At 61.9% G+C, this 56149-nt stretch carries 52 protein-coding genes (2 of these 52 cut by a window edge); 28 read left to right on the top strand and 24 right to left on the bottom strand.

Features of this window, described 5'->3' with window-relative positions; translation table 11 throughout:
- Together bioA and U0O11_RS11960 are read right to left on the bottom strand one after the other, a co-directional pair.
- On the bottom strand, positions 1-729 hold the 5' portion of the coding sequence (gene bioA, locus U0O11_RS11965) for an adenosylmethionine--8-amino-7-oxononanoate transaminase (protein WP_324690256.1). 582 nt of this gene lie to the left of the window's left edge; only the first 729 of its 1311 coding nucleotides appear in the window; it begins with the start codon at positions 727-729; its stop codon lies off the left edge, out of view.
- Between the two features lie 75 nt (positions 730-804).
- On the bottom strand, positions 805-1002 hold the full coding sequence (locus tag U0O11_RS11960) for a hypothetical protein (protein ID WP_152965394.1): 198 nt from the start codon (positions 1000-1002) through the stop codon (positions 805-807).
- A 444-nt stretch (positions 1003-1446) separates the two neighbouring features.
- Here U0O11_RS11960 and U0O11_RS11955 point away from each other — a divergent pair, with 444 nt between their 5' ends.
- The gene (locus tag U0O11_RS11955) at positions 1447-1830 is read left to right on the top strand and encodes a histone-like nucleoid-structuring protein, MvaT/MvaU family (protein ID WP_043336770.1); all 384 of its coding nucleotides are present in this window, start codon (positions 1447-1449) and stop codon (positions 1828-1830) included.
- A 252-nt stretch (positions 1831-2082) separates the two neighbouring features.
- On the opposite strand, the gene U0O11_RS11950 is transcribed toward U0O11_RS11955, so the two are convergent.
- On the bottom strand, positions 2083-2907 hold the full coding sequence (locus U0O11_RS11950; RefSeq protein WP_324690253.1) for an anti-sigma factor: 825 nt from the start codon (positions 2905-2907) through the stop codon (positions 2083-2085).
- Positions 2904-3482 (bottom strand): sigma-70 family RNA polymerase sigma factor, encoded by a 579-nt coding sequence (locus U0O11_RS11945; RefSeq protein ID WP_043334088.1) that lies wholly within the window; start codon positions 3480-3482, stop codon positions 2904-2906. Before U0O11_RS11945 ends, U0O11_RS11950 begins: the two co-directional genes overlap by 4 nt.
- Positions 3483-3805: 323 nt before the next feature.
- On the opposite strand from U0O11_RS11945, the gene U0O11_RS11940 reads away from it, so the two are divergent.
- The 5 genes from U0O11_RS11940 (at position 3806) to U0O11_RS11920 (ending at position 8341) form a co-directional block, all read left to right on the top strand.
- Positions 3806-4690: an NAD(+) kinase gene (locus U0O11_RS11940; RefSeq protein ID WP_043334090.1), complete on the top strand. Its 885-nt coding sequence runs from the start codon at positions 3806-3808 to the stop codon at positions 4688-4690.
- 16 nt (positions 4691-4706) lie between these two features.
- Positions 4707-5783 (top strand): metallophosphoesterase, encoded by a 1077-nt coding sequence (locus U0O11_RS11935; RefSeq protein WP_052384625.1) that lies wholly within the window; start codon positions 4707-4709, stop codon positions 5781-5783.
- A 288-nt stretch (positions 5784-6071) separates the two neighbouring features.
- A complete protein-coding gene (locus U0O11_RS11930) occupies positions 6072-6968 on the top strand; it encodes a rhomboid family intramembrane serine protease (protein ID WP_324690249.1) in 897 nt (298 codons plus the stop codon).
- Between the two features lie 138 nt (positions 6969-7106).
- A complete protein-coding gene (locus tag U0O11_RS11925) occupies positions 7107-7382 on the top strand; it encodes a YeaC family protein (protein WP_131432440.1) in 276 nt (91 codons plus the stop codon).
- A 101-nt stretch (positions 7383-7483) separates the two neighbouring features.
- Complete coding sequence (locus tag U0O11_RS11920) at positions 7484-8341, top strand: DUF2797 domain-containing protein (protein ID WP_442872658.1); 858 nt, start codon at positions 7484-7486, stop codon at positions 8339-8341.
- Positions 8342-8480: 139 nt separating this feature from the next.
- On the opposite strand, the gene U0O11_RS11915 is transcribed toward U0O11_RS11920, so the two are convergent.
- Complete coding sequence (locus U0O11_RS11915; protein WP_324690244.1) at positions 8481-10076, bottom strand: RimK family protein; 1596 nt, start codon at positions 10074-10076, stop codon at positions 8481-8483.
- 168 nt (positions 10077-10244) lie between these two features.
- On the opposite strand from U0O11_RS11915, the gene U0O11_RS11910 reads away from it, so the two are divergent.
- The 6 genes from U0O11_RS11910 (at position 10245) to pepN (ending at position 17441) form a co-directional block, all read left to right on the top strand.
- Positions 10245-10886 carry a GNAT family N-acetyltransferase gene (locus tag U0O11_RS11910; protein WP_324690242.1) on the top strand — a complete coding sequence of 214 codons (642 nt, stop codon included), beginning with the start codon at positions 10245-10247 and terminating at the stop codon, positions 10884-10886.
- 78 nt (positions 10887-10964) lie between these two features.
- Entirely contained in the window at positions 10965-11453 is a 489-nt protein-coding gene (locus U0O11_RS11905) for a YajQ family cyclic di-GMP-binding protein (protein ID WP_054556286.1), read from the top strand.
- A gap of 301 nt (positions 11454-11754) precedes the next feature.
- The gene (locus tag U0O11_RS11900; RefSeq protein ID WP_175089419.1) at positions 11755-12597 is read left to right on the top strand and encodes a CvfB family protein; all 843 of its coding nucleotides are present in this window, start codon (positions 11755-11757) and stop codon (positions 12595-12597) included.
- A 161-nt stretch (positions 12598-12758) separates the two neighbouring features.
- Positions 12759-13970 (top strand): glycerate kinase, encoded by a 1212-nt coding sequence (locus tag U0O11_RS11895; protein WP_324690238.1) that lies wholly within the window; start codon positions 12759-12761, stop codon positions 13968-13970.
- Positions 13971-14264: 294 nt separating this feature from the next.
- Positions 14265-14690 (top strand): YbaN family protein, encoded by a 426-nt coding sequence (locus tag U0O11_RS11890; protein WP_225996323.1) that lies wholly within the window; start codon positions 14265-14267, stop codon positions 14688-14690.
- 99 nt (positions 14691-14789) lie between these two features.
- Positions 14790-17441 carry an aminopeptidase N gene (gene pepN, locus U0O11_RS11885; protein ID WP_324690235.1) on the top strand — a complete coding sequence of 884 codons (2652 nt, stop codon included), beginning with the start codon at positions 14790-14792 and terminating at the stop codon, positions 17439-17441.
- A gap of 174 nt (positions 17442-17615) precedes the next feature.
- Here pepN and U0O11_RS11880 read toward each other — a convergent pair whose 3' ends face one another.
- From U0O11_RS11880 to U0O11_RS11835, 10 genes are all read right to left on the bottom strand, one after another.
- Positions 17616-17903, bottom strand: coding sequence for a hypothetical protein (locus tag U0O11_RS11880; RefSeq protein WP_324690233.1), 288 nt, complete (start codon positions 17901-17903; stop codon positions 17616-17618).
- A gap of 61 nt (positions 17904-17964) precedes the next feature.
- Positions 17965-20172 (bottom strand): EAL domain-containing protein, encoded by a 2208-nt coding sequence (locus U0O11_RS11875; protein WP_324690230.1) that lies wholly within the window; start codon positions 20170-20172, stop codon positions 17965-17967.
- Positions 20173-20416: 244 nt separating this feature from the next.
- A complete protein-coding gene (gene nth, locus U0O11_RS11870; protein ID WP_324690228.1) occupies positions 20417-21052 on the bottom strand; it encodes an endonuclease III in 636 nt (211 codons plus the stop codon).
- 90 nt (positions 21053-21142) lie between these two features.
- Positions 21143-21853: an electron transport complex subunit E gene (locus tag U0O11_RS11865; RefSeq protein ID WP_043334099.1), complete on the bottom strand. Its 711-nt coding sequence runs from the start codon at positions 21851-21853 to the stop codon at positions 21143-21145.
- Positions 21846-22625: an electron transport complex subunit RsxG gene (gene rsxG, locus U0O11_RS11860; protein WP_324690225.1), complete on the bottom strand. Its 780-nt coding sequence runs from the start codon at positions 22623-22625 to the stop codon at positions 21846-21848. The genes U0O11_RS11865 and rsxG overlap by 8 nt, the downstream gene beginning before the upstream one ends.
- Positions 22622-23662: an electron transport complex subunit RsxD gene (rsxD, locus tag U0O11_RS11855; RefSeq protein ID WP_324690223.1), complete on the bottom strand. Its 1041-nt coding sequence runs from the start codon at positions 23660-23662 to the stop codon at positions 22622-22624. The genes rsxG and rsxD overlap by 4 nt, the downstream gene beginning before the upstream one ends.
- 91 nt (positions 23663-23753) lie before the next feature.
- Positions 23754-26771, bottom strand: a complete 3018-nt coding sequence (gene rsxC, locus U0O11_RS11850; protein WP_324690221.1) for an electron transport complex subunit RsxC — start codon at positions 26769-26771, stop codon at positions 23754-23756.
- Entirely contained in the window at positions 26771-27409 is a 639-nt protein-coding gene (rsxB, locus tag U0O11_RS11845) for an electron transport complex subunit RsxB (RefSeq protein ID WP_043334101.1), read from the bottom strand. Before rsxB ends, rsxC begins: the two co-directional genes overlap by 1 nt.
- Before the next feature lies 1 nt (position 27410).
- Positions 27411-27992 carry an electron transport complex subunit RsxA gene (rsxA, locus tag U0O11_RS11840; protein WP_043334102.1) on the bottom strand — a complete coding sequence of 194 codons (582 nt, stop codon included), beginning with the start codon at positions 27990-27992 and terminating at the stop codon, positions 27411-27413.
- 16 nt (positions 27993-28008) lie between these two features.
- Positions 28009-28299, bottom strand: a complete 291-nt coding sequence (locus U0O11_RS11835; RefSeq protein WP_152965392.1) for a hypothetical protein — start codon at positions 28297-28299, stop codon at positions 28009-28011.
- Between the two features lie 29 nt (positions 28300-28328).
- Between U0O11_RS11835 and U0O11_RS11830 the strand changes: the two genes are divergently transcribed.
- Positions 28329-28835, top strand: coding sequence for a DUF3465 domain-containing protein (locus U0O11_RS11830; RefSeq protein ID WP_043334103.1), 507 nt, complete (start codon positions 28329-28331; stop codon positions 28833-28835).
- A gap of 114 nt (positions 28836-28949) precedes the next feature.
- On the opposite strand, the gene metG is transcribed toward U0O11_RS11830, so the two are convergent.
- Entirely contained in the window at positions 28950-31001 is a 2052-nt protein-coding gene (gene metG, locus U0O11_RS11825) for a methionine--tRNA ligase (protein ID WP_043334104.1), read from the bottom strand.
- A 249-nt stretch (positions 31002-31250) separates the two neighbouring features.
- Here metG and U0O11_RS11820 point away from each other — a divergent pair, with 249 nt between their 5' ends.
- Both U0O11_RS11820 and U0O11_RS11815 read left to right on the top strand, forming a co-directional pair.
- On the top strand, positions 31251-31724 hold the full coding sequence (locus U0O11_RS11820; protein WP_324690214.1) for a tellurite resistance TerB family protein: 474 nt from the start codon (positions 31251-31253) through the stop codon (positions 31722-31724).
- Positions 31725-32120: 396 nt separating this feature from the next.
- Positions 32121-33740: an alkaline phosphatase gene (locus U0O11_RS11815; protein WP_303593735.1), complete on the top strand. Its 1620-nt coding sequence runs from the start codon at positions 32121-32123 to the stop codon at positions 33738-33740.
- 204 nt (positions 33741-33944) lie between these two features.
- Here the strand turns inward: U0O11_RS11815 and U0O11_RS11810 are convergent, their stop codons facing one another.
- Entirely contained in the window at positions 33945-34622 is a 678-nt protein-coding gene (locus U0O11_RS11810) for a cell wall hydrolase (protein ID WP_192837648.1), read from the bottom strand.
- A gap of 521 nt (positions 34623-35143) precedes the next feature.
- Here U0O11_RS11810 and U0O11_RS11805 point away from each other — a divergent pair.
- The 4 genes from U0O11_RS11805 (at position 35144) to U0O11_RS11790 (ending at position 39922) form a co-directional block, all read left to right on the top strand.
- Positions 35144-35857, top strand: coding sequence for an RNA pseudouridine synthase (locus tag U0O11_RS11805; protein WP_324690209.1), 714 nt, complete (start codon positions 35144-35146; stop codon positions 35855-35857).
- 162 nt (positions 35858-36019) lie between these two features.
- On the top strand, positions 36020-36856 hold the full coding sequence (gene apbC / locus U0O11_RS11800; RefSeq protein WP_276315243.1) for an iron-sulfur cluster carrier protein ApbC: 837 nt from the start codon (positions 36020-36022) through the stop codon (positions 36854-36856).
- Between the two features lie 125 nt (positions 36857-36981).
- Positions 36982-37548, top strand: coding sequence for a dCTP deaminase (gene dcd / locus U0O11_RS11795; RefSeq protein WP_043334107.1), 567 nt, complete (start codon positions 36982-36984; stop codon positions 37546-37548).
- Between the two features lie 388 nt (positions 37549-37936).
- Positions 37937-39922 carry an autotransporter outer membrane beta-barrel domain-containing protein gene (locus U0O11_RS11790; RefSeq protein ID WP_324690207.1) on the top strand — a complete coding sequence of 662 codons (1986 nt, stop codon included), beginning with the start codon at positions 37937-37939 and terminating at the stop codon, positions 39920-39922.
- 156 nt (positions 39923-40078) lie between these two features.
- Here the strand turns inward: U0O11_RS11790 and purN are convergent, their stop codons facing one another.
- Positions 40079-40855, bottom strand: a complete 777-nt coding sequence (gene purN, locus U0O11_RS11785) for a phosphoribosylglycinamide formyltransferase (protein WP_324690205.1) — start codon at positions 40853-40855, stop codon at positions 40079-40081.
- A complete protein-coding gene (gene purM / locus U0O11_RS11780) occupies positions 40852-41934 on the bottom strand; it encodes a phosphoribosylformylglycinamidine cyclo-ligase (RefSeq protein ID WP_054556274.1) in 1083 nt (360 codons plus the stop codon). The genes purN and purM overlap by 4 nt, the downstream gene beginning before the upstream one ends.
- A gap of 312 nt (positions 41935-42246) precedes the next feature.
- On the opposite strand from purM, the gene U0O11_RS11775 reads away from it, so the two are divergent.
- The 4 genes from U0O11_RS11775 to U0O11_RS11760 all read left to right on the top strand — a co-directional run bounded on the left by U0O11_RS11775 (position 42247) and on the right by U0O11_RS11760 (position 45607).
- Positions 42247-43356: an AI-2E family transporter gene (locus U0O11_RS11775; protein ID WP_043334110.1), complete on the top strand. Its 1110-nt coding sequence runs from the start codon at positions 42247-42249 to the stop codon at positions 43354-43356.
- A 40-nt stretch (positions 43357-43396) separates the two neighbouring features.
- The gene (gene hda, locus U0O11_RS11770; protein WP_043334111.1) at positions 43397-44095 is read left to right on the top strand and encodes a DnaA regulatory inactivator Hda; all 699 of its coding nucleotides are present in this window, start codon (positions 43397-43399) and stop codon (positions 44093-44095) included.
- A gap of 103 nt (positions 44096-44198) precedes the next feature.
- A complete protein-coding gene (locus U0O11_RS11765) occupies positions 44199-44672 on the top strand; it encodes a phosphate-starvation-inducible protein PsiE (RefSeq protein WP_324690201.1) in 474 nt (157 codons plus the stop codon).
- Between the two features lie 89 nt (positions 44673-44761).
- A complete protein-coding gene (locus tag U0O11_RS11760) occupies positions 44762-45607 on the top strand; it encodes an abortive infection family protein (protein ID WP_324690199.1) in 846 nt (281 codons plus the stop codon).
- A 241-nt stretch (positions 45608-45848) separates the two neighbouring features.
- On the opposite strand, the gene U0O11_RS11755 is transcribed toward U0O11_RS11760, so the two are convergent.
- Complete coding sequence (locus U0O11_RS11755; RefSeq protein ID WP_324690197.1) at positions 45849-46838, bottom strand: IS481 family transposase; 990 nt, start codon at positions 46836-46838, stop codon at positions 45849-45851.
- 63 nt (positions 46839-46901) lie between these two features.
- On the opposite strand from U0O11_RS11755, the gene U0O11_RS11750 reads away from it, so the two are divergent.
- Positions 46902-48056, top strand: a complete 1155-nt coding sequence (locus U0O11_RS11750) for an FRG domain-containing protein (RefSeq protein ID WP_324690196.1) — start codon at positions 46902-46904, stop codon at positions 48054-48056.
- A gap of 82 nt (positions 48057-48138) precedes the next feature.
- Here U0O11_RS11750 and U0O11_RS11745 read toward each other — a convergent pair whose 3' ends face one another.
- Positions 48139-48570, bottom strand: a complete 432-nt coding sequence (locus tag U0O11_RS11745; protein ID WP_324690194.1) for a secondary thiamine-phosphate synthase enzyme YjbQ — start codon at positions 48568-48570, stop codon at positions 48139-48141.
- Between the two features lie 148 nt (positions 48571-48718).
- Positions 48719-49627: a LysR family transcriptional regulator gene (locus U0O11_RS11740; RefSeq protein ID WP_043334115.1), complete on the bottom strand. Its 909-nt coding sequence runs from the start codon at positions 49625-49627 to the stop codon at positions 48719-48721.
- Between the two features lie 719 nt (positions 49628-50346).
- Here U0O11_RS11740 and U0O11_RS11735 point away from each other — a divergent pair.
- The 3 genes from U0O11_RS11735 (at position 50347) to U0O11_RS11725 (ending at position 53731) form a co-directional block, all read left to right on the top strand.
- On the top strand, positions 50347-52368 hold the full coding sequence (locus U0O11_RS11735) for a TonB-dependent receptor domain-containing protein (RefSeq protein WP_324690191.1): 2022 nt from the start codon (positions 50347-50349) through the stop codon (positions 52366-52368).
- A 415-nt stretch (positions 52369-52783) separates the two neighbouring features.
- A complete protein-coding gene (locus tag U0O11_RS11730; RefSeq protein WP_043334117.1) occupies positions 52784-53245 on the top strand; it encodes a flavodoxin domain-containing protein in 462 nt (153 codons plus the stop codon).
- Between the two features lie 69 nt (positions 53246-53314).
- Positions 53315-53731, top strand: coding sequence for a hypothetical protein (locus U0O11_RS11725; protein WP_107336349.1), 417 nt, complete (start codon positions 53315-53317; stop codon positions 53729-53731).
- A 140-nt stretch (positions 53732-53871) separates the two neighbouring features.
- On the opposite strand, the gene ppnN is transcribed toward U0O11_RS11725, so the two are convergent.
- Positions 53872-55284 (bottom strand): nucleotide 5'-monophosphate nucleosidase PpnN, encoded by a 1413-nt coding sequence (ppnN, locus tag U0O11_RS11720; protein ID WP_277876238.1) that lies wholly within the window; start codon positions 55282-55284, stop codon positions 53872-53874.
- A gap of 16 nt (positions 55285-55300) precedes the next feature.
- Positions 55301-55600 (bottom strand): hypothetical protein, encoded by a 300-nt coding sequence (locus U0O11_RS11715; RefSeq protein ID WP_043334118.1) that lies wholly within the window; start codon positions 55598-55600, stop codon positions 55301-55303.
- Positions 55601-55907: 307 nt separating this feature from the next.
- Between U0O11_RS11715 and U0O11_RS11710 the strand changes: the two genes are divergently transcribed.
- Positions 55908-56149, top strand: partial view of a LysR family transcriptional regulator gene (locus U0O11_RS11710; protein ID WP_043334148.1) — the 5' end (the start) only. The gene runs 700 nt beyond the window's last position; 242 of the gene's 942 nt are visible here — the first part of the coding sequence; it begins with the start codon at positions 55908-55910; its stop codon lies off the right edge, out of view.

Raw genomic sequence — 56149 nt, 5'->3', positions numbered from 1 at the left:
CTCGCGCGCCGCCTCGAGATAGTAGGGCGAGTACATGTTGAGGCCACCTGCCGCCTGCAAGAGAGGCTCCATCAACAATGCCGCTATCTCATGCTGGTGTGTTTCCAGACAGGCGCGCAATGCGCTGATATCGTCTGCTACCTCTTCACGACTGGCGCTGAAACCGGCAGTCGGCGCCGGTGCGAAATGGTGTCTGGGCAGGAAATCGGCGAACAAGGAATGCATGCCTTCCTCGGGGTCACACACTGCCATGCAGCCCGCCGTATCGCCGTGATAGGCCTTCATCAATGACAGCATGCGCGTTCGTCCCCGCGTGTCATCGCGGTCTTTGCGCTGTTGCTGATATTGCACTGCCATCTTCATGGCGACTTCCATGCCCACCGAGCCGCTATCCGAGAAGAAGACATGATTCAGGCCCTCGGGGGTGACGCGCACCAGCGCATCGGCAAGCTCCTTGGCCGGTCGATGGCGAATGCCGCCCAGCATCACATGGCAGAGTTCTGCCGCTTGCTGCTGAATGGCCGCGACGAGACGTGGGTGTCCGTAGCCATGGATCATGCACCACCAGGAACATGTCGCATCCAGCAGTGTCTCACCTCCCGCCAGTGTCATGCGGGCTCCCGTGCCGCCGACCACCTCCAGTGGCGCTTGCATGTCCTGCATCTGGGTATAAGGGTGCCAGAGAGAAAGTGAGTCCGTATCGCGGGTCGGCATCTGGGAAAATGGCATGGAGTGTCTCTGCGAGTGGCGGGAGAGTGGAATGGCGTGATGACGGCTCAATCTTTGTCAACTTTGACCATTCTATCAGGTTGACGGTGTTTTTGAAGTGACGCTTTCTGGAGAAAGTGTTGCATTTTGCACCACTATTAGTTCGCCACCTGCTTTAGTATGGACTTCTGTTGTTCGTTCAGGTGCATGCTTTTCGAGGTGCGCAGGCAATGACAGCTCTACATCGAAAGTCTGCAATCTGACGCCGCCACGCCAACGGGAAAGTGGTTGCATAATACTTCCTTGTGGGTTGTTGTCATGAATTGTGCATATCCCGTGAATATTGGAGGTCCAGTGATGGCGGGCCCTCAAGCCTGATATCAGGTCGTGGTAAAGACGTCTTCGTGTTGTTGCAGAGACACTTTTGGCAGGCCTGTCTTCAGTTGTGACAGGGGATAATGAAGTGCCTGGGCAGTGAGTACTGTTTTTTTGCTGGCTATTGCATTGATCGGCAAGATTGCATACTTTGGAAACATGTTATTTAAGACTTCACCTCGCAGTTGACTCGGTCTATAATCGCCCTTGATCTGGTGTGGGCGCTTAACTGTCCCGAGTGTCCTGCACAAGTCTTTATGAAAACGCGCTGTTAAACATGTGCGGCAGATGAATATCGCCGAGCCTCTTTCAGCATCGTGTTTTCGTGACTCAACTGTCTGTCCCGACATCCTGGAGATACTCATGTCCCTGTTGACTGATTTCATGCAGAAAGAGCAAGAGCTCAAGAAACTTCAAGAGCAGCTGGAAAGCCTGCGCAATGATGACCGTCTGAAGAACGAACTCGAGTTCAAGGACAAGCTGGACGCGCTGATGGGCGAGTACGGCAAGTCCACTCGTGACGTCATCACCCTGCTGGACCCGAAAGCGTCCCAGGCGCCGGCTGCTGCCGCACCGGAAAGCAAGACCGGTGGCGTGCGTCGCAAGCGCAAGCTGAAGGTCTACAAGAACCCGCACACCGGTGAAGTCATCGAGACGCGTGGTGGCAACCACAAGCAGCTGAAAGAGTGGAAGGAAGAGCACGGTGCTGAAACCGTCGAATCCTGGCTCGAGCGCACTGAAAGCTGAGCACTGGCTTTGTTGTCAGCTAGCTGACGCTGCCAGACATGAAAAAGCCCCGCGATTGCGGGGCTTTTTCATGTCTGGCGTTTGACTGACGCTAGACGACGGACTCCTTCTTTTGAGTAGTCCTAGAGCAGACCTTGAGCAGGTCTTGAGTAGACCGATAGGGCGCTTTCCCGTGAGACTCGCTGTGAAATTACATCGTCAGAAAGCGCCACTATCGGTAGCCGTCATGCCCGAGGGCTGTTATGAGGGCTATCAGCTATCACGCTGATTGAGGTCCACCAGGCGACCGATGGCGAGAATCTTGCCTGTCGGTTTGCCGGTCGGCGAACCGCCTTCTGGCTCCAGTGTCATCTCCAGCAGCTGGCCTGGGCTCATGCTGCCAATCTGCTCGGCGCTGAGTTCGATGCCGGCAATCGGGTCGACCAGCCCCAGTGAGCGCGGCCCTTCTTGCGGGTCGGTCAGGGTCCACAGTTCGATGGCGCGATCCGTCGGGCGCTCGATGGAGACCTTCGGTGTCAGCTGCAGGCCACCGCTGGGCGTGACATTGGCCACCCAGGTCGGCGTGCCCGGATCTTCCAGTGTCTGCAGGATAGCGACCATGCGTTGCGCGTCCCCGTCAGGCGTCTGGGTAGCCATCTCCGGTGATGTGCCCTCCAGCGGCGCGCTGGGAGAGAAGGGCCCCATCTGCATGACCAGCGCCAGGGCGAGACCTGCCCCCAGACCCAGTCCGAGGCCACCGCCGAGCCAGCGCAGCAGCCAGGGCGCCTTGGCCGAGGCGCTTGCCTGATCTGCGTCATGTCGAGCGGCGTCATCGCGGGTGGCGGAGGACTGCTTGAGGCGCACCAGGCTGGCGTCGATGCGCTTCCATAATGAGTCGGAAGGGGGCTCCGGCGGCAGGCGATCACTCACGCTCAGCCAATGTTGCTGCCAGCGCAGGGCCATGCGTGCGGCATTGTCATCGCGCTCGATCCAGGCGCGCACTTCGGCCTCGCGCTCAGGGTCCAGCAGCCCGAGGGCATGCTCACCCAGCAGCAGGTTCTGTTCTTCGGGAGACTCGGGAATCAGGGGGCTATTCATCGTGACAGGCACTCCTGCAGTAGCTTGAGACCGGCGCGGATGCGTCCCTTGATGGTGCCAAGCGGTGCGCTCAGCTTCTCGGCGATCTGTTCGTGTGTCAGTCCCTTGAAGAAGGCCAGCAGAATGGGCTCGCGACGCGGCACTTCCAGCTCACCCAGGCAGTCGCTCAACTGGTGCGCCGTCTGGCTGTCATCAGCCGCGGTTTCCGGGTTGGCGAGCAGATCGGCCAGCGTGTCGAGCGCATCGCTGTCGCCGCGTGGCGTCCGCCCCTGGGCGCGCAGCTGATCCAGAGCGCGATAGCGCAGGATGGTAAACAGCCAGGCGCGACCATTGCCGAGTTCACGGCGATACTGGCCCGCGTTGGACCACAGCTTGATGAAGGCGTCATGGACGGCATCTTCCGCCTGGTCGCGGCTGTTCAACAGGCGCATGGCGAGCGCCAGCATACGGCCCGATTCAAGGTCATAGAGGCTGCGGAACGCGGCCTCGTCTCCGCGTGCACAGGCTTCTATCGCACTGGCGTGGTCAAAGCTTTCCGCGTCTGGCGGACTGACTGACGGCTTCTGTGCTGGCATGGGGCGGCCGGCTCCTTTGGCAGGGGGTCCATTGATCAGCTGACGGTAAGTGCACCGCCGGGGAATGGCAAGTTGCATGATAGAGGCCTTTATTCGGGGAAGAATCAACGCCCGTGACGGTCGGGATGGCGGTGCGTCAATTGCGGGGGATAGTCAGGTAACGTCCCGCTTCCTGACTTGGATGTTCGTGGCCGGTTTTCAGACGTGTCTGGGCGTGGCGTCAGTCAGTCACCTCACATCCGATGGGGAAAGCGCGGCGCGGCTGCATTGCTGCTCGCGCGGTGAGTCCGCATAATGGCCGGCATGACAGCCTGGGAGGCGTGATGAAGCAGCAATTCAATACGATCGGCGTGATTGGCCGACTGGGCAGTGCCCAGGTGGTGGATACGCTCAAGCGCTTGATTCGCTTTCTGGATTCCCGTGGCCTGGCCATGGTGATCGAGGAGCGCACTGCCACGCTGCTGCTGGACCACGGTCTGCAGGTGGCCAGCCGCCGTCAGATGGGCGAGCAGTGTGATCTGGTGATCGTGGTCGGCGGCGATGGCAGCCTGCTGGGCGCCGCGCGCGCGTTGTGCCGCAGCGGCACGCCCGTGCTCGGCGTCAATCGTGGGCGACTCGGCTTTCTGACCGACATTCGCCCCGATGAGCTCGAGGAGAAGGTGGCCGAGGTGCTGGGCGGTGACTATCTCAGCGAGCAACGCTTCCTGCTCGAGGCCGAGGTTTACCGCGAAGGCGAGCGCATCGGGGCGGCCGATGGCCTCAATGATGTGGTGCTGCACCCCGGCAAGGCGGCGCGCATGATCGAGTTCGAGCTGTTCATCGATGGCCAGTTCGTCTACTCCCAGCGCTCGGATGGCTTGATCGTCGCCACGCCGACCGGCTCGACCGCCTATGCGCTGTCCGGTGGCGGCCCCATCGTGCATCCGCGTCTCGAGGCGATCACCCTGGTGCCGATGTTCCCGCATACCCTTTCCAGTCGTCCGATCGTGATCGATGCGGCCAGCGAGATCATCCTGCATATCAGTGCCAGCAACTCGACCTACCCGCATATCAGCTGCGATGGCCAGACCCAGGTGGTGGCCAAGCCCGGGGATGTGCTCAAGATCCGGCGCAAGAGTGAGCGTCTGACGCTGATTCATCCGCTGGAGCACAACTATTTCGAGATCTGTCGCACCAAGCTCGGTTGGAGCAATCGCCTCGGCGAATGACCTCAAGGCTCACAGCATGCAAGCATTCGTGGCGCCACAGGATGGCTATGACCTTATCGGCGATGTACACGGCTGCGGCGCCACTCTGGCGACGTTGCTGGAGACGCTCGGCTATCACATCGTCGATGGCGTCTATCGCCACCCGACCCGCAAGGTCATCTTCCTCGGCGATATCATCGATCGTGGTCCGCGCATCCGCCTGGCGGTGCAGCTGGCCAGCAGCATGGTCAATGCCGGCGAAGCGCTGATCGTGATGGGCAATCACGAATACAACGCCCTGGCGTATTGTCGGCGCGCACGCCCGCGTGCAGGCGGCGAGCATCGTGATTTCCTGCGCTCGCATACCTCACGTCACAATCGCATCATCCGCGAGACGCTTGACCAGTATCAGCATCACCCCGATGAGTGGGACGAGGCGCTGCGCTGGTTCATGCGCATGCCGCTGTGTCTGGAGCTGCCGCCGCTGGCCCCCGGCCAGAGCGGGTTGCGCGTGGTGCACGCCTGCTGGGACGAGCCACTGGTGCGTACCTTCCTGGAGCGCTACCCCGATGGCTGCATCGATGAAGATTTCCTGCATGAGTCCATCGAGCACGACAGCTTCGCCTATCGCGTGCTGGACCGCATGACGCGCGGCGCGAACCTGCGCTTGCCGGAAGGGGTCGAGATCCATTCCGGCGATGGTTTCACACGGCGAAGCTTCCGCACGCATTTCTGGGCACGTGAGCCCCGCACCTACGGCGATGTGGTCTTCCAGCCCGACAACCTGCCCGGTGAGCTGGAATCGCGCTGGTTGAGTGAGCAGGAGCTGGCCAATCTTCCTTACTACGGGCCAGAGCAGCCGCCCCTGTTCCTCGGGCACTACTGGTGCGAGGGCTTGCCGGCGCTGCCGGCCCCCAACATTGCCTGCCTGGATTACAGTGCGGTCAAGTTCGGGCGCCTGGTGGCATATCGCTTCAGTGGCGAAGCCACGCTGGATGCCGCCAACTTCGTGTGGGTACCGGTACCGCGTGAGCCTTCCCGACGCCCCGTGCCGGAAGAGCTGTCCCGCGACACCCTGTCGAACCAGTCTTTCGCCAATGGCGCCAGTCAATAGCACTGGTCATGGGTACGTCCCGATAGCGTCAGCGATGCTGTCGGCGAATGGCGATTGTTTTTTACAATCACATGTCAGTGAACCAAAGCCCGATTGCGCACTCTGAGTAAGTGTTCCCTTGAATGATCCTTGCTCAGTCCGGTGCCCCCCACCGGGCTTTTTTTATGTCTGTCATAAAGCCAGACGCCTGCGGCGCTGTGGTAGATTTTCGCAGGCTGGTCTGACTTCTCCTTGTTTATCAACGTGTACTGAGTCTGTTCAGTCGCGTGTCATCTTCAGAGGCATAGCATGTTCAAGGTTCTGACGCTGCCCGAATCCTTCGACAGCCGCCCCCTGCGTGAAGCCCTGTGGGCCGAGAAGATCGGTCACCAGATCACCCTGAGCCAGGCTCGCCCGACATCTGGCGAGGATGCCGAGAGCCACGAGGGCGGCCAGGAGCTGTGGCTGGCCGACCCCGAGCAGCTGCCGCGCGTCATCGCGATGCTCGAGCGCCAGTCACGCGGTGAACCGTTGCGGGATGCCTCTGCGGGCGCCGCGACGCGTGGCACCGCCAGTTCTCAGTCCCTCATCGCCCTGGTGCGCCAGACGCCGCTGACCTGGCTGGTCGGACTGGCCTGCTGCGTCACCGTGCTGTTCCAGTATGCGCTGGGCCAGGCGGCGGTATTCGAGTGGCTGGCCATCGTGCCCTTCGAGCTTGTCGGCAGTCAGCACATCGCACCCGAGCCGCTGTCCGTGACGCTGGCGGGGGAGTGGTGGCGGCTCTGGTCGCCGTCATTGATGCACTTCGGGGTACTGCACCTGGTGTTCAACCTGCTGTGGCTGTGGGTGTTCGGGCGACAGATCGAGGCCATCGATGGCGGTTGGCGCTTCGCGCTGGTCGTGGTGCTGAGCGGCGTGGCGGCCAATCTGGCTCAATACGCCACCGGCAGCGTGCTGTTCGGTGGGCTGTCGGGGATCGACTTCGCCGTCATCGGCTATGTCTTCATCGCTGCACGCCGGCGCCCCGCGCTGGGCTATCAGATGCAGCGCTCGCTGATGATCTTCATGCTGATCTATCTGGTGCTGTGCATGACGCCGCTCTCGAGTGCCATCGGCCTGGGCGCCATCGCCAACGAGGCGCATCTTGGTGGCCTGCTGACCGGTCTGCTGCTGGGCTGGCTGCTCCCCAGGCGCAGCGCAGCCTGAGCCTTGGCGCTTCGGCCCCGGGGATGGCACTGCCGGAAATGACACTGCGCGAAACGACAATGCTAGAATGGCGGCCATCCCCAGTGACTCCGATGGTCCGCCTTCGGCAGTCGTGGACCCGTATCAGGAGAGTATGTGATGAGCAACATGTCCTTTGACGGCATGGTCGAGCAGATGACGCCGACCATCTACGAGAGCCTCAAGCAGTCCATGCAGCTGCGCAAATGGCCGGATGGCCGCGTGCTGACCCAGGAGCAGGTCGAGCTGTGCATGGAAGCCGTCATCAAGTACGAAGCGCACAACAACGTGCCGGCCGAGTCGCGTGTCGGCTTCATCGACAACGGCACCTGTGGGCCGCGTGATGACGACAGCACCGCAAGCGATGAGCCGGAGCAGATCAAGTGGGTCAACTGACGCTGGATGATGCCCTGAGTGCGGATGAAACCTCCGGCACGGCTCAGGAAGCCAGTGCTCAGGATGCGGCGCCCATCACGCTGAGTGGCAACCTTCACAAGATGTCCATCGTGCCCGCCGGTGAGGCGCTTGCGATCGATACCTCGTTTGATGCGCCGTCGGTCACGCGCGAGCCGCTGGCGGCCAACTATGGCCTGCGTCTGGGCGAGGTCACCCAGCCGCTGAATGCCTATATCGGTCACAAGGTGCGATTGAGCTTCACCGGTCAGATCCACTGCAGCCATTGCGGTCGCAAGACCAAGAAGAGCTTCGCGCAGGGGCATTGCTATCCGTGCTTTCGCAAGCTGCCGCAGTGCGATGGCTGTATCATGAAGCCGGAGACCTGCCACTACGCCGAAGGCACCTGCCGTGATCCGCAGTGGGGCGAGGAGCACTGCTTCCAGCCGCATATCGTCTATCTGGCCAATTCTTCCGGCCTCAAGGTCGGCATCACGCGCAAGACCCAGATGCCGACGCGCTGGTTCGATCAGGGTGCCATCCAGGCACTGCCCATCGTCGAGGTGTCCAATCGCCTGCAGTCGGGGCTGGTCGAGGTGCTGTTCAAGCAGGCGCTGAACGACCGCACCAACTGGCGGGCGATGCTCAAGGGCGATGTGGCCGAGCTGGACCTGGAAGCCGAGCGGGATGCCTTGCTGGCCCAGATGTCAGAGGGCCTGGCGGCGCTGCAGGCGCATTGCGGTGAAGGCGCCATCCGGGTGCTGGACACCACGGCGCTGGCCTTCGAGTTTCCGGTGCGCACCGCACCGACCAAGGTCACCTCGTTCAACTTCGACAAGACGCCAGTGGTGGAAGGCGTGCTCGAAGGGCTCAAGGGTCAGTATCTGATTCTCGACAGCGGCGTGATCAATCTGCGCAAGTTCACCGGCTATGAGATCGAGGCCCAGCTGGGCGGGGAATGAGCCACGGCTGAGCCATAGCCAAGAGCACAGCAAAGAGCTCAGCACCGTACACACGACAGCGCCCACGCTCCGTCACGGAGGGTGGGCGCTGTCGTTTCTTGCTTCTTGCTACAGGCTTGCAGACTCCGTTCGGGGCGTATCAGCCCAGCACGGGCTGGCGGCGCGCCTGCATGCGCGTCAGAAATACCTGCATCACGCGCCGGTAGAGCTCGCGTCCCAGCACCACATCCTCGACGCCGGCATCCAGATTCGGGTTGTCGTTGACCTCGATGACCACCACGCGGTCCTCCAGCTGCTTCAAGTCGACGCCATAGAGGCCGTCGCCGATCAGGCGTGTCGCCTTCAGGGCCGCCTTGATCACGGCCGCTGGCACCTCGCTCGGGTCGACCGTCGCGAAGCCGCCGGAGCGGGTACGCGCGCCGCTGTGGTCGTAGATCTGCCAATGGCCGCGCGCCATGTAGTAACGGCTGGCGAACAGCAGCTTGCCGTCGAGCACGCCGATGCGCCAGTCGAACTCGGTCGGTAGCCACTCCTGCAGCAGCAGTAGGGCGGAATCATGGAACAGCCGCTCGGCTTCGCGCACCAGTGTCTCGGGGCCATCGATCTTGACGATGCCGCGGGAGAAGGCGCCATCCGGCACCTTCATCACCAGCGGGTAGCGCATGTGCTGACCGCGCTCGGCCAGCTGGCGCAGTTCTCCCCGATGGATCAGGCGACCCTGCGGGGCACTCAGGCCGCGTGCCTTGAGAAGCTCATGCAGGAAGACCTTGTTGGTGCAGCGCAGAATCGACTGGCTGTCATCGATCACCACCAGCCCTTCGTGCTCGGCACGCTTGGCCATGCGATAGGTGTGGTGATCCAGACTGGTCGTCTCGCGGATGAACAGGCCATCGAACTCGGCCAGACGGCCTTCATCGCGCCGGGTGATCAGGCTGACATCGATGCCCAGGCGCCGCCCTTCGCGGATGAAATGCTTGAGCGCGGTACGGTTGGACGGCGGCAGCGCCTCGTCCGGGTCGACCAGCATGGCGAGATCGAAGCGATAATGGCGACGTGCCTTGGGCGTGCGCCACACCTTGCGCGAATGGCGATTGAGCGCCTGGGCGAAGCGGTCTTCATCCGCCGCTGCCAGGTGGTTCAGGGATTGTGGGCGCACTCGCTTGAGCACCCAATGATCGCCACGGCCTTCAAGACGCACCTCCAGCAGCGGGCAGGGCAGGCGCTCGAACAGCTTGCGTGCGAGACGCGCAAGCGCCGGGTCTGCGCTCTCGCCGAAGGTCAGCAGCAGGTCGAGTCGTGGCGGCTTGCCAGCCCCATGCGTCGCGTCTTGCTGGGCGGGCAGGGCGCCCTTGCGTGTCAGCTCCTCGAGCAGCACGCGGATGCCGCCCAGTTCCATGTCGATCAGCGACTTGCGTGACAGTTGATTGAGGGTCTCCACTGACGGCAACGCCTTCTGACCACGCGCCTGGGCCAGCAGCGAGACGTAATAGCCGATGCCCAGATAATCCAGACCACCGCACAGGTTGATGACGTGGGTGGCGGGCTGCGGTGCATCGTCGGCGCGCTGGGCTGGCGCATCGCTTGAGAGTTCGGAAAGAAAGTCATGGGCGCTGATGACATCATCACTGGGATAGAAGGCGCGCCAGTCAGAAACACGGTCAACCACGATACGCAGGCGGGACATTGCGAAGCCTCGCAAGGCGGGCACCGAAGCGGTGCCGAATGCGCGCATCATGAGAAACAATCCCCGTCATCGCAATAGGCTGGAAAGTGAAATAATTTCATGCAAAGAGACCAAGACAAGACGCGCCTGCATGCCCAGAATGCAGCGCATTGCTACCGCCCCGCGACACGCTGATCCTCGGACGGCGTCAGGGCGCTGACAGGCGGGAGAGCCTGCACCATGACCCCCATTCTGCGCCCGGCCATCCGGGCCGATCTCGACGCTCTGGTAGAGCTCGAGGAAGTCAGTTTCGACAGCGACTGGTTCAGTCGTCGTCAGCTGTCCCATCTGATTCTGCGTGCCCATGCCCGTACCCTGGTGATCATCCAGCCCGATGACGATGTCATCCCGTCCGCAGCGGCGGTGGACGATGTGATGGCCGCGCTATGGCCGGCCGGTAGCGTCGAGCGCGATGACGCCACGCCGCTGCGCAGCGTGCTCGGCTACGGTACCGTGCTGTTTCGGCGCAATTCACGTCGGGCGCGACTCTACTCCTTCTGCCTGCATCCGGAATCGCGTGGCCGCGGCCTTGCCCAGCGCATGCTCACATCGCTTGAGCAGCTGGCCATCGCGCAGGGCTGTACGCAGTTCGATCTTGAGGTGCACACCGGCAATGGCGCGGCGATCGCGCTCTACGAGCGACACGGCTTCGAGAAGTGTGGTCGCCTGCGCGATTACTATGCCGACGGGGCCGCCGCCTGGAAGATGCGCAAGGCGCTGACGCTGGATTCACCGGCGCCGGTGGCTGAGGAACTCGCGGCCGGTGAGGCCGGTGAAGCGCACCCTGGGTCGCCCTCGACGGTGAATGCCGGCGCCGCCTGAGCAAGGGGCATGGCGCGCGTGGCCCCCATGGGCTAGGATGCGCTGTTTATTCTTCATGGCTTCAAAGGAATCGCTCCCATGCCGTCATTCGATATTGTCTCCGAACTCGACAAGCACGAAGTTCAGAATGCCGTCGATCAGGCCAATCGCGAACTCGCGACGCGCTTTGACTTCAAGGGCGTGACTGCCAGCTTCGAACTCGAGAAGGAAGAGAACGTCAATCTGGAAGCCGATGCCGACTTCCAGTTGCGTCAGATGATCGAACTGCTCAAGGGTCGTCTGATCGCGCGCGGCATCGACGTGCGCTGCCTGGAAGAGAAGGACGCCGACACCGCTGGCGTGCGTGCCCGTCAGCAGCTGGTGCTGCGTCAGGGGCTGGACCAGCCGACCGCCAAGAAGATCGTCAAGGCGCTCAAGGATGCCAAGCTCAAGGTCCAGGCACAGATCCAGGGCGAGAAGGTCCGCGTCACCGGCAAGAAGCGTGACGACCTGCAGGGTGCCATGGCGCTGCTCAAGGGCGATGAGAGCCTCGAGCTGCCGCTGCAGTTCAACAACTTCCGCGATTGATCCAGCGCGCAAGTGACTGGCGATCGCCATTCTCAGCACCGTTCGCTATCGGCGTGCGGTGCTGTCTTCGTTTGATTCGCTGATTTGCGGTGTCGTGAGAGTCACTGATTCGCATGTTTGCGGGATCAACAGATTCGCTTTGAAAGCGTCATGTCTCGTCGCTGGCGCTACGCTTGTCCAGTCCGGTGCTTCACTCCACATGACCGGACGCGTCGCTTTCAAAGCGTTTCACCCTATTCGTACGTAATATCTGCGCCATGCGGGCCGCTTCGGCACCCGACAACGCGCAAAGAGAGGTTATATGTCTGCTCCGCTCGCTATCGGCCAGCGCAACACCCTGACGATCACCAAGCGGGTCGGCTTCGGCGTCTTCCTCGATGGTGGGGATCGCGGGGAAATCCTGCTGCCGACGCCCTTCATTCCGGCGGGGGCCGACATCGGTGACGAAGTCGAAGTCTTCGTCAGCCTGGATGATGAAGACCGCCTGCTGGCCACCACGCGCTATCCGCGTGCCATGGTCGGCGAGTTCGCCGCGCTCAAGGTGGTCGAGGTCAATGACATCGGCACCTTCCTCGACAATGGCCTGGGCAAGGACCTGCTGCTGCCCTACGGCGAGCGCAAGCGTGAGCTCAAGGCCGGCCAGTTCGCCATGGTGCACGTCGGTCTCGACAAGCACAGTGACCGCATGGTCGCCTCGATGCGTCTGGATCGCTGGCTCGACAAGACTCCGGCCACCTACGCGGTGGGCCAGGAAGTCTCTGGTCTGGTCGCTGCGCGCACCGACCTGGGTATGAAGATCATCATCGACAACGCCCATTGGGGCCTGGTGCACCACGATCGTATCTTCACGCGTCTGCGCATCGGCAATCGTCTGCGTCTATGGGTGTTGAAGAATGACGGCAACGGCAATGTCGATCTCACGCCGCAGGCGCCGGGTCCGGCTGGCCATCAGCAGCTGGCGGACCGCATTCTGGCCGCGCTGGAAGCCAGTCAGGGCGTGCTGCCGCTGGGTGACAAGAGCGAACCGGAAGCCATCAGTGAAGCCTTCGGTGCCAGCAAGGCCAACTTCAAGCGCGCCATCGGTCACCTGAAGCGCGAAGGCAAGGTCACGCTGGCGCCTACCGAGACGCGTCTGGTCAAGTAAGCGCCACTGTCAGCCTGTGCTGCCACTGCCACCCTCGGGAGACCGACGGGTGGCAGTTTGCGTTTCAGGGTCCCGCATGGCACCAATGACAGCGTATCATGGGGGTATCTTGTGCTGAGTTGCCCCCATTCGCTCCTTCACTTTCGACAAGGAATGTCTGCATGACTGTCTCTGCTTCTGCTGCCTCCGCTTCTTCTGGTCCCTCAACGTCTGCTGGTTCGCCGCGTCTGTTGATTGCTCCTGACAGCTTCAAGGAAGCGCTGGCAGCCAGTGATGCCGCCGAAGCCATGGCGCGTGGTGTTCGCCGAGTATTGCCCGAGGCACAGATCGATCTCTGCCCGCTGGGGGATGGCGGTGAGGGCACGCTGGCGGCGTTGTTGGCGGCGGCCAGTGAAGCAGATCCCATCGAGGCGCGCAGTGCTCAGGTGCGTGATCCGCTCGGGCGTGACGTCACCGCCCAGTGGGGTTGGCAGCCGGGTAGCCGCACGGCCATCGTCGAGCTGGCCGAAGCCAGTGGTCTGCATCTGGTCAGCCCTGATGAGCGCGACGCGCGTGTCGCCGACACGCATGGCGTGGGCGAGCTGATCCTGGCGGCGCTGGACGCCGGTGCCGAGCGACTGATCGTCACGCTGGGCGGCAGCGCCACCAACGATGGCGGCAGCGGCATGCTGCGCGCGCTCGGGCTGCGTCTGCTCGACGCTGACGGCAATGAGCTGCCCGCAGGTGGCGCGGCCCTCGCGCGTCTGGCGAGCCTGGACGTCACTGCGCTGGACCCACGCCTGGCCGATCTCAAGGTGTCTGCCGCAGTCGATGTCGACAACCCCCTGTGTGGCCTGCGCGGCGCGAGCGCCGTGTTCGGCCCGCAGAAGGGCGCCGATGCCGCGGTGGTCGAGGAACTGGATGCGGCGCTGGGCCACTTCGCGCGCCTGAGCGCTGAAGTACTGGGCACAGATCAGCAGCAGTTGGCCGGTGCAGGGGCCGCAGGCGGCATGGGCTACGCGGTGGCGGCCTGGTTGAACGGCGAGTTGCGCCCGGGCATCGAGCTGGTGATGGAGCGCCTCAACGTGAGCGAGCGTCTGGCGGGCTGTGATCTGCTGATCACCGGGGAAGGCGGCCTGGATGGCCAGAGCCTGGGCGGCAAGACCCCCATCGGTGCGGCGCGAGCCGCGCGTGCCGCCGGGGTGCCCGCCATCGTGTTGGCCGGACGACTGGCCGAGGGCTGGCAAGCCGCCCATGATGAGGGGGTCAGTGCCGTCTTCACGCTGTGTGACAGTGCCATGCCGCTTGAGCAGGCGCTGGCACGCACCTCGGAGCTGCTGGCTGACCGTTGCGAGGCCATCATGCGACTCTGGCAGTTGGCGCAACGTAGCTGACCGCAGCCCGGCTGACCGCAGCCCGGCTGATCGCAGCCCGGCTGAACGCAGCCCGGCTGACCGCCGCTAAGCCACGCCCGGCTCGACGGATTGCGGCGTCGAATCTGGCCGCAGACAGCGGCCCACGGCCCCCATGGCGGGGGGCGTGGCCTTTCGCGATATCGGCAAGCCCGTTACCATGCACGCAGTTGCTATCAGGCGGATAGTCAGAAAGTACTTTTCCCATGAACGACTTGGCGTTTGACTGATAGCAGGAAGCACACGGTGTGTGACCGCAGGTGGTGAGGAACCGACATGATGATCTTTCGGCGCATGAAGCGTATCTGCTGGCTTGGCCTGGCCTGGTTGTTCTTCGGCATCGGCTTCGCTGGCATGTTTCTGCCGCTGCTGCCCACCACCGTCTTCATGCTGCTGGCGCTGGCCTGTGCCAGCCGAGGTTCACCGCGCTTTGCGCGCTATATCCGGGAACACCCCCAGATCGGGCCGACGCTGGTGGCCTGGGAGCGCGAACGCGCCATTCCGCTGCGCGCGCGCATCATGGCGGTCAGCATGCTGGCCGTCTCGATGCTGATCATCCTGTTCACCGTCTCAGTGCTGGCCGTCAAGGTCTCGCTGCTGGTCTTCCTGTCGCTGCTGGCACTCTGGCTGGCCACGCGCCCGGAGCCCAAGGGCGAGGGGGCGAACCTTGCCGTCAGTGGTGAATCCCTTCCGCGCGAATGAGCGCTTCATCGCGGGCAGGTGAGGTGTCTGCTCCCTCGCTGTCCGCTGTCTTCCTGCCGTGAGGAGTCCTCTCCTGCGGCGCTGATTGCGGAGTCTTTGATGTCACAACCTGCAGCGATTCATCTTGCCGATTATCAGGCACCCGCCTGGCGTGTGCTGGACACCCGCCTGACGTTTGACCTGGCACCGTCCGCAACCCGTGTGACGACCGTGCTGACCCTCGAGGCCAATCCCGATGCCGCCGTGGGCAGTGATGCCACGCCGCCGCTGGTGCTCAATGGCGAGCATCTGACGCTTGAGTCCGTGCGTGTCGATGGGCGAGCGCTGGCCAGTGATGAATACAAGCTCGACGAGACTCACCTGACGCTTGCCGGCCTGCCGGCCAACTGTGAGCTCGAGACGGTGGTGGTGATCGACCCGGCCGCGAATACCGCGCTGGAAGGGCTCTACGTGTCCTCGGGCATGTTCTGCACCCAGTGCGAGGCCGAAGGCTTCCGTCGCATCACCTACTACCCGGACCGCCCTGACGTGATGTCGGTGTTCACCACCACCATCATCGCCGACAAGGACAGCTACCCGATCCTGCTCTCCAACGGCAACCCCGTCGAGCGTGGCGAGCGTGAGGGCGGTCGTCACTTCGTCACCTGGCAGGACCCGCACCCCAAGCCGTGCTATCTGTTCGCGCTGGTGGCGGGTGACCTGGTCAAGCATGACGACAGCTTCACCACCATGAGTGGCCGTGACGTCACTCTGGAAATCTGGGTCGAGCCGGAAAATCTCGACAAGACCCAGCACGCCATGAACGCCCTCAAGGCCTCCATGAAGTGGGACGAGGAAGTCTACGGTCGCGAATATGACCTCGACATCTTCATGATCGTCGCGGTCAACGACTTCAACATGGGCGCGATGGAGAACAAGGGCCTCAACATCTTCAACAGTGCCTGCGTGCTGGCCAACCCCGATACCACCACCGACGCCGCCTTCCAGCGCGTCGAAGGGGTGGTCGCGCATGAGTACTTCCACAACTGGTCGGGCAACCGCGTCACCTGCCGTGACTGGTTCCAGCTGTCCCTGAAGGAAGGCTTCACGGTCTATCGCGATCAGACCTTCTCCGCCGACATGAACTCGGCGCCGGTCAAGCGTATCGAAGACGTCGCCATGCTGCGTACCGCGCAGTTCGCCGAAGATGCCGGCCCCACCGCGCACCCGGTGCGCCCGGCGTCCTATATCGAGATTTCCAACTTCTACACCCTGACCATCTACGAGAAGGGTTCCGAAGTGGTGCGCATGGTCGCCAATCTGCTTGGGGAAGAGGCCTTCCGCCGTGGCAGTGACCTCTACTTCGCGCGCAACGATGGCAGCGCCGCCACCATCGAGGACTTCATCAGCGCGATGAGCGAAGCCTCCGGCCGCGACTTCAGCCAGTTCATGCGCTGGTACTCCCAGGCCGGAACGCCGAACATCGCCGCCAGTGGCACCTTCGATGCCCAGGCTGGCACCTATTCCCTCACGCTGCGTCAGTCCACGCCGCCTTCGCCGGGGCAGGCGGAGAAGCTGCCGCTGGTGATTCCGGTGCGCATGGGGCTGGTTGGCGCCGATGGCAGCGATCTGACGCTGACCCTCGACGGCGAAGCGCTGGGCACGGAAATCGTGCTGGAGCTGACTGAAGCCGAGCAGACCTTCGTCTTCACCGGCCTTGCCGGCGGTGCCGCGCCGGTGCCGTCGCTGCTGCGTGGCTTCTCCGCGCCGGTCAAGCTGGCCTTTGACTACAGCCGTGAGCAGCTGGCCTTCCTGATGCAGCACGACAGCGATGGCTTCAACCGCTGGGATGCCGGTCAGCGTCTGGCCATGGCAGCGCTTGAAGACCTGATGGCGGCCTGGCAGCGTGGCGAGCAGGAGGCCCAGCTGGATGAGCGCCTGCTGGCCGCCTATCGCTTCCTGCTCCAGAGCGAGGCTTCCGATCGTGCGGTGCTGGCCGAGATGCTGACGCTGCCCTCGGAGGCCTATATCGCCGAGCAGCAGAGTGTCGTCGATGTCGATGCCATCCACTGGGCGCGCAAGACCGCCAAGGCGCAGCTGGCCAGCGCGCTTCGCGACGATTTCGTGGCGCTCTATCACGCCAATGCGCAGCAGGGCGACTACGCGCCGACCTTCGAGCAGATGGCGCGTCGCAGCCTCAAGAATGCCGCGCTCAGCTATCTGATGAGCATCGAGGACGAGGAGGGCGTGCGTCTGGCCCAGGCCCAGCTCGCGGCGGCCCACAACATGACCGACGTGCGTGCCGCGCTGACGATGCTGGTGCACTCCTCACGCACCGACCTGGGTGACCCGGCGCTCAAGTCCTTCGCCGAGCGCTGGTCGCATGACCCGCTGGTGATGGACCAGTGGTTCTCGATCCAGGTCACGCGCCCGCAGGCCGATGTGCTGGACCGCGTGCGCTTCCTGATGGAGCACCCGGCCTTCTCGTTGACCAACCCCAACAAGGTGCGTGCCTTGATTGGCGCCTTCGCCGGCCAGAACCGCGTCAACTTCCACCGTCTCGACGGCGAAGGTTATCGTCTGCTGGCGGATGTGGTCATCGAGCTCAATCGTCTGAACCCGGAAATCGCGGCGCGCATCATCACGCCGCTGACGCGTTACAAGCGTTTCGATGCCAAGCGTCAGGACTTGATGAAGGCAGAGCTTGAGCGTATCCGTGGCGAGAAGCTCTCGAACAACCTGTATGAAGTCGTGGAGAAGGCGCTGGCCTGATCCGCTGAGCTGACCCTTGAAGACAGACGGCAGTCATCGCGCGCATGATGATGACTGCCGCTGACATGAAAAAGCCCCTGCCAATCGGCAGGGGCTTTTTCATGTCACGAGCCTGGCGCAAGTCCCGTCAGGGCATCGCCTGCACGGTCATCGCTTTCAGGGGCATCGCGCGCGTCAGGCGATCATCCAGCCCAGGAAGGTCAGGCCGATGAAGGTCAACAATAACCCGCCGATGATGGAGCCTCTCAACAGCGTCGTGATGCCCTTGAAGAGCAGATAGAGCCCGAATACCAGGCCCAGCAGGCTGAACAGCGATGTGCCGAGCCCCAGCTCACCGGTCAAGCCATTGAAGAAGCCAGCCAGCGCATCATCAAAGTGTGAGAAGAAATTGCCCAGGCCTTCGACGATGAAGCGAATGGCGGCACCCAGTTGCGTGCCGATCCAGTTGAAGAAGTCTTCCATAACGCATGATGTCCAGACAGAAAAGAGGCCCCAGTGTGCCATGAAAGACGCGGATGCGCTGTCATCCGAGCTGATACTTGGCGGTGAATGTCTCGATCGCCATCGGCTTGTCCATCAGATAGCCCTGCAGGGCATCACAACCCATCTCCAGCAGCAGTTCACGCTGTCTGGGGGTCTCGACGCCTTCCGCCACCACGCATATGCCCAGCTCACGCCCCAGCTGAACCATGAAGTTCACCATGCGGCGGTTCATCTCGTCGTTCTCGAGATCATTGACGAAGCTGCGGTCGACCTTGAGCTCATCGAAGGGCAGGTGCTTGATGTAGGTCAGGGAGGAGAAGCCGGTGCTGAAATCATCCAGTGACAGGCGCAGGCCCAGCGAGCGCAGTTCGTGCATGCGTGCGACCGTGGCGGGCATGTCGGTGGCGAAGACGTTTTCGGTCAGCTCCAGCTGCAGATATTGCGGGTCGAGCGTGTGCTGGCTGAGTGCCTTGGCGACATTGCCGACGTAGTGAGGGGAGTCCAGCTGCTTGACGCTGACATTGACCGACAGGTAGATCCTGGCGAAGGCGGTGCCTTTCTGCCAGTCCTCCAGCAGCTTGCAGGTCTGCTCCAGTACCCAGTCGCCGAGGCTGTCGATCAGCTGGCTTTTCTCGGCCAGCGGAATGAATTCATAGGGCGAGATATTGCCGAGCTTGGCATGTCGCCAGCGCAACAGGCACTCGGCGCCGACCAGCTTGAGTCCCCGATCGAATTGCGGCTGTAATTCCACGTAGAGCTCTTCATTCTCGATGGCGCAGCGCAGGTCATTTTCCAGCTGCACGGCGCGCTCAAGCTCCACGCGCATGCTGGGATCAAAGCGGACGGTCTGATTGCGCCCGGCCTCCTTGGCGCGATACATCGCGATATCCGCGCGCCGGATGAGCTCCTCCGCACTCAGATGGCGATCATGGAATATGATGCTGCCCAGGCTCGCCGAGCTGTGATGTTGCAGCGGCTGCGACTGTGGGCCCAAGAGCGAATACGGCTGGTTGAGCGCCTGCTGCAGGCGCTCCATCAGCTCATCCAGTTCGCGACAGGCAGTCTGCGGATCATGGCTCAGGGGCTGTACCAGGATGACGAACTCGTCCCCGCCGAAGCGCGCCACCAGGTCGCTGTCACGCACCGTGGAGCTCAGGCGATGCGCCACCTCGATCAACAGATGGTCGCCGGTGGTATGCCCCAGCAGGTCGTTGATCTTCTTGAAGTGATCCAGATCGATGAAGATGAGCGCGCCGTGGGTGTCACGGGCGTCGGTGATGATGATGGCCTGCTGCAGGCTGTCGATCAGCGTGGCTCGGTTGGCCAGCTTGGTCAGTGAGTCGAAGCGGCTGTGCTGGTGCAGTAGGGCCTCTGATTCGACGATACGCGTGATATCGGTGATCGAGCCGATCATGCGCAGCGGATTGCCTTCGCTGTCCCGCTCGATGACATCGCCCTTGTCGATCACCCAGACCACGTCGCCACCGCGGGTCAGCATGCGGTGGCGGTGATAATAGGCCGTCTTGCCCGCCATGCAGTCCTGGATGGCGATCATCGTCTCGGGCTTGTCCTCGGGGTGCAGCAGGCTTGCGAATTCTTCCAGGCTGTTGCTGAGCTCGCTCTCCGGGATGCCCAGAATCTGTGACCAGCGGCGATTGTGCGTCACGGAACTGGTCAGGATGTTCCAGTCCCAGAAGCCTTCCAGCGAGGTGTCATAGATGTGGTCGATCTGGCGGGTCTTGCGCTCATGCTCACGGACTTCGGTGGTGATGTTGTGCGCCAGAACGGCGACCAGCGGCTGGCCGTGAATGTCATGGAAGGGCTGCTTGATGGAGCGGAAATGGTTGACCTCGCCGGTGGTACCGTCGGTGGCATCCTCGAAGACCGTCTCGCGCTCGAATCTGCTGAGCACCTGCTCCACGCTGCGCCTGAAGAAGTGGCTCTGCTCGGTATTGCCGGTGTAATGGCTGTCATCGCGCCCGATGATGTCTTCGCGCGAGGTGCCATAGAACTCGGTCAGAGAGCGATTGGCGTAGCGAAACAGCCCCTTGGCATCCTTGATGAACAGGATGTCGGGGTGGGTGTCGACCAGGGTGCGCAGCAGGTGGTTCTCGGCTTCCAGTGCCTCGAGACGTGACGACATCTCCTGCAGGCGCGAGTGCAGGCAGCTGTCATCAGGCTGGCGGGAATCGTCGGAGCCTTCTGGGCGAGGAGAGCGGCGATCCCCGGCATCGGAAGGTGCGGTCATGGCAGGTTCCTGAGGCGACGGTCTGTGCGCTCAGTCTACGTTGCCGCTCGGTTGAATAGGCGGGGAGGCGGGGTTCATGCTCAATCAACGATCATGCATGCAGGCCACGCAGGCAGGCCATGCAGGCAGTTCACGCAGGAACGGGGCTTTCGCCAGGCGTCTGGTGATCAAGGCCCAGTCATCAAGCCCCAGTCATCAAGCCCCTGGTCATGAAGAAGTTATCAAACACTCGTGCCTTGAGGCGTTACAGGTCGACCTTGTCCTTGTACTCGCAGAGGTCTTCGATGATGCAGCTGCCGCAGCGCGGCTTGCGTGCCACGCAGGTGTAGCGGCCATGCAGGATCAACCAGTGGTGGGCGTCGACCAGAAACTCCTTGGGCACATGGCGCATCAGCTTGTGCTCGACCTCCAGCACGTTCTTGCCCGGGGCGATGCGCGTGCGGTTGGAGACACGGAAGATGTGCGTGTCCACCGCCATGGTCGGCTGACCGAAGGCGGTGTTGAGCACCACGTTGGCGGTCTTGCGGCCCACGCCGGGCAGCGCTTCCAGCGCCTCGCGGGTCTTCGGCACCTCGCCACCATGCCGTTCGATCAGCATGCGGCAGGTCTTGATGACGTTCTCGGCCTTGGTGTTGAACAGGCCGATCGTCTTGATGTACTCCTTAAGGCCCTCGACACCCAGCGCGAGGATGCTCTCCGGCGTATTGGCGACCGGATACAGCTTCGCCGTGGCCTTGTTGACGCCCACATCCGTCGCCTGCGCCGACAGCAGCACCGCGATCAAAAGCTCGAAGGGCGTTGACCAGGCAAGCTCGGTGCGTGGCTCAGGATTCTCGTTGCGCAGGCGGGTGAAGATCTCGAGGCGTTTCTGGGCGTTCATGATATCTCGGGGACGGCGGTAAGGGCTTGAGAGCAGGCGTCGTCGACACAGGCTGTCAGACAGCGGGCTGACGGCCTGTGTGAGAGGGGCTCAGGAGATGGTGCCGGTCACGCGTACACGACGCGATACCTTGGGCGCATCAGCGTTGGCTGCCTTGCGGCGCTGCTCGAGTCGCTCATCGATGGTCTTCTTGCCCGCGATGATCAGCCCCATGCAGAAGAAGGCGCCCGGTGGCAGCACCAGGAACAGGAAGGAGTAATCCGGGAAGATCGTCAGCTGCCAGTCGGCGGCCATCGGCCCGACGAGCAGTTCCATGCCGGCAAACAGCGTGCCCTGGCCGAACAGCTCACGCATGCCACCCAGCAGTACCAGCACGGCCATGAACCCCAGCCCCATCATCAGGCCATCGGTGGCCGCCGGCAGCACGGGATGCTTGGCAGCGAAGGCATCGGCACGCCCGAGAATCGCGCAGTTGGTGACGATCAGCGGAATGAAGATGCCGAGAATCTGATAGAGCTCATAGGTGTAGGCCTTCATCAGCAGCTCGGCACAGGTCACGAAGGAGGCGATGATCATCACGAAGGCCGGCAGGCGCACTGCAGAAGGCACCAGATTGCGGATCAGCGACACCGCCACGTTGGAGCCGATCAACACCAGCAGCGTGGCAAGCCCCAGCCCGATGGCGTTGACGACGCTGGCGGTGACGGCCAGCAGCGGACACAGGCCCAGCAGCTGCACCAACGCAGGGTTGTTGTCCCACAGGCCGTCGCGGCTGATCTTGCCAAGCGAGATATCACTCATGAGGTTCGTCTCCGCCGTGTTCAGAAGGCGCTGATGGCGTGAGCGTGCCATCAGCGGTGGGAGCTTGCGTACTCTGTTGGGCCTTGGCGGCGCGGCGGGTCGCGGTCAGCGTCTCGCTGTCGCCGGCCAGCAGCGCCGTGCGGTGCGCCATGAAGTAGATCAATGCCTGACGAACGGCACCCACCACGGCGCGCGGGGTGATGGTCGCACCGGTGAACTGGTCGAAATCACCGCCATCCTTGTTCACCTTCCATTCCACCGAGCTGAGCGTCTGGTCATCGAATTCGTGAATCCAGTCGGACTTGCGCGCTTCGATCTTGTCGCCCAGCCCCGGGGTCTCGGCGTGCTTGACGGCGCGCACTCCGGCCACGCTGCCATCGGCACGGATACCGACCAGCAGGCGGATGTCGCCGCTGTAACCCTTGCCGGTCACTACCGGCAGCAGCACCGCGACGGTCTCGCCATTTCGGGTGGCGCGCCAGCCGGTATCGGCGCTCTCCAGACCCAGCACCTGAGACGGCGGCAGGTCGAAGGCCGCGTCGAGCAGGTCATTGTCGTGCAGCGACGGCGGGATGATCTCGGCCAACGCCGCGCTCTGGGCGGCACGCTCGTTGTCGGCGATGGTCTCGGCGGTGGTCATCTGGGTCACGGCGACGACGCCGGCGGTGACGACGGCGAAGACCGCCAGACCCAGCGCGGCCCGCGCGATGGTGTGCTTCAGGCCCTGCGCGGCCTGGGCTTGCTGTTCGGGCTGATCAGGCGTCAGGCTCATGCCTTGTCCTCCAGCTTGATGCCGCGACGGGCCTTCTTGTGACCATAGCTGCGTGGCTGGGTGTAGTAATCGATGAACGGCACGCTGAAGTTCATCAGCAGCACCGCGAAGGCGATGGCGTCAGGGTAGGCGCCGAAGGTACGAATCAGGTAGATCAGCACGCCGATGCCGACGCCGTAATAGAGCTTGCCCTTGTTGGAGGTCGCCGCCGTGACCGGGTCCGTGGCGATGAAGAAGGCGCCGAAGATCGCCGCACCGCACAGCAGGTGGAACAGGGGGCTGGCGTGCTGCTCGCCATCCACGAAGGCGAAGATGGCAGAGATCACCGCCAGGCTGCCCAGCATCGCCACCGGGATATGCCAGGTGATCAGGCGACGCGCCAGCAGCACCAGGCCGCCGAGGCCCCAGGCGATGGCCGTCTGCTGCCAGGCCAGCAGGTTGGCGGCGGGCAGCAGGCTCGGGTCTGCCCAGAACTCGCTGCTGGAAAGCTCGCCCTTGTTGCGGAAGGCGTCCAGCGGCGTGGCACCGGTCAGGGCATCTGGCGTGGCGATCACGCCGAAGAACTGCTGCAGGCTGTCAGTGAAGCCGAGTGCGAAGCCATCCGGGGACGACCAGCGCGACATCTCGACCGGGAAGGAGATCAGCAGCAGCGCGTAGGCGACCATCGCCGGGTTGAACGGATTCTGGCCCAGGCCACCGTAGAGCTGCTTGGCAACCACGATGGCCGCGATCACGCCGGTCAGTACCAGCCACCAGGGTGCCAGCGGCGGCAACGACACTGCCAGCAGCACGCAGGTCACCAGCGCCGAATTGTCCCTGAGGAAGAAGCTGACCGGACGGCCACGCAGCTTGAGCAGCAGCGCCTCGAGGGCGACACCCACCAGACAGGCGAAGACGAGGTTGAACAGCACACCCCAGCCATAGTGCCAGCACAGCACGGCGATACCCGGCAGCGTCGCGGCCAGCACCCAGGCCATCACGCGCGAGGTGGCGGTTGGCCCGTGGGCATGGGGGGAGCTTGCATGCATCAGGCTCATGAGACGGTCAGATCCTTGCGGTAAATGGGCAATGACACGAGGCGTGCTTCAGGATGAGTCGCCGTTGGCGCGGTAATTGGGCTCAGGTCACTCATTGGGCGTCCACCAGTGCCTGCACCTCGGCCAATGACTCGCGGGCGTGTTCCAGATTGCGGCGCGTGCGGTCGACCTTGGTCGCCAGGCGCTGACGGTTTTCGTCATCCGCCTCGCTCAATGCCGCCTCGGCCTTGCGGTGGGCCGCCTCGGCCGCCTTGACCGCGATGCTGACCTGCTTGTGACGCTTGGCGAGGTTCTCGGCGCGTGATGCCTCGATCTCGGCCTGAGAGAGCGTCACGTTGCTGGCCATGCTGCCGCGCCCGACTGAACCCGCGGCGGGCTTGGGCGCATCGGGAATCAATTCGCCCGCGCCCTTGGCGACAGGCGGCGCCTCAGTGCTGCCAGCTTGCGCGCTGTTGAGGCGCACCTCGGCGGCACGCAGGTTCTCCTGGGCCGTGGCCAGCAGGGTCTGCAGGTCCTCGATATCGCCTTCGCCACTTTCGCTGGCGCGGGCCAGGGCCTTTTCGGCCTTCTTGACCGCGATATTGGCTGCGGCGCGCGCTGTCTTGAGTGCCTTGATATCGGCGCTGGGTGCCGCAGGTGCCGGTGCAGCAGCGTTGGCAGAAGAGCCAGCCGCACCTGTATCAGTGGTTTGAGCAGAGCCAGCCGCAGCGCTTGCCACAGGGCCTTTATCAGCGCCAGCGGCATCGGTCGCAGCCTTGAGGTCGCCCTCAGCCTTGGCAAGGCGGGACTTGGCATCCGTCACGCTGGCCTCGAGGGCGGGGATGTCGCCTTCACCGCTGTCCTGGGCGGTCTTGAGGGCCTTCTCGGCCTTCTTGACCGCGATATTGGCCGCGGCACGCGCCGTCTTGAGCGCCTTGAGGTCGGCTGCCGGGGCAGCCGCGCCTGTCGCGGAAGCGCTGGCCGCCGCAGGGGCAGCTGACTCGCTGGCCTCGCTGGCAGCCTTGAGATCGCCTTCGGCCTTGGCCAGTCGCGCCTTGGCCTCTGCCACGCTGGTCTCGAGGGCGGAGATGTCGCCCTCACCGCTGTCCTGGGCGGTCTTGAGGGCCTTCTCGGCCTTCTTGACCGCGATATTGGCCGCGGCGCGCGCCGTCTTGAGCGCCTTGAGATCGGCGGCGGGGGCAGTCGCACCGGTTGTCGCAGTGTTGGCTGTCGAAGCGCCGGCAGCCGCCGGGGCAGCTGACTCGCTTGCCTCGCTGGCGGCCTTGAGGGCGCTCTCGGCGCTGGCGAGCTTGGTCTTGGCCGCGGTCACGTTGGCCTCGAGCTTGGCGATATCGCCCTCGGAGCTCTCACCGCCATCCTGCGCTGCCTTGAGGGCCTTCTCGGCCTTCTTGAGAGCGATGTTGGCCGCGGCGCGCGCCGTCTTGAAGGCCTTGATGTCGGTGGCCGGTGCCGGCTGGGCAGCGGCGGCCGCTGTGGTGGCTGTGGCTGCCGAGGCCGAGGCCGAAGTCGTGTCAGCGGCGGCGCTGGCATCGGCGCGGGCGGCGGCGGACTTCTGGGCCGCCTGAGCGCGTTGCTGACGCTTGGCTTCCTTCTCGGCTTCCTCGCGCGCCATGCGCGCCTGCTTGAATTCGAAGCGGTGACGAGCGCGTTCAGACTTGCGCGCCTCGTGCTGGGCGCTGTGAATCTCGCCCTTGGCGAAGCGGTAATACTGCACCAGCGGAATCTGGCTGGGGCAGACATAGGAGCAGGCGCCGCATTCGATGCAATCCGCCAGATTGTAGAGCTCGGCCTTGTCGAACTCGCGTGCCTTGGAGAACCAGTAGAGCTGCTGCGGCAGCAGCTCGGCCGGACAGGCCTGCTCGCACATGCCGCAACGGATGCACGGCTGCTCGACCGCCGGGGTCGGCAGTGACTCGGGGGAGGAGGCCAGCAGGCAGTTGGTGGTCTTGATGATCGGCAGGGCGTCGCTCTCGAGCGTGAAGCCCATCATCGGCCCGCCCATCACCAGACGTGCGATGCCCGTCGGCGCCGGCGCTGCCAGACGCAGCAGGTCTGCGATGGAGGTGCCCAGGCGCGCCTCGACATTGTGCGGGTGCTGCAGCGCCTCACCGGTCAGGGTGACGACCCGCGAGATCATCGGCTCGCCGAAGCACACCGCGCGCTGCACGGCGCGCACGGTCCCCGGGTTGTGCACCACCACGCCGACATCGGCGGGCAGGCCACGGCTGGGCACTTCGCGGTCAGTCAGCAGCTTGATCAGCTGCTTCTCGCCGCCGGAGGGATACTTGGTCGGTACCACCACGACTTCGAGGCGTGAATCCAGCGGCGGCAGGCGCTTGTCGGCGCGGCGGGCGCGAATCGCCTGTTCCAGCGCGATGACGGCCTCGGGCTTGTTGTCCTCGATACCGATCAGGATGCACTCGGGGCCGATCAGGCTGGCGAGAATCTCGAGCCCTTCGATCAGTGCTTCCGGATGCGTGCGCATGGTCAGGTCATCGGCGGTGATGTAAGGCTCACACTCCGCCGCGTTCAGAATCAGGGTGTCGATGGCGTGGCGCTCACGCACCCTCGCCTTCACCGCCGAGGGGAAGCCGGCACCGCCCTGGCCGACCACGCCGGCGTCCTGCAGGCGCTGGATCAGGTCCTGGGCTTCCTGCTGCCGCCAGTCGCGCCAGGCTTCCAGGCGCGCCCATTCATCGATCTCACCCTCGCGCTCGATCACGATGCACAGGTCTTCCAGGCCCGAGACGTGGGGAATCTGGCGCGGCTCGATGGCGGTGACCACGCCGGTGATGCTGGCATGCACCGGGGCGGAGATCATGCCCTGGGCGCGCGCGATCAGCTCACCCGTCTTGACGCGCTGGCCGATCTCCACCAGTGGCTGGGCGGGCGCGCCGATATGCTGGCTGAGCGGCAGCACCACCTCACGGGGCAGCGGGGCGGCCACCAGCGGGGCGCGGTTGGAGAGCGCCTTGTGCTCCGGCGGATGGATGCCGCCGTGGAAGTCGAACACGCGAGGCGCGCCCTGACCCTTCTGTGTGTGTTCCGCCTCCGCCGTGGCGGCGGAACGTGAGGAAGTCACCATGGATTTGAGTAACGACAGAACCATCAGGCGACATTCCTTGCAGATGTGGCAGTAGAATCGGCGGCATCGGTCACGATCAGATTGCCACTGAAGCGGGCATTGTCGCGGGTCGGGCCCGCCGGTTGCGGCCAGTGCCAGCTGCGCACGTCAGTGGCGACCGGCACCATGTCGATGCAATCGACCGGGCAGGGTTCGACACACAGGTCGCAGCCGGTGCATTCGTCGGCGATCACGGTGTGCATGTGCTTGGCGGCACCGAGAATGGCATCGACAGGGCAGGCCTGGATGCACTTGGTGCAACCGATGCACTCGTCCTCGCGAATCACCGCCACCTTGGGCGTGTTGTCGCTGTCGCCATCCAGCGGGGTGGCCTCGCGGCCCAGCAGGTCGGCCAGCGAGGCGATGGTGCTCTCGCCGCCCGGCGGGCACTTGTTGATCTCGTCGCCTTCGGCGATGGCCTGGGCGTAGGGCTTGCAGCCCGGATAACCGCACTGGCCGCACTGGGTCTGCGGCAGCAGCTGGTCGATCTGCTCGACGATGGGGTCGCCCTCGACCTTGAAGGCCACGGCGGCAAAGCCGAGCAGACCGCCGAAGACGACGGCCATGGCCACCAGTGCGACGATGGCGGAGATCAGCGTATGGTCGTTGAAGAATTCGAGCATGTCAGATCTGCACCAGTCCGGAGAAGCCGAGGAAGGCCAGCGACATCAGGCTGGCGGTGATCATCGCGATGGCCGGGCCCTGGAAGGGGCGCGGCACATCGGCGACGGCCAGGCGCTCGCGCATGGCGGCGAACAGTACCAGTACCAGCGAGAAGCCGACGGCCGCGCCGAAGCCGTAGAGTGTGGCTTCCATGAAGCTGGAATTGCGGTTCAGGGTCAGCAGCGCCACGCCGAGTACCGCACAGTTGGTGGTGATCAGCGGCAGGAAGATGCCCAGCACCTGATAGAGCAGCGGGCTGGTCTTCTTGACCACCATCTCGGTGAACTGCACCACCACGGCGATCACCATGATGAAGGCGATGGTGCGCAGGTACTCGAGCCCCAGTGGCGCGAGGATGAAGTGATAGGTCAGGTAGGCGCACATCGACGACAGCGTGAGCACGAAGGTGGTGGCCAGCGACATGCCCATCGCGGACTCCAGCTTGTTGGAGACACCCATGAAGGGGCACAGGCCGAGGAACTGCACCAGTACGAAATTGTTGACCAGGATGGTGCTGATCAGGATAAGAAGGTATTCACTCATCAGGGGCGTCGCTCGGTCAGGGTGTTTCGAAGGCGCTTCCGTGCTCGCGGCATGCATGAACCGGCACTCGCAGGCGATCAGGGCTGTTGCTGCCGCAAGCTGTCAGGAAGCTGCATGGCAGGGGATCGTCGAGCGCGGCGGTATTATACGCAAGATGCTGCTGGCCGACAGCCTGTAGCGTGGCAAGCGAGGCGTAGTGTTGCCAGCATGAGACGACCATTGTTTCGCGTTTTGCTTGGTTCTTGAAGTAATAAAGAAGAATTCCTTTATTACTTTTATTGATTATGGCGTGATCAGAGACTTTCACGTCATCCGGGGTGGCACAAGGAGCGGGATATGCGCAGGACAGGAACACGCGGCCGTCGGCCGTTATGGGTCATCATTCTGGTGGTGGCGATGGCGGGCATCTCGCAGCTGACGGGCAATGGCAACTTCTCGCTCTCCCAGCTGTGGAATGACTTCCAGTCGCCGCAGGCCGAGGCGACTCAGGGGGAAGGTGCTTCCTCGGCAGACGAAAGCCGACTCAGGCGCGCCATCAGTGCCCAGCAGAGTGATGTGCAGGTGCGGGGCGTGGGTGAGGTGACGCGTCTGCTCAGGGATGATCTCAAGGGCAGCCGTCATCAGAAGTTCCTGATCCGGGTCGCGGGCGGCACCACCATTCTGGTGGCGCACAACATCGATCTCGCGCCACGCATCGACAGTCTTCAGGTCGGTGATCGCATCGGCTTCTACGGGGAATATGAGTGGACCGACAAGGGCGGCGTGATCCACTGGACGCATCATGATCCCGGTGGCCGTCATGTGGATGGCTGGCTGGAGCATGCCGGTCGCCGCTACGAGTAGCCGTCCCGCCGGCCGGATGTGACGCATGAACGACAACGCCCCGCCAGAGAGTCTCTGACGGGGCGTTGTGCTGAAGAGGCTTCAGTGAGGCTGAATCAGCGCATCATCACTGTATCAAGTCACGCGCTGACCCGGCTTGGCACCGGTGTGCGGCTCCAGCAGGTAGATGCCTTCGTCGTCACCGGCGGCCAGCACCATGCCCTCGGACACGCCGAAGCGCATCTTGCGCGGCGCCAGGTTGGCGACCATCACCGTCAGACGACCTTCCAGCGCTTCCGGCGCGTAGGCGGACTTGATGCCGGAGAACACGGTGCGCGTCTCGCCACCGATATCCAGCGTCAGCTTGAGCAGCTTGGCCGCCTTCTCGACGTGCTCCGCCTTGACGATCTTCGCCACGCGCAGGTCGGTCTTCATGAAGGTATCAAAGTCGATCTCGTCGGCGATCGGGTCGGCGTCGAGCGGGCTCGGCGCGGCCGCGGCTTCGGCCTTGGCGGTGCCGTCCTTGATCTTCTGCTCCTCGACCAGCACTTCGCGCGAGGCTTCGAGCATCTTGTCGATGCGCTCCGGCTCGACGCGGGTCAGCAGCGGCTTGAACTTGTTGATCGCATGATCGGTCAGCACGCTTTCACGGCTGGCCCAGTCGAGGCTCTCGAGGTTCAGGAAGTCGCGCGCCTTGTCGGTCAGCTCCGGGATCACCGGCGCCAGATAGACCATCAGCTGGCGGAACAGGTTGATGCCCACGGAGCAGACGTCGAGCACTTCCTGCTCGCGGCCGTCTTCCTTGGCCATCGCCCACGGCGCCTTGTCGGCGATGTAGGTGTTGGCTTCATCGGCCAGCTCCATCACCTTGCGCATGGCGCGCGCGAACTCACGGGCTTCGAAGTCCGCCGCGATGCCTTCGCCAGCGGCGATGAAGCGCTCGACCAGCTCCGGCTCGGCGCAGGTGGCGGACAGCTTGCCGTCGCCGAACTTCTTGACGAAACCGGCGCAGCGGCTGGCGATGTTGACCACCTTGCCGACCAGGTCGGAATTCACGCGGGCGGTGAAGTCGTCGAGGTTGAGGTCGAGATCATCGACGCCGGAGGTCAGCTTGGCGGCGAAGTAGTAGCGCAGGTATTCCGGGTTGAGGAACTGCGCGTAGGTGTCGGCCTTGATGAAGGTGCCGCGCGACTTGGACATCTTGGCGCCATTGACGGTCACGAAACCGTGGCAGTTGACGCCGGTCGGGGTGCGCATGCCGGCACCTTCCAGCATCGCCGGCCAGAACAGGGCGTGGAAGTAGACGATGTCCTTGCCGATGAAGTGATAGACCTCGGCGTCGGAATCGGCCTTCCAGTAGCTGTCGAAGTCGATGCCCTGCTTCTCGCACAGGTTCTGGAAGCTGGCGAGGTAGCCGATCGGCGCGTCCAGCCACACGTAGAAGTACTTGCCCGGCGCGTCGGGAATCTCGAAGCCGAAGTAGGGCGCATCGCGGGAGATGTCCCACTCGGCCAGACCCGCCTCGAACCATTCCTGCAGCTTGTTGGAAATCTGGCTCTGCACGCGGCCGCTCTTGGTCCACTCCTGCAGGAACTCGGCGAAGTTCGGCAGCTTGAAGAAGTAGTGGGTGGACGTGCGCATTTCCGGCGTGGCGCCGGAGATGGCCGAGACCGGATCGATCAGCTCGGCCGGCGTGTAGGCCGCGCCGCAGGCTTCACAGTTGTCACCGTACTGGTCTTCGGTCTTGCACTTCGGGCAGGTGCCCTTGATGAAGCGGTCGGCGAGGAACAGGCCCTTGACCGGATCGAACATCTGCTCGATATCGCGTGTGGCGATATGGCCGGCATCGCGCAGCGCCAGATAGATGCGCTCGCTGTGGGCGCGGTTTTCCGGCGAGTGGGTGGAGTGATAGTTGTCAAAGCCGACGCCGAACTTGGCGAAGTCGGCCTGATGCTCGTCACTCACACGCTGGATCAGCTGCTCGGCGGTGACACCTTCCTGCTCGGCACGCAGCATGATGGCGGTGCCGTGGGCGTCATCGGCGCACACGTAATGGCACTCGTGGCCACGGCTTTTCTGGAAGCGTACCCAGATGTCGGTCTGGATGTACTCAAGCAGGTGACCCAGGTGGATCGACCCATTGGCATAGGGCAGGGCACTGGTAACCAGAATCTTGCGCGCTGACATGAGGCCTCGTCTTGACGGTAAAGGGCGCCTGCTGCGCAGTGCGCAGCCACTCGCCGGGATGACTCGTGATAAGGGGCGAACGCATCGCCCCGTCGGGATGGGCGCTACTATATCGCGAAGGTGCGGGCGGCGCGAAGGGCGCGTCGCGTCACCGGCAACGCTGGCGTGCGCAACTGCGAGGTTGCAACCCGTGCCGCTGCCCTCATGAAGGATTCAAGGACACTACATTTTCCGTTCCTGGAGGTCAGCATGCCAGCACAGCTATCCGTCGCCGGTCAGATCAATCGTCTCATCCGCCAGGTGATGATGCCCGGCAGCAACGCCCGTCCCAACGAGGAGCCCGGCCCGGAACTCGCCATGGCCGTGCTGATGTTCGAGGTGGTACGCGCCGATGACCATCTCGATGTGCGCGAACGTGAAGCCCTGGCGCGCCAGCTGGCCGAGCGCTTCTCGCTGGGGGATGAGGAACTTGCCAGCCTGCTGACCCAGGCCGAGCAGGATGCCGAACAGGCCACGGACCACTACCGTTTCGTCAAGCAGCTCAACGAGCACATAAGCCTCGAGGAGCGCAGCGAGCTGATCGGCATGCTCTGGGAGCTGGCCTACGCCGATGGCGAGCTGGACCCGCAGGAAGAGCATCGCATCCGCCGTCTTGCCGGCCTGCTGCATGTCAGCCACAGCGAGTTCATCCGCACCAAGCTGGCGGCACAGCCGGACACCTGATCCGTCAGGAATTTTGGGAAGGGTGTCCCTGTCCACCCCTTAGGCACACGCCCCTATTACGACACCCCCAAGCAGACGCCCCCGTTGCCAATGGCAGCGGGGGCGTCGTGTTTGCGGCTTCTGGTCGCAGTGTCGTCTGTCATTAATCTGACATCTGCATGTCATCCTTTCGTCATGAATTGTCCTGTAGCCGGGCCATTGATATGGACGGCTCTGCTTGCGTCGTCAATAGTGAAGCGCATGCTCCAGTTGGCACCTTGGGTGCCGCCATGTGAGCAGATCGCGATTCATTTCTGACCAACAAGCGCTCCGTTCGAACACAGACGTACAGACTTGCACGAGTATCGTATGTGCCCGGGTAACACGGATGCCAACAACGATAAGGGAACACGGAAGATGACCATGATGATGCCTCATCAGAACCGGCAAGGACGATGGTGTCGAAAAGGGTGGGCCGTCGTTGCGCTGACGGGAAGCATGAGCTGGATGCCGCTGGCCAATGCGGCAGAGATCAAGAATGTCATTCTGATGATTGGCGATGGTATGGGGCCCCAGCAGGTTGGCATGCTGGAGACATACGCCAATCGTGCGCCGGATTCGATATATCAGGGGCGTTCGACGGCACTCTACCAGCTGGCGAAGGAAGGCGTGGTGGGCGCTTCATTGACTCACCCTGAAGATGCCGTAGTAGTGGATTCGGCCTGTTCAGCGACTCAGCTCTCGACGGGTATCTTCACCGGGGGCGAGGTGATCGGCATAGATTCAGAGGGTAATCGGGTGGAAACCGTCCTCGAGCTTGCCAAACGAGTCGGCAAGGCCACCGGATTGGTGTCCGATACGCGCCTGACCCACGCGACTCCGGCGGCCTTCGCCGCCCACCAGCCGCATCGTTCACTGGAAAATGCCATTGCCGAAGACATGCTCATGACCGGGCCGGATGTCATGCTGTCGGGAGGGTTGCGTCACTTCGTGCCACAGTCCGTCAGTGAGCCGGGGGAAAGCGCGGGCAGTGTCGAGACGCTGATGCAAGGTGCCTGGTCGCCAACCTCCAAGCGCAAGGATGAACGAAATCTGCTCCAGGAAGCTGCAGATCAAGGCTATGGGCTAGCCTTTACGCGTGATCAGATGGCCGCACTCAATGGCACCAAGGTATTGGGGCTATTCGCCAACTCGGGTATGGCGGATGGTATCAGCTATCGAGATAGCCATGATGACCCACAGCGTCAGCAGCCGACCCTGCATGAGATGACCCAGAAAGCACTGTCAATGCTGGAACAGGATGATGATGGTTTCTTTTTGATGGTCGAGGGTGGCCAGATCGACTGGGCCGCGCATTCCAATGATGCGGGCACCATGCTCAATGAACTGATCAAGTTCGATGAGGCCGTGCAAGGTGTCTATGACTGGGCGCGAGAGCGAGACGATACAATAATCCTGGTAACGGCCGACCATGAGACGGGGGCATTCGGCTTCAGTTATTCCAGCGCCAATTTACCGGCAGCGCAGAAGAAATCAGGCCCTGCATTCGCAGATCAGGATTACGCTCCCAATTTCAATTTTGGTGACTTCTCGATTCTGGACAGTCTCTATGAGCAGAAGCAGACCTATTACGAGCTGCTCAGTGATTTCGAGGCACTACCGCAAGGTGAGCGCACACCGGCGCGCTTGATGGCGGCTGTCAATGGCAATAGTGACTTCCAGATTACCGAAGCCCAGGCAGCTGAAGTACTGGCCAACAAGCCCAACCCCTATCATGTGGATGGACATAGTTACCTCGGGGTCAGCGAGGTGCCGGCAGTTCACGACTTCGACGCCTTCTTCCCCTATAACGATCGCGGCAACCTGCTGGCGCGGGCATTGGCGACACAGCAAAACACCGTCTGGGGGACTGGTACGCACACCCATACGCCAGTCAACGTCTTTGCATGGGGGCCAGCCAACGACATCTTGCCGGTCTCGTCCATCCTGCACCATTCCGAGATAGGGCAGTATCTGAAGACAGTGGTAGCGAAGTAGCCGGACTCGGCCCATTTCTGAAGATTGAGTGATGATATGCCCCAGAAGGCCCCTGATGAGTGAATCATCAGGGGCCTTCTGGTTTGTCTGTTTCTTGTACGGTCTTCCCGTCACGGTCTTGTATGTGACATGGCGCTGGCGTGCGGCATGTCAGGCAACTTGCTGGTGATGGTTCTACCCGTCATGCCCTGGTGAGAGGGTGAGTCAGTTGCGATAGAACAGGTGCTGACCGATGCGCGCGGTGCGCACGAAGCGCTTGGCCCAGTAGGGCGTGGCGTAGCGGGCGTGGAAGTAGAGGGCGCCGTCGGTGACGTCTTCCAGCTGATGGTTGAGCGCCTGACGGGCCACGTCGCGTGCCTCGGCGTAGGCGGCGGGTTCGCGAATGCGGTCGGAGCGACCGTCACACCACCAGGAGAACTGGCAGCTGCCGCTTTCGCCACCCTGCTTGACCACGCCGCACAGGCTGTCGGGGAAGCGCGGGTCGGCGGCGCGATTGATCACCACATTGACGATGCCCTGCATGCCGCTTCTGCCTTCGCCCTTGGCTTCCCAGTAGGCGGCGCGCGCCAGGCAGGTCAGCGGGTCGTCCACCGGACGCTGGCCGTTGGGGTCGATCGCCTTGGCGCCGGCCTTGCTGAGCAGCAGGCTCTCCGGCACATCGCTCTCGCCTTGCACCAGCAGGCTTTCCAGCCGTTCGGCCTTGACGGCTGCCTTGGCCGCGGTGGTCGGGGCGGCAGGCGCGTCCGAGGCGTGCGGCGCGGAGCAGCCCGCGGCCAGCGTCAGGCCGAAGATCAGTACCAGATGACGAAGCGTGCGTGCACTGCTGATGGCGTAGCGCCGAGTGTGAGTCAGTGGGCGGCGCGATGTGGGAGATAAACGCATGCAAGATACCTGTGAACGTGGCCTGGGAAGCGCAGCAAGGCGGGATGGCGCGCAGGGTCAATCCGGGTTGATCGCACACCTTCGGCTGGCGAGTCACTGACTGAGACTGAAGCGTTGGCCACCGGCTTCCTCGGTAGCGACAGTCGACGCGCAAGCGCATCAGTTTGCCTGACCCTGACCTTGTATGGCCCTGAGTGAGCTTCAACGCAACTCTGACGCTTTGCCGCGCAAAGGGTTCCGCAACTGTCACCACGCGGTTGCGTAGTGGATCAGATGCGCTGGCGGAGAGCGTCGAAGGACCTGGTAAGGCGCATCAAATGATCTGCTCAAGCACACTGCGCCGATTTCTGGCCACGCAGCCTAGCATCTTCAGCGCGTCTCGTCCGTGCCATCCTCGGCGCATGCCGTTATCATGGCGGGCTAGCCTTGATGACCCTGTCAGGCTGTCCCACTTCTTTTTATCTGCGCTTCTGCGTGCTGCTGCTCTGCCTGTTGCCTGCGTCGCTGCCCCGAGAGTCCCCATGACCGAACCCGTCCGTCTTTCCAAGTTTCTGGCCCATCAGCAGGGCATCTCGCGCCGTGAGGCCGAGCATCTCATCGCCAAGGGGGTGGTACGTGTCGCGGGCGAGATCGTGGAAGCGCCTTTCTTCAAGGTCACCGATGAGGAAGTCACCGTCGATGACGGCGCCAGCATGGCACCCATCGAGCCGCTGACCCTGGTCTGGTATCAGCCGCCGGGCACGCCGCTGCCGGACCCGCTGACCCTGCGTGACGGCGCGCCGCGCAGTGCGCTCGACAACAGCGGTGCCGACTGGCTCAAGGTGCATTTCCTGTCCCAGCAGCCGCTGGCCGAGCTCGGCGAAGACGAATCCGGTCTCGCGGTGTGGTCACAGAACCGTGGCGTGATCCGCAAGCTGGGTGATGACCTGGACCAGCTGGAGCAGGAATACGTCGTCGAGGTGGAAGGGACACTGGATGACGAAGGCCTCAAGCGTATCGGCTTCGCGCTGTGCGCCGACATCCGCGGCCGCAAGCCCAAGGTCAGCATCAGCTGGCAGAGCGACACCCGTCTGCGCATCGCCATGAAGCGGGTGCCGGTGGGGGGGATCCGCGGCGCGGTCGAGGAGCAGGGCCTCAAGGTGATCGAGGTGCGTCGTCTGCGTCTGGGCGCGATTCTGCTCGGTCGCATGGCGCCGGGCGAGTGGCGCTTCCTGCCGGTCGACGTGCGCTTCTGAGACGTGCGCTTCTGATTTGCTCCCAGGGCCATGGCTTCCTGAGGCATGGCTCCCATGGACATGCTTCATCGGCTTGGCCCGTGTAGCGGTGGCAGGCATACTGTGCCCATCGTGTTCCACGGCTTTTTTCGCTGACAGTTCAGACGCCTGCGCGCCACGTTCATCGCGCCGCGCAGGCCGTCACAGGAGTTTCAAGGTATGGAAGGTATCAAGCACATTGTCGCGGTCGCTTCCGGCAAGGGTGGCGTTGGCAAGTCCACCGTCACCGCCAATCTGGCGCTGGCTTTGGCGGCGGAGGGTCTCAAGGTCGGCCTGCTGGACGCCGACATCTATGGTCCGAGTCAGGCGCAGATGTTCGGCGTGCCGACCGGTCAGCGTCCGGAAATGGCCGGTGAGCAGGTCTTCAGCCCCATCGAGGCGCATGGCATCAAGACCATGTCGATGGCCTATCTGGTCGACGTGAAGGACCCGATGGTCTGGCGTGGCCCGATGGTCGCCGGTGCCTTCCAGCAGCTGCTCAACCAGACCGCCTGGGGCGAGCTTGATGTGCTGCTGATCGACATGCCGCCGGGCACCGGTGACATCCAGCTGACTCTGTCGCAGAAGGTGCCGGTCTCCGGCGCCGTCATCGTCACCACGCCGCAGGACATCGCACTGCTGGATGCCCAGAAGGGCATCGAGATGTTCCGCAAGGTCAAGGTGCCGGTGCTGGGCGTGGTCGAGAACATGAGCACTCACACCTGCAGCCAGTGTGGCCACAGTGAAGCGGTATTCGGCGCGGGCGGTGGTGAGCGTATCGCCGATGAGTACCAGACTCGTCTGCTGGGCCAGCTGCCGCTGACCCTGAGCATTCGCGAGAATGCCGATGGCGGTCGCCCGAGCGTGATCGCGGAGCCGGACGGCGAAGTGGCCGCGAGCTTCCGCGCCATCGCGCGTCAGGTCTCCGAGTCACTGGAAAGTGCCGGTGCGGACGAAGGCCCGAGCATCAGCTTCAGCTGAGCCCGACGCGCCAGGCGCAAGCCGCGCGTGCCGAGGTTTCCAGCGACACAGCGGGCCGGTATCATGCTGGCCCGCGTTTCATGGCGCTCACGCGTCTCTCCCCATCAGTCAGTCAGGTACGCTCGATGAGCATCAAATCCGACAAGTGGATCCGTCGCATGGCCGAAAGCCACGACATGATCGAACCCTTTGAGCCCGATCAGGTGCGCTTTCACGATGAGCGCCGTGTGATTTCCTACGGCACTTCCAGCTACGGCTACGATGTGCGCTGCTCGGATGAGTTCAAGGTCTTCACCAACATCCATTCGGCGACGGTGGACCCCAAGCACTTCGACGAGAAGAGCTTCGTGGACGTGAAGGGCGACTCCTGCGTGATTCCGCCCAACTCCTTCGCGCTGGCCCGTACCATCGAGTACTTCCGCATTCCGCGTAACGTGCTGACCATCTGCCTGGGCAAGTCCACCTACGCGCGTTGCGGCATCATCGTCAACGTGACGCCGCTGGAGCCGGAGTGGGAAGGCCACGTCACCCTCGAGTTCTCCAACACCACCAACCTGCCGGCGCGTATCTACGCCAACGAAGGCGTGGCGCAGATGCTGTTCCTCGAGTCCGATGAAGTCTGCGAGACCAGCTACAAGGATCGCGGCGGCAAGTATCAGGGCCAGCGTGGCGTGACACTGCCGCGTACCTGATACCCCTTGCTGCGCGCTCGCTATCGTGCGAGTTGTCGCGAGTATCTGGCCGTGAGCGGCAAGTTACTTGCGTGCGGCAAGCCAAGAGTGTGGCAAGCCAGGAGCGCCTCCTTCGGGAGGCGCTTTTTTTGTGCCTGCTAATGCCTGCTCATGGCGACGTGTGCCGACGGTGGCAAGAAAGAGACGACGGTGGCAAGAGAGACAACGGTGGCAAGAGAGACGCCGGTGGCAGGTAGCGAGAACGTGACATGCTCGCAAGGCGCTGAGTCTTAGCCGGAAGTTGAACGAAACATGTGATTCAATCACTCGTTTTATTGCCTATGCTTGTCTGCAGGCCACCCCCAGAGTGGCTGCAGGACGGATACCTCCCACAAGCAAGGGGCACGCCATGCCATCGCGTTCACATCGCGCTGTATTCCCGCCGGCAAGCGCCAGCGGTCTGGTCCGACGTTTTACCCTCACGAGTCTCGCCCTCGCCATCAGCACCACCTTGTTGGCGCCTCCCGCGCAGGCCTATTCCAACCTCTATCTCTTCGGCGACAGTCTGAGCGATTCCGGCCAGTTCCCCGATACCACCCTGGGCGGCCTCAACAGTCTGCGTTTCACCAATCGCAGCGGCCCGGATTACGAAAACTCGGCCTATGGCAGCGTCTCGACCCAGTTGCTGGCCACGGAACTGGGGCTGGCGGCAGAGCCTTCCACCTCGGTGATCTATCAGCTGGCCGGCTTCAGTGACGGCACCAACTACGCGGTGGGCGGCTATACCACGGCGCAGATTCTGGCCTCGGTGACCGACGAGGATGGCTCCGAGGTGGTCATCCCGCCGGGCAGTACCGGTGCGGGCACGGTGCTCAGGGTCGAGGATGGCTATCTGGTCAGCACCGGCGGCAGTGCCGACCCGGACGCCCTCTATTACGTCAACGGCGGTGGCAACGACTTCCTGCAGGGCGTGATCACCTCGCCGGCCACGGCGGTCGCCTCCGCCGGCAATCTGGCCTCCGCGGTGGAGGCGCTGGCAGCGGCGGGCGCCACCACCATCATGGTTTCCAACCTGCCGGATGTCGGCAGCACCCCGGCCGGCCAGTCGGCGGGCGCGGCCCAGGCGGCAGGGACCTCCGCGCTGGTAGACGTCTTCAATGATGCGCTGGGCGCGCGACTGGCGGCGCTGGATGGCGAAGTCAACATCATCCGCCTGGATACCGTCGGCATTCTCGAGGAGGTGCTGGCATCACCGGCCGAGTTCGGCTTCGCCAGCGATGTGCCGCTGACCCAGGTGTGTTTCTCGGACAGCTGCAACGTCACGCCCTACGGGCTGGGCGGCGCTGCGGAAGACCCCGACAAGCTGCTGTTCAATGATGGCGTGCACCCGACCACCGCCGGGCAGGAGATTCTGGCCGACTACGCCTATGCGATGCTCGCCGCACCCTCGGTGCTGGGGCTGGCGTCGCAGCTGGGCACGGGCGCGCTCAATGCCAGTCAGCGCAGCCTCGCCGATGAATTGCGTCCCGGTGCGCAGGACAGGCGCTCCGGGGAGGGCGTGCGCGTGTTCGCCATCGGCTCGGCCAGTGGCGGCAGCGGCGATGGCGAGACTTCCAGCGGCCAGCAGGGCTTTGACAGCGAGCAGCGCGCTGCGGGTGTCGGCGTGATGCTGCCGCTGGACAACGCACTCGGCCAGGCCTGGGGCGGCGTTGCCGTCAGTCAGCGCAATGCGGACTTCGATGTCGATGATGGCAGTGAGCTTGAGCTGGACGGGCAGGTGTTCAGCCTGTTCGCGCGTCAGCAGCTGGGCAGGTTTGGCGTCCAGGCGGTGGCCAGCTACGGCGACTTCGATTACGACCTCGATCGCCATGTCGCACTGGGTCAGTCATCGCGCACCCTGTCCGGTGAGACCGATGGCGATGGCTTCAGCGCCGAGGCGCGTCTTGATTATCGTCTCACCGCCGCCGATTCGCTGTGGTACAACGCGCCCTTCGTGGCCTACCGCCACACCGAGTCCGACATCGATGGCTATACCGAATCCGGCTCCGCCGCCAACGCCTTGAGCGTCTCGGATCAGACGCTGCGCGATCGCCGTGTCGAGGCCGGCTTCATGGTCGACCGCGCCATCGCGGAGGGTTTCGGCCTCTACGGTGAGCTGGCCTACGGCAAGCGTCTGGATGACGACGCCGACAGCGCCGAGGTGCGTCTGGCGAGCCTGCCGACCAATGCCTACCGCGCCGAGGATCTCGATCGCGGCAGCGACAACTACCTGCGTGTCGACGGTGGCTGGCGCATGCAGCTGGGCCGCAATGCCATGCTGCATCTGGGCGCCGGCATCGAGACCTGGGATGAGGTGACGGCGCGCGGGGAGGTGGGGGTGAGTTACACCTTCTGAAAGCGAAAGCCGCTGAGAGATGAGTGAATCAGTAGAAACAAGAAGACCCCGCGACATCGGCATGTCGCGGGGTCTTCTGTTTTCAGCTCGCTGTCAGCGCGCTATCAACTTTCTATCAGCTTGCTATCAGATCAGTCGGCCTTGCCAGCAGACTGATCAGTCTTCTTCGCCTTCCGGCAGCTCATCGCTGAGCTCTTCTTCCACATCGGCGTGGGAGAGGCGCAGACCGCCCACCGGCAGGTTGTGGCCGTCGAGCTTGGCCACTTCACCGTCGAGCTTCAGGCGGCCTTCGAGGAACCAGCGCACCGCGATCGGGTAGATCAGGTGCTCACGCGTGTGCACGCGCTCCTTGAGGCTGGCTTCATCATCGCCTTCCAGCACGTTGGCGACGGCCTGGATCGCGACCGGGCCACCGTCGAGCTCCTCGGTGACGAAGTGCACGCTGGCGCCGTGTTCCTTCTCGCCGGCTTCCAATGCCTTGCGATGGGTATCAAGCCCCGGCCAGGCCGGCAGCAGCGACGGGTGAATGTTCATCAGACGCCCGAAGAAGTACTGCACGAACAGCGGCGACAGGATGCGCATGAAGCCGGCCAGCACGATGAGGTCCGGTTCATGACGCTCGATCACCTTGATCAGCGCGGCGTCATAATGCTCGCGGGACTCATATTCCTCATGCGGCAGCGCCACGGCATCGACGCCGGCGTCACGCGCACGCACCAGGCCGTAGGCATCGGCCTTGTTGGAGATGACCGCGACCACGTCGCCGCCCAGCTCGTCGTGTTCCTGCGCTTCCAGCAGCGCCTGCAGATTGCTGCCGCTGCCGGAAATCAGTACCACGACGCGCGGGCGAACCGGCGCATCGTCTGCCTCGAAACCGTTGCCGAAGCCGCCGAGAGTGTCACCGTTGGAGGCGTTGGTATTCGGTTCGATCATGCGGACAGATTCTCCAGCTGGACCTGCTCTTCCATGCCGTTGCGGGCGCGGATGCTGCCGAGGGTGAAGACGGTCTCGCCCTGGGCTTCCAGGTGAGCGCGCGCGGCGGTGGCGTCGGATTCAGCGACGACCACGACCATGCCGACACCGCAGTTCAGTACGCGGTGCATCTCGTGTTCTTCGACGTTGCCCTGCTGCTGCAACCAGTCGAAGACCGCCGGACGCTTCCAGCTGGCGACGTCGATCTCGGCGGTGCAGTCTTCCGGCAGCACGCGCGGGATGTTCTCGAGCAGGCCGCCACCGGTGATGTGGGACATGGCGTGCACGGACAGGCCGCTTTCCTTGAGCAGCGACAGCAGCGGCTTGACGTAGATGCGCGTCGGTGCCATCAGGGCGTCAGCCAGCGGCTGGCCGTCGATTTCCTGTTCCAGCAGGGAGGCATCGGCGACTTCGAGGATCTTGCGGATCAGCGAGTAGCCGTTGGAATGCGGGCCGGAGGAGGCCAGACCCAGAATCACGTCGCCTGCGCCGACCTTCTTGCCGTCGAGGATCTCGGACTTCTCGACCACACCGACGCAGAAGCCGGCCAGGTCGTAGTCGCTGCCTTCGTACATGCCCGGCATTTCAGCGGTCTCGCCGCCGACCAGCGCGCAGCCGGACTGCAGGCAGCCTTCGCCGATACCGGTGACGACGTCAGCGGCGATGTCGATGTCGAGCTTGCCGGTGGCGTAGTAATCGAGGAACTGCAGCGGCTCGGCACCAGCGACCACCAGATCATTGACGCACATGGCGACCAGATCGATGCCGATGGTGTCGTGACGGTTGAGGTCCATGGCCAGGCGCAGCTTGGTGCCCACGCCATCGGTGCCGGTGACCAGCACGGGCTGGCGGTAGCCTGCCGGCAGTTCGCACAGGGCGCCGAAGCCACCCAGACCACCCATCACTTCCGGGCGGTGAGTGCGCTTGGCGACACCCTTGATGCGTTCGACGAGGGCGTTGCCTGCATCGATATCGACACCTGCATCCTTGTAGCTCAAGGAAGTCTTGCTGGGCGAGGAGTCCTGGGGGCGTTGCGTCATGTGAGGTTCCTGTCGGTGCGGCCTGGGCGGTGAGACACGATCGATCGCGGGAAAAGAAAGGCGGCCATTGTAGCATTGCGCTTCGCGGCTGGCACTGTGCCGATTCACAAAACCGCATCAAAATGTGAAAAGGCCGCCACGCCAGTCATGGCAGGCCTTGTTGCACCTTGGGCGGCGCCGGGGGAGGCAATGTCAGGCGCGTGAGCGGCGCGTGTCTTGTGGGTGACTCGGCGACAGGCAACAATGGGTGATGCGTGCGCCGTCGGCAGTCAGCCGTCACGAGTGCCCCACGGCTTGTCTCAAGGAGTGAAGATGCAGCGTAAATGGTGGTTGCTGGCCGCAGGCGTGGCCTTCCTCGGCCTGTTGGTGATGCTCGAACCGATTCTGATGCCGTTCTTCATCGGCATGATTCTCGCCTATCTGGGTGACCCGCTGGCCGACTGGCTGGAAGACAAGGGCCTGTCGCGCCATCTGGCGGTCACGCTGGTGTTCAGTGTGCTCTCGGTGGTGCTGTTGATCGCACTGCTGGTGCTGGTGCCGCTGCTCGGGCGTCAGCTGGCGCAGTTGATCAGCTTCATGCCGGTGGTCTTCAACTGGATACGCGAGACGGTGCTGCCGGAAATCCAGTCATTCACCGGGCTGGATTTCAGCGCCGACTTCGATCAGGTCCGCTCGCTGCTGCTGGGCAACTGGAAAGAGACCGGCACCTTCGCCGCCGCGCTGCTGGGCACCGTCTCCAAGTCCGGGCTGGCGATGGCCATCTGGCTGGGCAATCTGGCGCTGATTCCTGTCGTCACCTTCTATCTGCTGCTCGACTGGGACCGCATGAAGGAGAAGCTGCAGGGCCTGCTGCCGCGCCATATGGAGCCCACTGCCACGCGTCTGGCGCATGACTGTGATGAGGTGCTGGGCGCCTTCCTTCGTGGGCAGCTGCTGGTGATGTTGAGTCTGGGCATCGTCTACGCCATTGGCCTGGCGATCATCGGGCTCAAGTTCGCGCTGTTGATCGGCCTGGTGGCGGGGCTTGCCAGCATCGTGCCGTATCTGGGTGTCATCGTGGGTATCCTGATCGCGGCCACGGTGGCCTTCTTCCAGTTCGGCGAGTGGTGGGCGCTGCTGGCGGTCGGTGGAGTCTTCGCGCTCGGCCAGCTGCTGGAAGGTGTGGTGTTGCAGCCGCTGCTGCTGGGCGACAAGATCGGCCTGCATCCGGTCGCGGTCATCTTCGCGGTGATGGCGGGCGGCCAGCTGTTCGGCTTTACCGGCATTCTATTGGCCCTGCCGGTGGCGGCCGTGATCATGGTGCTCTTGCGTTATCTGCATGATCGCTATAAAAACAGTACTTTATATGACCAACAGCGTGATTCTCGCCCCGCGGTGGCAGCAGATCAGCCAGCGCCGCCGGCGGCAGAGGATACCCAGTGATCGAGAGACGAGATCACGGCAACAACAATCAGCATGACGGATGGCAATGACTCAGGGACAGATGGCACTCGGCGTCGGGGTACGTGACGCCGCGACCTTCGACAACTACCACTTCACCTCGACCTCGCTGGCGGAGGCCCTCAAGGGGCAGCTTGCCGACGGCGGGGAGCCCTTCGTCTATCTGTGGGGCGGCGAGCAGAGTGGACGTAGCCACCTGTTGCAGGCGGCCTGTCATCTGGCGGGCGAGCAGGGCAAGCGTGCCTTCTATCTGCCGCTCAATGAGCTGGGCCACTTCCCGCCGCACATGCTCGAAGGGCTGGATGAGATGGACCTGGTCGCCATCGATGACCTAGATGTGGTGATCGGTCGCCAGCGCTGGGAAGAGGCGCTGTTCCACCTCTACAACCGCCTGCGCGACGGCGGGCGGCATCTGCTGGTCAGCGCCAGCTGCGCACCGCGTCTGCTGCCCGTCATCCTGCCGGATCTCGCCTCGCGGCTCTCCTGGGGCGTCACCTTCCACCTCTCGGGGCTGGATGACGCCCAGCGCCTCGAAGCGCTCAAATTGCGTGCACGTGACCACGGTCTTGCACTGCCCGACGAAGTCGCCCGCTACATTCTGCATCGCGGGCCGCGCAGCCTGCCGGGCCTGTTCGCGGCGATGAGCGAACTCGACAACGCCTCGCTCTCCGCCCAGCGCAAGCTGACCATTCCCTTCGTCAAGCAGACGCTCGGCTGGTAGGGCAGCGCCTGCGCGGGCTCGGTGGCCCAAACTTGCCTTCATCATGACCGCGGCACCGATATTGCAGTCTCTTTCCCATCATCTCTGTCTGAGGACACGCGGCATGAACAGGTTAGACATGCATCGGGAGCGCATGCACAAGCAAGCCAACTCGATCGGCAACTTCCTGGTCGAAGGCTTTCACTATCTCGGCCTGTTCGCCATCGGCGGCGCGATTGCCATCGCCTCGGTATCGGCCTTCTTCGAGATGTTCGCCAAGGGCTCGGCCAGCGTCGATGACATCCTGCTGCTGTTCATCTATCTCGAACTCGGCGCGATGGTCGGTATCTACTTCAAGACCAACCACCTGCCGATACGCTTTCTGCTCTACATCGCCATCACCGCGCTGACGCGCTACCTCATCGGCGATGTCTCCCACCACAAGGCCCCCGATATCGGCCTGCTCTACCTCTGTGGCGGCATCTTCTTCCTCGCCCTCTCGGTACTCGCCGTGCGCTTCGCCTCCTACAAATACCCCTCCAGCAAAGCCATCGACCCGATGGGTGGCACGGTAGGGGACGAGGACTCGACGCGATAAATTAGATTAGCTTTATGTATTTTTGGTTTACATGCGTGCTTGATAACTCTATAAGAAGGATGGGTATCTTCTTTAGATTTGTGAGAGGCATGATTATGGAAAAGGATATTCCAACTCCAGTTATTGGTTTTTTGTCGGAAGAATTGCCTGTTTATGTGACACATAATAGCTTAGATAACTTGTTTCAGCTTGCAGATGCCCCAGGAGACCCTCCAGAGGGAACAAAATCAGTAAAGATTAGGCAATGGCTAACGAGAATAAATAGAGAATCTGATTACCCTCTGGTTATCTTGGGGAGATTGTTGCAGCGCTATCTTGATTTACCTGATGAAGAGGCTGAAGTAAGCTTCTTTGACAATACAAACAATCTCGCAGCCGAAAGAAAGTTTAAGTTTGATATTGAAGCTCTGTTAAAGCGTTATAACTTAACATACTATACCGGGGGGATAATCTCTAATGGTGCTGCGTCGCCAAGCAAAACTCTCTCTGAGATAATAAAAAGTCGAGATATACCATCAATAGATGCTGAGTTCGATAGAGCTATTTCAAAGATAACATCAGAGCCAAGAGAGGCTGTTTCTGCGGCTTGTAATATATTAGAGTCGGTTTTCAAGGTGTATATATCTGATACCGATGGGGTAGATATGCCCCAGAAGCAAGATTTATTTAATGTGTGGAAGGTTGTACGTTCTAACCTTGGGTTTGAGCCAGGTCTTATTCAAGATGCTGACCTCAAAAAGATTTTATCAGGCGTCTTTTCAGTGGTTGATGGCGTTGGATCATTGCGAACACACGCAAGCTCTGCACATGGAGAAGGTCGCAAGACATATAACTTAAAGCCACGGCATGCGAGACTAGCTATCAACTCTGCACATACTATAGCTTTATTTGTACTCGAAACATGGGATGAGCACAAAATAAAACGAGCATTCTAGGAGTGAAACACCTCTTTTTTAGTTTTTTATGATTACTGGGGATGTTTTTACTTTGCTGCTAAAGGGGGCATGTAATGTATAATTTTTTAGTAGCATCTGTTGACGGTGCTTGGGATAAAGGTAGTTTTGCCTATGATAGAAGCCGTTTTCTTGAATACACTAATGATGCCATCTCATTGGCTTTCAAGGAGCTAAATGAAGTTAGTATTGATAACCTAAAAAGTTACCCTTGTCTGTTTTCTTATGTGTCGGGTTCCGTCTGATTGACTACAGCTTGCGTAAACAGCTCCGGTCGTTCGACCTGCCACTCCTTCATTGCTGCTATAGGCGCTTTGTGGTGTAGTGCCTTCTGAGGAATGTGGTGGTTATAGAGCCAGCAATAACGCTCGAGTGTCTGTTCTAAATCCTCACTTGAGTCATAACGCCGAGTCGCCAGAACATCGCTGATACGCCCATTGAAGCGCTCCACCATCCCGTTCGTTTGGGGTCTGCCTGGCCTGATCAATCGATGCTCAATGCCATGGTGCTGACATTCCTGATCGAAAAGATGATTTCCACTGGGCTTACGTTCGCCACCCACGGTAAAGCGATCGGTAAAGGATTTACCGTTGTCCGTGAGCACGGTTCGAATCGTGAAGGGAGCCTCCTCTTCCACACGCTTCATGAACGCCTGGGCATCCTTTGCAGATTGACTTGATCTGACCTCCAGATACACCCACCGAGTGGCACGATCAATCGCGACGTAGAGATAACGCTTCTGATCTTCGTCAGGCATTTGGGGCAGGTGCTTGATATCAATGTGCACATACCCGGGCTCATAATCCTTGAAAGGCCGATGCTTGGGCTTCTCGTCCTCCTTCGCATCTTGACGCGCCAACTTGGCGAGAGTCGGCACATCACGTCGTTTGAGCATGCGCTGAAGTGCGGAACGCGACAGATTGGGGTTCAGGAATTCCCGAGCAACGACAAGTAGATCATCGAGCCCCAGGCGAAGCAGTTCACGTGCGGCGATGACGATCTCTTCCTGTTCTGAGGTCAGAGTCGCGAGTAGGTTATGACGTGTGTGGGAACGATCCAGGACATCATCACGATAGCGCCAGCGCTGTATAGTTGAGACGCTGACCCCGAACTGACGAGCGAGATCTTTGTTCGTCATGCTGGAGGGAGCTGCTTGGATGTCGGCACGGATTTTCGGTGTCGTCGTCGCTTGCTTATGCAGCTTGATGTCCATGAAGCTTTTCCTGAATCAATTGCTTGATGAGCTCACGAGAGGCTAACAAAGGATAGCTTCGTTGTGAAATCCGATCATCCGGCACCCTACACTTATGAAAACCGAAAATTAGAGTCTAAAGTTGGTTATATAAAAAATATTAAAGAGCGCGGGCGGGAATTATTTATAGAATTTGAGGTGTTGAATAATGTAAATTCTATTAATTTTTCTGAACTTAAGAAAATAGCCGATCTTCTTGATATTCGTGACTGGGAGATGAATAGGACGCATTGGGCTGTTAAAGAAGAGGACTTGTTTGAAAGGTTAAGCGATGCAGGCTTGATGGAAGCTGATGGTTTAATGAAAAAGGATAAACTTAATAAACCTGTGTTTCATCAAGCAGTAAATCCTAGAGTTACTACAGTGCAAGGATTTATTGGCAAGGTGCTTGGATTAGAGCAAGCTATAGGTACAGAAGTGTTTTACAGAGGTCATTCAAATAAAAAAGATTATAGAATAGAGCCATCTTTGTTCAGGAAGGATAAAAGTGGTAATTATCTTTATAAAGATAATGAGCATGTTCTATACCGTGAGTTGCTTGTATCAAACTCTGCTGACTTTCAATCGGACGAATCGACATTAGATAGCCTCGTTAGAATGCAGCATTATTCTCTACCAACCAGACTGTTAGATATAACATCTAATCCGTTGGTAGCTTTATATTTTGCCTGTAAGGAATCAAAGGTTGATGTGGGTGAAGTTATTATCTTCTCGATGGATCGGGACGTTGTCAAGTATTTTGACTCAGATGTCGCAAGTTGTATAGCTAACCTTGCGCGTTTGCCGCAAACGGATAAGGATAAAATATCCTTTGACGTGGAGGATTTTAATTCACAAGCTCCTATTAGTCGTCTAGTGCACCTTATTAGGGGCGAAAAGCCGTTTTTTGATGCTAAAATAGTTCCTGAAGACTTGCGTAAAGTAATATGTGTGAAAGGCAAGCGAAGTAATGATAGAATAATGTTTCAATCTGGTGCGTTTCTTTTGTTTGGCTTGGATGCAATTTTTAATGAAAATGGTACATCTGAAATAAAGGTTACAAGAATTACTGTGTCTAATAAAAAAGCAATATTGAAAGAGTTGGATGCTTTGAATATCAATGATAGTACCTTATTCCCCTATATTGATAATTCGGCTAAATATGTTGCAGAAAAATACATGTTTAATGTGCTTGATTAAATATAATTTAATTTTATCCACAATGTTTAGTTAGTACTAACTTGTTTTCTAATCATTATGTGGGTGTCATAACCTCTTAGGATCAAGAGCCACTCAGCGTCAGACATAACCTGCGGCTGCCGCCGTGGTCGCGGTGTTCGCCAAGCCAGATACCTTGCCAGGTGCCGAGAGCGAGGCGGTTGACGCCGCGGCGGGCTTCGACAGGTAGCGTGAGCTGAGTGCCGAGCAGGCTGGCGAGCACGTGGGCGGGCATGTCGTCATCGCCTTCCAGTGTGTGGCGGAAGTAGGGCAGGTTGCCGGGCACCAGGCGGCGCAGGAAGGCATCCATGTCGTGGCGCACGTCGGGGTCGGCGTTCTCGTTGAGGGTCAGCGAGGCGGAGGTGTGCAGCAGTTGCACATGTAGCAGGCCGACACTGACCGGCGGCATTTCGGCCAATGCCTGCTCCACCTCGTCACTGATGAGGTGAAAGCCGCGCTTGCGGGCGGAGAGAGTGAGGGTGTCGCGTTGCCACATGAGAAGCCCTGCCTGTCGTTGATTCAGTACATGCTAAACATGACAAGCCAGAACGCAAAAGGCCAGCCCCTGAGGGCTGGCCTTTTTGCTGCGTGCCGCGCTGATACATGTCACCGCGAGGGTGAGAGCCAGCGTTGCAATACTGCCATCAACCGGCAGTGGTAGCGGCTTCGCTGACGGTGCGGCGGGCGGCCTTGGCGGTGACGCGCTCCGGTTCTGACTTGCCGATTTCACGGGCGAGCCAGTCGGCGAGCATGCGCACGCGGGTCGGGATCGGGCCACGCGGCAGCAGCATGCCGATCTCGACCGGCGGGATCTCGCTGCATTCCAGACGCTTGAAGGACTGGCCGTTGCGCTCGCTGAGGGTGTTGACCCAGTCGGTCGGCAGCACGGCGCGAATCAGGCCATCGGCCACGTAGTCGGTGAGGACTTCGAGGTCATCTGACTGGATGTGATTCGGGCGAGGATCTTCCGGGTGACGCGAGAGGGAGGTACCGGACACCAGCGGTTCCAGCTCGCCCCACGGCAGTTCTTCCGGGTTCTCGACGTGAGAGGCCGCGTAGGCCGCCTGATGCCAGTGGGTCAGCGGGCGGAAGACGTGGGTACTGCCGGCCAGATGCGGGAAGCCGATCACCAGGTGCGGCTGATTCTCGAGAATCTCGCGACCGTTGTGCCACAGCTTCAGCTTGATATCGACGCCTTCGTGTTCCGACAGGAAGCTGGTCAGCGCGTGACCCAGGAAGTGACGACCCAGCGACGGCGTGGCGTGGATACGGATGGTACCGGTGAGGTCTGACTGGCGGTCTTCGATGGCGCGGTGCGCTTCATCATCGAGATTGGCCATCGAGCGTGCGTAACGGTAAAGGGTCTCGCCGGCTTCTGACAGGCGAATGCCACGATGACCACGCTCGACCAGGCGAGTGCCGAAACGGCCCTCAAGGGCGTCGAGGCGACGGCTGACGGTGGACTTGGGCAGGCGCAGACGTTCTGCTGCGCGGGACAGGCTGCCGAGGTCTGCGACCATCAGGAAGGTGTTGTAGGCGTCGATATCGCTCATCGAATAGGTCCGGTTGTTCAGAGGGTCGGGGTGCGCCGTCAGGGAAACACCCACCTTGTACGGGCCAAACGGGCCCGTTGCAGCGCCAGTCGCTGCACAACGGATTGCCTGTCGATGACCGTGCCCCTCAGGCCGCAGGGGGATGCCCCCGGGCAAAGACGCGCTCATCGATCAACAACCGTCACTGCCAGCCGAGCACCTCAGCGCGCGGCGACAGGTCTTGCATCTGCTGCAGATATCCTCAGGGCCGAAGCCATGACAGGGCACTGCCGTGGCGTGACAGCAAGCACCCTTAATCTGAGCACGCTAACTATATCACTCTGCTCGTAGTGTTGCATCTAAAGTCGCATGCATTGCGCAAATCCGATCTCCGCAGGATGAAACTCTGCCGTGAAGCGAGAAATTTGCGTGGGCCAGGCACTTGTCGAGGCATGTCGGCTAAGACGTCAGTGGCTGGCGATGGTTCCGTATCTGATGACAGACAGGTGATAAAAAAGTGAATTTGGTGGCTGCACGGGTGAAAAAGTGTGCAAATCGGGCCATTTCTGGCAGTTGAGGCACAATCCGGCGCTGCAAGAGGCGAGAAATGACGCGGCCTGATTGCAGAAGTTGCAGAGCGGCGTTGCAGGAAGTGTTGATGACGCAAATGTGCAAACGCGTGCATTATCTCGTTCGCAAAGAGAATCATTATTATTATTAATCTTGGGAACCCTCCGCTCATGACCGATCGCCTCTCTCCGTGCGTGGCAGCCAGCGCTTCCCGCGCCGCTGCTTTCACTCCGCGTCCGCTGGTGGCAGCCATTGCGCTGCTGTGTGCCAGTACTGCCCATGCAGAGACGCTGCAGATGGACACGCTGCAGATCGAGGACGATCGCCTCAACGCGACCGCGGTCATCGATAGCGAAGAGATCGCGCTGCATCAGGCGCATGATCTCAAGGATGTGTTCCGTGATACGCCGTCCGTCACCGTCGGCGGCACCACCGCCTCATCCGAGATGATCTACGTGCGCGGTCTGGAAGACACCAACCTCAACATCAGCGTCGATGGTGCCAGCCAGAACGGCTACCTGTTCCACCACAGCTCCAGCTTCAACATCGAGCCGGAACTGCTCAAGCGCGCCGAAGTCCAGGCCGGACCGGGCGCCGCCGACAATGGCCCCAACGCCCTGGGCGGCAGCATCAAGTTCGTCACCAAGGATGCCCAGGACCTGCTCGAGCCGGGTGAGACCTTCGGCGGCATGGTCAAGGGCAGCACCGAGTCCGCAGCAGATGCCGTCAAGGGCACGCTGTCCGTCTACGGTGAAGTCGCGCCGAACGCGGGCCTGCTGTTCTCGACCAGCGCACGCAACAGCGATGACTACCGCACCGGCGGCGGTGATGAAGAGGAAGGTACCGGCGGCCATCAGCGCAGCTACTTCGGCAAGTTCAGCCTGCTCGACCAGGGCGCGCACAGCCTGCGCATCAGTGCCGAGCACAACGAGGACAGCGGCATCTACTGCACGCGTCCCAACATGGAATGTCAGCCGTTCAACAACGTGAAGGTCGACACCGAGCTGAGCCGCGACACCTATACCGCCAACTATGACTATGAGCCGGGCTCGCGTCTGGTGGACGTGCACACCAACGTCTTCCACACCAGGACCGAGCTGGATCGCACCACTGTCTCCACCGGCGCTGAGCTGAACGCCGATGTCGAGAGTTACGGCGGCGACCTGAACAACACCTTCCGTTTCGGTCCCGAGGACATGAACAACCGTCTGACGCTGGGTAGCGATTACGTCTACGACGAATCCAGCACCGGCAGCTTCGACGAGAAGGCCCGCAACCTCGCGCTCTACGCCCAGCACCGCATGACGCTGGGCGCGGTGGACCTGTCCTTCGGCGCGCGTGTTGATGACTACAAGACCGAATACGCCAATGGCGAGACGCTGGATGACACCGATGTCAGCCCGAACGCGAGCCTCAACTGGCGTGTCGGCGGCGGTGTCGAGCTGTTCACCGGCTACTCCACGGCAGTGCGCGGCAACAAGGGCCGTGAAGCCATCCTGGCCGACGATGGCGTCGGTGTCGGCGAGACGCTGACCGTCGAACCGGGTCTCGAGGCCGAGACCTCGCGCAGCACCGAAGTCGGCGCGCGCTGGAAGGGCAATGACCTCCTCACCCAGCGTGACCGCGCTGGCCTGGAAGTCACCTACTTCGATACCCACTTCGACAACTACATCACCGATGAGACCGTCGGCAGCGAAACCACCATCTACAACATGGAAGGCATCGTCACCAGCAAGGGTGTCGAGGCGCGTGCCACCTACGGCATCGGCGGCTGGGACATGACGCTGGGCTACCTGACCATGGACCTGGAAGACAACCAGGGCGAGACCGTGGTCGACGACATGGGCCTGGGCAACCAGACCGGTGATCGCTGGAGCCTGGACAACCGCTACACCTTCGTTGACCCGCAGATGACGATCGGCTGGACCGTGACCGCCTACGAGCGCCTCACCGACCTGCCGGATGATCAGAGCGAGCGCGCCGGTTACGCCACGCACGATGTCTACGCCAGCTGGGTGCCGCGTGACATGCAGGACCTGACTCTGACTGCCGGTATCTACAACCTGTTCGACAAGGAATATACCGACCAGAACACCTACTTCCTGGAACCCAACAGCGCACGTGGCATCACGACGGGCGCCATCACCAGTCCGGGGCGTGACGTGCGTCTGTCAGTGGCGTACCGCTTCTGATCAGAAGGCTCTGAACCCGCAAGTTCGCACCTGACAGGGATTCATCGCCAGCGATCGTGATCCAGGCTCGCAACGCAGGATGCTTCACTGGCAAGACCCTCGCAGCGCCATCGTGTTCTTCACGGTGGCGCTGTTTTCGTTTCTGGGGTGCTCAGAAGGAGGGCTGCCAGCTCCTGCTGGCTGCGTCGCGCGGCCACGCTGTGCTACCGATTCATCGGGCCAGGCCCGCCTGCTGCCTGCGTCTCGCAGGCGCGCTGTGCTATCGATTCATCAGTCCAGGCCCGCCTGCTGCCTGCGTCCCGCAGGCGCGCTGTGCTACCATCGCGACCAAATGTCGGAGAGCGTCTGCGCGACTCTTCGCACTGCACTCACGTTCCCGCCACTGGCGGGTGATCGTTCGAATAAGGAAGGATGCATGGCGCTTCTGAAGATTTTTGTCGGCACGATGTATGGCGGTTCACTGGATGTGGCCGAGCAGGTTCAGCCGTTGTTCGAGCAGGCCGGCTATACGGTCGAGGTGCTCGACCAGCCGACACTGGCCGACCTGACTGATGCGCGCCCTGATCTGGCGCTGTTCGTCACCTCCACCACCGGCAGTGGTGATGTGCCGGGCAATCTGACCGGCTTCCTCAATGCGCTGTCTGCCGAGTCCCCGGCGCTGGATTGGCTGCGTTATGGTCTGATTGCCCTGGGCGACAGCTCCTACGGCGAGACCTACTGTGGCGCGGGGCGCCATCTGGATGAGCGTCTGGCCGACCTGGGTGCCACGCGCCACGGCGAGCGTCTCGAGATCGACGCCATGGAAACCTTCATGGCCGACGACGCGGCGCTGCCGTGGGTCGAGAGCTGGATTCCGACCCTGCCGGCCACGGCCTGATCCTGCGGCGGTGGGCTGACCCGCCGCCTGCTTCTTCTGTTGTCCGTTCTTTCATCGAGACTGCTTCACATGCCGAAACTGAATCCTGATCATCCGCGTGCCCGCAACCTGACGCCGCAGCGCGTCTCCGTGCTGGCGGGTCTGGCGGTGGTAATGGTCGCCAATATTCCGCGTTTCCTGATCAGCGGCGAGAATACGCGTCTGATGCTGATCGTCGGCTTTGCCGTCGCCGTCAGCGCGCTGGGCATCTATATCTATCGCCAGCTGTCAGACACCGCCAAGGCCAAGGTGCCGACGATGATGCGTCGCCTGCTGGTCTGGCTGGTGGTGGGGCTGGCGGCGATGGCAGCGTTCAACTTTGCCGCGCCGATGCTCAACCGTCCCCAGGAAGGCGCGCTTGAGGTGCTGGTCGATGGCCTGACGCTGGGCCTGCTGGCGCATGTGATCAGCATGTGGATGCAGCGCCGCCGTGGTGAGGAAGGCTGAGCCTCGATTCTTGCGGCTCATGAGATGCTGTCAGCAAGATCATCCCTTTAAACAAGAACGCCCCGATCAGCGATGATCGGGGCGTTCTTGTGATGGCTGATGAGGTGACGACACGCCTCAGCGTGCCATCACCGGGCCACTTACTTGCACAGGGTGTAGCAGGGCACGTAATCGCTGCCCGGCAACTTCATGCGGCCCTGGGCGACGAAGGAGGTGAGCAGGGCGTCGAGACGCTCCATCAGCTCGGCTTCGGCGGTCAGGCGGAAGGGGCCGTCGCGCTCGATCTCCTCGATGCCTTCCTTCTTGACGTTGCCGGCGACGATGCCCGAGAAGGCACGACGCAGGTTGGCCGCCAGTTCATGCACCGGCTGGTTGCGGTGCAGTGCCAGGCCCGACATGTTGGCATGGGTCGGCGCGAAGGGCTGCTGGAAGTGCGGGGCGATATGCAGGCGCCAGTTGTAGTAGAAGGCATCCTGATGCTGGCGACGGAATTCCGCCACCTCGTCGATGCCACCGCGCATGGTGCGTGCCACCTCGACCGGGTTGTCGATGATGATGGTGTAGCGCGAGCGCGCTTCCTCGCCCAGGGTGTAGGCGATGAACTCGTCGATCTGCTTGAAGTACTCGGCGCTGGACGCCGGGCCGGTGAAGATGACCGGGAACGGCAGCTCGCTGTTTTCCGGGTGCAGCAGAATGCCGAGCAGATAGAGAATCTCTTCGGCGGTGCCCACGCCGCCCGGGAAGACGATGATGCCATGTGCGGTGCGCACGAAGGCTTCAAGGCGCTTCTCGATGTCCGGCATGATGATCAGTTCATTGACGATCGGGTTGGGCGATTCGGCGGCGATGATGCCCGGTTCCGAGATGCCCAGATAGCGACCCTCCGTGCGACGCTGCTTGGCGTGCGCGACGTTGGCGCCCTTCATCGGGCCCTTCATGGCGCCCGGGCCACACCCGGTGCAGATGTCGAGGTCACGCAGGCCGAGGTGGTAACCCACGTCCTTGGTGTACTCGTATTCCTCGCGGTTGATGGAGTGCCCGCCCCAGCAGGTGACCAGACTCGGCTCACGCGAGGACTTCAGTGCCCCGGCGTTGCGCAGGATATGGAACACCGCATTGGTGGTGCCTTCGGTGGTCGTGAGATCGAAACGCGGGGTGTTCTGGATCTCGTTGGCCACATAGACGATGTCACGCAACACGCTGGAGAGATGCTCGCGAATGCCGCGGATCATCTTGCCGTCGACGAAGGCATCGCCGGGCGCATTGTCGAGCTTGAGGCGAATGCCGCGGTCCTGCTGCAGTACCTCGATCTCGAAATTCTTGTGTGCGTTGAGCACCGCGACGCTGTCATCGGTCTGGCTGCCGCAGTTGAGCACGGCCAGCGCACAGCGGCGCAGGATGTCATGCAAGCCGTTGGAGGAGGTATCGCGCAGGCGATTGACCTCATCCTGGGAGAGCACTTCCAGGCTGCCTTCCGGCGAGATGATGGTCGAGACCAGCATGGAGCTGGCATCACGTGAATAGGTCGTCGCTTCGCTGGTGACAGAATTCATGACTGTCTTCCTTGTGTCAGGCGCCCACGGTGGTCTGGGCGCGTTTCCGGGCTTCTGCCCAGAGTTCAGCAATGCGCTCGCGGTCGTCCACGCTCATGCTGTCCTGGGCAAAGGCGTGCTGCATCCACTCTTCAAAGGTGGCGTCAAAGTCTTCCGCGACCACATCCTCGGGATCGTAATCGGCGTTTTCCAGCACCAGTTCCACCTGGGGGATCATGTACCCCAGCGGGAACAGGTCATTTTCGGCACAGTCGCTTTCCATGGCGAGCAGCGCCTTGTGAATGGCTTCGCCGCGTGCAGCCAGAGCATCAGACATCTAGAGCATCTCGTGTTTCGGGCCAGTCCGAAGATTGGCCAGGACAGGGGTAAAGCGCCGGGCCCTGGCGCGTCGCCGTGGCGTTGAACACGGCAGACGCAGCCAAGGTGGCAGCTGGCATTGTCCATGATGCTAACACGCGAGAGTGGCGGGGCGCAGCGCTGCGCATGGCGGCCAGCTCTGGTAGAATCATGTGCTTTGCGGGTCGGTGGCACCTGTGCAGACATGGCAGTTGCGTCATGCAGGTCGTCGCCGGCAACACGATGCGCCGAGTCGCGTCCCCCGTTCGTGAGTGGTCAGTGCCTTCATGTTCAACGCCCAGTATTTTCGTACCTTCATCACACTGGTGGAGACCGGCAGCTTTACCCATACCGCGCGCAAGCTGGAGATGACCCAGCCCGGCGTCAGCCAGCATATTCGCAAGCTGGAGCAGTATCTGGGCCGCTCGCTGCTCAATCGCCAGGGACGCAAGTTCTCGCTGACCGCAGCGGGGCGTCGCTGCTATGACTACTCCATCAAGCTGTTCGCCGAGCACACCCAGTTCATGCA

Origin of the sequence: Cobetia sp. D5, from assembly GCF_035666195.1 — a bacterium.
Taxonomy (GTDB): Bacteria; Pseudomonadota; Gammaproteobacteria; order Pseudomonadales; family Halomonadaceae; genus Cobetia; species Cobetia amphilecti.
This window is presented reverse-complemented; position numbering and strand designations above follow the sequence as displayed.

What these genes read in the sequence shown, in the direction of transcription:
- U0O11_RS11960 (WP_152965394.1), bottom strand. Translation starts at nt 1,002, where the DNA reads ATGCAACCACTTTCCCGTTGGCGTGGCGGCGTCAGATTGCAGACTTTC.
- U0O11_RS11955 (WP_043336770.1), top strand. Translation starts at nt 1,447, where the DNA reads ATGTCCCTGTTGACTGATTTCATGCAGAAAGAGCAAGAGCTCAAGAAA.
- U0O11_RS11950 (WP_324690253.1), bottom strand. Translation starts at nt 2,907, where the DNA reads ATGAATAGCCCCCTGATTCCCGAGTCTCCCGAAGAACAGAACCTGCTG.
- U0O11_RS11945 (WP_043334088.1), bottom strand. Translation starts at nt 3,482, where the DNA reads ATGCCAGCACAGAAGCCGTCAGTCAGTCCGCCAGACGCGGAAAGCTTT.
- U0O11_RS11940 (WP_043334090.1), top strand. Translation starts at nt 3,806, where the DNA reads ATGAAGCAGCAATTCAATACGATCGGCGTGATTGGCCGACTGGGCAGT.
- U0O11_RS11935 (WP_052384625.1), top strand. Translation starts at nt 4,707, where the DNA reads ATGCAAGCATTCGTGGCGCCACAGGATGGCTATGACCTTATCGGCGAT.
- U0O11_RS11930 (WP_324690249.1), top strand. Translation starts at nt 6,072, where the DNA reads ATGTTCAAGGTTCTGACGCTGCCCGAATCCTTCGACAGCCGCCCCCTG.
- U0O11_RS11925 (WP_131432440.1), top strand. Translation starts at nt 7,107, where the DNA reads ATGAGCAACATGTCCTTTGACGGCATGGTCGAGCAGATGACGCCGACC.
- U0O11_RS11920 (WP_442872658.1), top strand. Translation starts at nt 7,484, where the DNA reads ATGTCCATCGTGCCCGCCGGTGAGGCGCTTGCGATCGATACCTCGTTT.
- U0O11_RS11915 (WP_324690244.1), bottom strand. Translation starts at nt 10,076, where the DNA reads ATGATGCGCGCATTCGGCACCGCTTCGGTGCCCGCCTTGCGAGGCTTC.
- U0O11_RS11910 (WP_324690242.1), top strand. Translation starts at nt 10,245, where the DNA reads ATGACCCCCATTCTGCGCCCGGCCATCCGGGCCGATCTCGACGCTCTG.
- U0O11_RS11905 (WP_054556286.1), top strand. Translation starts at nt 10,965, where the DNA reads ATGCCGTCATTCGATATTGTCTCCGAACTCGACAAGCACGAAGTTCAG.
- U0O11_RS11900 (WP_175089419.1), top strand. Translation starts at nt 11,755, where the DNA reads ATGTCTGCTCCGCTCGCTATCGGCCAGCGCAACACCCTGACGATCACC.
- U0O11_RS11895 (WP_324690238.1), top strand. Translation starts at nt 12,759, where the DNA reads ATGACTGTCTCTGCTTCTGCTGCCTCCGCTTCTTCTGGTCCCTCAACG.
- U0O11_RS11890 (WP_225996323.1), top strand. Translation starts at nt 14,265, where the DNA reads ATGATGATCTTTCGGCGCATGAAGCGTATCTGCTGGCTTGGCCTGGCC.
- pepN (WP_324690235.1), top strand. Translation starts at nt 14,790, where the DNA reads ATGTCACAACCTGCAGCGATTCATCTTGCCGATTATCAGGCACCCGCC.
- U0O11_RS11880 (WP_324690233.1), bottom strand. Translation starts at nt 17,903, where the DNA reads ATGGAAGACTTCTTCAACTGGATCGGCACGCAACTGGGTGCCGCCATT.
- U0O11_RS11875 (WP_324690230.1), bottom strand. Translation starts at nt 20,172, where the DNA reads ATGACCGCACCTTCCGATGCCGGGGATCGCCGCTCTCCTCGCCCAGAA.
- nth (WP_324690228.1), bottom strand. Translation starts at nt 21,052, where the DNA reads ATGAACGCCCAGAAACGCCTCGAGATCTTCACCCGCCTGCGCAACGAG.
- U0O11_RS11865 (WP_043334099.1), bottom strand. Translation starts at nt 21,853, where the DNA reads ATGAGTGATATCTCGCTTGGCAAGATCAGCCGCGACGGCCTGTGGGAC.
- rsxG (WP_324690225.1), bottom strand. Translation starts at nt 22,625, where the DNA reads ATGAGCCTGACGCCTGATCAGCCCGAACAGCAAGCCCAGGCCGCGCAG.
- rsxD (WP_324690223.1), bottom strand. Translation starts at nt 23,662, where the DNA reads ATGAGCCTGATGCATGCAAGCTCCCCCCATGCCCACGGGCCAACCGCC.
- rsxC (WP_324690221.1), bottom strand. Translation starts at nt 26,771, where the DNA reads ATGGTTCTGTCGTTACTCAAATCCATGGTGACTTCCTCACGTTCCGCC.
- rsxB (WP_043334101.1), bottom strand. Translation starts at nt 27,409, where the DNA reads ATGCTCGAATTCTTCAACGACCATACGCTGATCTCCGCCATCGTCGCA.
- rsxA (WP_043334102.1), bottom strand. Translation starts at nt 27,992, where the DNA reads ATGAGTGAATACCTTCTTATCCTGATCAGCACCATCCTGGTCAACAAT.
- U0O11_RS11830 (WP_043334103.1), top strand. Translation starts at nt 28,329, where the DNA reads ATGCGCAGGACAGGAACACGCGGCCGTCGGCCGTTATGGGTCATCATT.
- metG (WP_043334104.1), bottom strand. Translation starts at nt 31,001, where the DNA reads ATGTCAGCGCGCAAGATTCTGGTTACCAGTGCCCTGCCCTATGCCAAT.
- U0O11_RS11820 (WP_324690214.1), top strand. Translation starts at nt 31,251, where the DNA reads ATGCCAGCACAGCTATCCGTCGCCGGTCAGATCAATCGTCTCATCCGC.
- U0O11_RS11815 (WP_303593735.1), top strand. Translation starts at nt 32,121, where the DNA reads ATGACCATGATGATGCCTCATCAGAACCGGCAAGGACGATGGTGTCGA.
- U0O11_RS11810 (WP_192837648.1), bottom strand. Translation starts at nt 34,622, where the DNA reads ATGCGTTTATCTCCCACATCGCGCCGCCCACTGACTCACACTCGGCGC.
- U0O11_RS11805 (WP_324690209.1), top strand. Translation starts at nt 35,144, where the DNA reads ATGACCGAACCCGTCCGTCTTTCCAAGTTTCTGGCCCATCAGCAGGGC.
- dcd (WP_043334107.1), top strand. Translation starts at nt 36,982, where the DNA reads ATGAGCATCAAATCCGACAAGTGGATCCGTCGCATGGCCGAAAGCCAC.
- U0O11_RS11790 (WP_324690207.1), top strand. Translation starts at nt 37,937, where the DNA reads ATGCCATCGCGTTCACATCGCGCTGTATTCCCGCCGGCAAGCGCCAGC.
- purN (WP_324690205.1), bottom strand. Translation starts at nt 40,855, where the DNA reads ATGATCGAACCGAATACCAACGCCTCCAACGGTGACACTCTCGGCGGC.
- purM (WP_054556274.1), bottom strand. Translation starts at nt 41,934, where the DNA reads ATGACGCAACGCCCCCAGGACTCCTCGCCCAGCAAGACTTCCTTGAGC.
- U0O11_RS11775 (WP_043334110.1), top strand. Translation starts at nt 42,247, where the DNA reads ATGCAGCGTAAATGGTGGTTGCTGGCCGCAGGCGTGGCCTTCCTCGGC.
- hda (WP_043334111.1), top strand. Translation starts at nt 43,397, where the DNA reads ATGGCAATGACTCAGGGACAGATGGCACTCGGCGTCGGGGTACGTGAC.
- U0O11_RS11765 (WP_324690201.1), top strand. Translation starts at nt 44,199, where the DNA reads ATGAACAGGTTAGACATGCATCGGGAGCGCATGCACAAGCAAGCCAAC.
- U0O11_RS11760 (WP_324690199.1), top strand. Translation starts at nt 44,762, where the DNA reads ATGATTATGGAAAAGGATATTCCAACTCCAGTTATTGGTTTTTTGTCG.
- U0O11_RS11755 (WP_324690197.1), bottom strand. Translation starts at nt 46,838, where the DNA reads ATGGACATCAAGCTGCATAAGCAAGCGACGACGACACCGAAAATCCGT.
- U0O11_RS11745 (WP_324690194.1), bottom strand. Translation starts at nt 48,570, where the DNA reads ATGTGGCAACGCGACACCCTCACTCTCTCCGCCCGCAAGCGCGGCTTT.
- U0O11_RS11740 (WP_043334115.1), bottom strand. Translation starts at nt 49,627, where the DNA reads ATGAGCGATATCGACGCCTACAACACCTTCCTGATGGTCGCAGACCTC.
- U0O11_RS11735 (WP_324690191.1), top strand. Translation starts at nt 50,347, where the DNA reads ATGACCGATCGCCTCTCTCCGTGCGTGGCAGCCAGCGCTTCCCGCGCC.
- U0O11_RS11730 (WP_043334117.1), top strand. Translation starts at nt 52,784, where the DNA reads ATGGCGCTTCTGAAGATTTTTGTCGGCACGATGTATGGCGGTTCACTG.
- U0O11_RS11725 (WP_107336349.1), top strand. Translation starts at nt 53,315, where the DNA reads ATGCCGAAACTGAATCCTGATCATCCGCGTGCCCGCAACCTGACGCCG.
- ppnN (WP_277876238.1), bottom strand. Translation starts at nt 55,284, where the DNA reads ATGAATTCTGTCACCAGCGAAGCGACGACCTATTCACGTGATGCCAGC.
- U0O11_RS11715 (WP_043334118.1), bottom strand. Translation starts at nt 55,600, where the DNA reads ATGTCTGATGCTCTGGCTGCACGCGGCGAAGCCATTCACAAGGCGCTG.